The 56,248-nt window shown below is 64.3% G+C and carries 53 protein-coding genes (1 of these 53 cut by a window edge); 26 read left to right on the top strand and 27 right to left on the bottom strand.

What is annotated here, in order from left to right; translation table 11 throughout:
* From D7S89_RS19390 to D7S89_RS19350, 8 genes are all read right to left on the bottom strand, one after another.
* On the bottom strand, positions 1-1,004 hold the 5' portion of the coding sequence (locus D7S89_RS19390; protein ID WP_121280040.1) for an ABC transporter substrate-binding protein. 157 nt of this gene lie to the left of the window's left edge; only the first 1,004 of its 1,161 coding nucleotides appear in the window; its start codon is at positions 1,002-1,004; its stop codon lies beyond the left edge, outside the window.
* A 637-nt stretch (positions 1,005-1,641) separates the two neighbouring features.
* Entirely contained in the window at positions 1,642-2,613 is a 972-nt protein-coding gene (locus D7S89_RS19380) for a branched-chain amino acid ABC transporter permease (protein WP_121280035.1), read from the bottom strand.
* The gene (locus D7S89_RS19375) at positions 2,613-3,497 is read right to left on the bottom strand and encodes a branched-chain amino acid ABC transporter permease (RefSeq protein WP_121280033.1); all 885 of its coding nucleotides are present in this window, start codon (positions 3,495-3,497) and stop codon (positions 2,613-2,615) included. The genes D7S89_RS19380 and D7S89_RS19375 overlap by 1 nt, the downstream gene beginning before the upstream one ends.
* Positions 3,498-3,593: 96 nt before the next feature.
* The gene (locus tag D7S89_RS19370) at positions 3,594-4,814 is read right to left on the bottom strand and encodes an ABC transporter substrate-binding protein (RefSeq protein WP_121280030.1); all 1,221 of its coding nucleotides are present in this window, start codon (positions 4,812-4,814) and stop codon (positions 3,594-3,596) included.
* A 102-nt stretch (positions 4,815-4,916) separates the two neighbouring features.
* Positions 4,917-5,684, bottom strand: coding sequence for an ABC transporter ATP-binding protein (locus D7S89_RS19365; RefSeq protein WP_121280028.1), 768 nt, complete (start codon positions 5,682-5,684; stop codon positions 4,917-4,919).
* Positions 5,681-6,460: an ABC transporter ATP-binding protein gene (locus D7S89_RS19360; protein ID WP_121280351.1), complete on the bottom strand. Its 780-nt coding sequence runs from the start codon at positions 6,458-6,460 to the stop codon at positions 5,681-5,683. The genes D7S89_RS19365 and D7S89_RS19360 overlap by 4 nt, the downstream gene beginning before the upstream one ends.
* Positions 6,461-6,763: 303 nt before the next feature.
* The gene (locus D7S89_RS19355) at positions 6,764-8,470 is read right to left on the bottom strand and encodes a GMC family oxidoreductase (RefSeq protein WP_121280025.1); all 1,707 of its coding nucleotides are present in this window, start codon (positions 8,468-8,470) and stop codon (positions 6,764-6,766) included.
* Positions 8,471-8,506: 36 nt separating this feature from the next.
* The gene (locus tag D7S89_RS19350) at positions 8,507-10,024 is read right to left on the bottom strand and encodes a CoA-acylating methylmalonate-semialdehyde dehydrogenase (RefSeq protein ID WP_121280022.1); all 1,518 of its coding nucleotides are present in this window, start codon (positions 10,022-10,024) and stop codon (positions 8,507-8,509) included.
* 112 nt (positions 10,025-10,136) lie between these two features.
* Between D7S89_RS19350 and D7S89_RS19345 the strand changes: the two genes are divergently transcribed.
* Positions 10,137-11,033: a LysR family transcriptional regulator gene (locus D7S89_RS19345; protein WP_121280019.1), complete on the top strand. Its 897-nt coding sequence runs from the start codon at positions 10,137-10,139 to the stop codon at positions 11,031-11,033.
* Between the two features lie 193 nt (positions 11,034-11,226).
* Positions 11,227-11,766 (top strand): class IV adenylate cyclase, encoded by a 540-nt coding sequence (locus tag D7S89_RS19340; protein ID WP_121280016.1) that lies wholly within the window; start codon positions 11,227-11,229, stop codon positions 11,764-11,766.
* 9 nt (positions 11,767-11,775) lie between these two features.
* On the opposite strand, the gene D7S89_RS19335 is transcribed toward D7S89_RS19340, so the two are convergent.
* Positions 11,776-12,267, bottom strand: coding sequence for an Lrp/AsnC family transcriptional regulator (locus tag D7S89_RS19335; protein ID WP_121280013.1), 492 nt, complete (start codon positions 12,265-12,267; stop codon positions 11,776-11,778).
* A 139-nt stretch (positions 12,268-12,406) separates the two neighbouring features.
* On the opposite strand from D7S89_RS19335, the gene phhA reads away from it, so the two are divergent.
* Both phhA and D7S89_RS19325 read left to right on the top strand, forming a co-directional pair.
* The gene (phhA, locus tag D7S89_RS19330) at positions 12,407-13,303 is read left to right on the top strand and encodes a phenylalanine 4-monooxygenase (RefSeq protein WP_220702183.1); all 897 of its coding nucleotides are present in this window, start codon (positions 12,407-12,409) and stop codon (positions 13,301-13,303) included.
* Positions 13,304-13,424: 121 nt separating this feature from the next.
* Positions 13,425-13,730 carry a 4a-hydroxytetrahydrobiopterin dehydratase gene (locus D7S89_RS19325; protein WP_121280346.1) on the top strand — a complete coding sequence of 102 codons (306 nt, stop codon included), beginning with the start codon at positions 13,425-13,427 and terminating at the stop codon, positions 13,728-13,730.
* 27 nt (positions 13,731-13,757) lie between these two features.
* Here the strand turns inward: D7S89_RS19325 and D7S89_RS19320 are convergent, their stop codons facing one another.
* Positions 13,758-13,994, bottom strand: coding sequence for a DUF3717 domain-containing protein (locus tag D7S89_RS19320; RefSeq protein WP_121280010.1), 237 nt, complete (start codon positions 13,992-13,994; stop codon positions 13,758-13,760).
* Positions 13,995-14,161: 167 nt separating this feature from the next.
* Between D7S89_RS19320 and D7S89_RS19315 the strand changes: the two genes are divergently transcribed.
* The gene (locus D7S89_RS19315; protein WP_121280008.1) at positions 14,162-14,848 is read left to right on the top strand and encodes a response regulator transcription factor; all 687 of its coding nucleotides are present in this window, start codon (positions 14,162-14,164) and stop codon (positions 14,846-14,848) included.
* A 96-nt stretch (positions 14,849-14,944) separates the two neighbouring features.
* The gene (locus tag D7S89_RS19310; RefSeq protein WP_121280006.1) at positions 14,945-16,465 is read left to right on the top strand and encodes a sensor histidine kinase; all 1,521 of its coding nucleotides are present in this window, start codon (positions 14,945-14,947) and stop codon (positions 16,463-16,465) included.
* Positions 16,466-16,502: 37 nt separating this feature from the next.
* On the opposite strand, the gene D7S89_RS19305 is transcribed toward D7S89_RS19310, so the two are convergent.
* The 6 genes from D7S89_RS19305 to mnmC form a co-directional block, all read right to left on the bottom strand.
* Positions 16,503-16,970 carry an SET domain-containing protein gene (locus D7S89_RS19305; protein ID WP_121280004.1) on the bottom strand — a complete coding sequence of 156 codons (468 nt, stop codon included), beginning with the start codon at positions 16,968-16,970 and terminating at the stop codon, positions 16,503-16,505.
* A gap of 213 nt (positions 16,971-17,183) precedes the next feature.
* Positions 17,184-17,900, bottom strand: coding sequence for a glutamine amidotransferase (locus D7S89_RS19300; protein WP_121280002.1), 717 nt, complete (start codon positions 17,898-17,900; stop codon positions 17,184-17,186).
* Positions 17,901-18,048: 148 nt separating this feature from the next.
* On the bottom strand, positions 18,049-18,693 hold the full coding sequence (locus D7S89_RS19295; RefSeq protein WP_121280000.1) for a MarR family winged helix-turn-helix transcriptional regulator: 645 nt from the start codon (positions 18,691-18,693) through the stop codon (positions 18,049-18,051).
* A 544-nt stretch (positions 18,694-19,237) separates the two neighbouring features.
* Entirely contained in the window at positions 19,238-20,356 is a 1,119-nt protein-coding gene (locus D7S89_RS19290) for a YbdK family carboxylate-amine ligase (protein WP_121279998.1), read from the bottom strand.
* A 43-nt stretch (positions 20,357-20,399) separates the two neighbouring features.
* Complete coding sequence (locus D7S89_RS19285; protein WP_121279996.1) at positions 20,400-21,602, bottom strand: cation:proton antiporter; 1,203 nt, start codon at positions 21,600-21,602, stop codon at positions 20,400-20,402.
* Positions 21,603-22,459: 857 nt separating this feature from the next.
* Positions 22,460-24,430 (bottom strand): bifunctional tRNA (5-methylaminomethyl-2-thiouridine)(34)-methyltransferase MnmC2/FAD-dependent 5-carboxymethylaminomethyl-2-thiouridine(34) oxidoreductase MnmC1, encoded by a 1,971-nt coding sequence (gene mnmC, locus D7S89_RS19280; RefSeq protein WP_121279994.1) that lies wholly within the window; start codon positions 24,428-24,430, stop codon positions 22,460-22,462.
* Positions 24,431-24,854: 424 nt separating this feature from the next.
* On the opposite strand from mnmC, the gene D7S89_RS19275 reads away from it, so the two are divergent.
* On the top strand, positions 24,855-25,133 hold the full coding sequence (locus D7S89_RS19275) for an HU family DNA-binding protein (protein ID WP_074262967.1): 279 nt from the start codon (positions 24,855-24,857) through the stop codon (positions 25,131-25,133).
* A gap of 142 nt (positions 25,134-25,275) precedes the next feature.
* Here D7S89_RS19275 and D7S89_RS19270 read toward each other — a convergent pair whose 3' ends face one another.
* Positions 25,276-26,559, bottom strand: coding sequence for a GTP-binding protein (locus D7S89_RS19270; RefSeq protein WP_121279992.1), 1,284 nt, complete (start codon positions 26,557-26,559; stop codon positions 25,276-25,278).
* A gap of 120 nt (positions 26,560-26,679) precedes the next feature.
* Positions 26,680-27,126 carry a lytic transglycosylase domain-containing protein gene (locus D7S89_RS19265; RefSeq protein ID WP_121279990.1) on the bottom strand — a complete coding sequence of 149 codons (447 nt, stop codon included), beginning with the start codon at positions 27,124-27,126 and terminating at the stop codon, positions 26,680-26,682.
* 453 nt (positions 27,127-27,579) lie between these two features.
* Here D7S89_RS19265 and gspD point away from each other — a divergent pair, with 453 nt between their 5' ends.
* The 3 genes from gspD to gspF are packed head-to-tail and all read left to right on the top strand — an operon-like array spanning position 27,580 to position 32,671.
* Positions 27,580-29,967 (top strand): type II secretion system secretin GspD, encoded by a 2,388-nt coding sequence (gene gspD / locus D7S89_RS19260; protein ID WP_121279988.1) that lies wholly within the window; start codon positions 27,580-27,582, stop codon positions 29,965-29,967.
* Positions 29,964-31,448 (top strand): type II secretion system ATPase GspE, encoded by a 1,485-nt coding sequence (gene gspE / locus D7S89_RS19255; protein WP_121279986.1) that lies wholly within the window; start codon positions 29,964-29,966, stop codon positions 31,446-31,448. Before gspD ends, gspE begins: the two co-directional genes overlap by 4 nt.
* Before the next feature lie 5 nt (positions 31,449-31,453).
* Positions 31,454-32,671 (top strand): type II secretion system inner membrane protein GspF, encoded by a 1,218-nt coding sequence (gspF, locus tag D7S89_RS19250; RefSeq protein ID WP_121279984.1) that lies wholly within the window; start codon positions 31,454-31,456, stop codon positions 32,669-32,671.
* A 72-nt stretch (positions 32,672-32,743) separates the two neighbouring features.
* On the opposite strand, the gene D7S89_RS19245 is transcribed toward gspF, so the two are convergent.
* The gene (locus D7S89_RS19245) at positions 32,744-33,160 is read right to left on the bottom strand and encodes a type II secretion system protein N (protein WP_121280344.1); all 417 of its coding nucleotides are present in this window, start codon (positions 33,158-33,160) and stop codon (positions 32,744-32,746) included.
* 132 nt (positions 33,161-33,292) lie between these two features.
* Between D7S89_RS19245 and gspG the strand changes: the two genes are divergently transcribed.
* The 8 genes from gspG (at position 33,293) to D7S89_RS19205 (ending at position 39,421) form a co-directional block, all read left to right on the top strand.
* A complete protein-coding gene (gene gspG / locus D7S89_RS19240) occupies positions 33,293-33,760 on the top strand; it encodes a type II secretion system major pseudopilin GspG (RefSeq protein WP_121279982.1) in 468 nt (155 codons plus the stop codon).
* A 58-nt stretch (positions 33,761-33,818) separates the two neighbouring features.
* The gene (locus D7S89_RS19235; RefSeq protein WP_121279980.1) at positions 33,819-34,325 is read left to right on the top strand and encodes a GspH/FimT family pseudopilin; all 507 of its coding nucleotides are present in this window, start codon (positions 33,819-33,821) and stop codon (positions 34,323-34,325) included.
* A gap of 2 nt (positions 34,326-34,327) precedes the next feature.
* Positions 34,328-34,726, top strand: a complete 399-nt coding sequence (gene gspI, locus D7S89_RS19230; RefSeq protein ID WP_121280341.1) for a type II secretion system minor pseudopilin GspI — start codon at positions 34,328-34,330, stop codon at positions 34,724-34,726.
* The gene (locus D7S89_RS19225; RefSeq protein WP_121279978.1) at positions 34,704-35,414 is read left to right on the top strand and encodes a PulJ/GspJ family protein; all 711 of its coding nucleotides are present in this window, start codon (positions 34,704-34,706) and stop codon (positions 35,412-35,414) included. The genes gspI and D7S89_RS19225 overlap by 23 nt, the downstream gene beginning before the upstream one ends.
* 2 nt (positions 35,415-35,416) lie before the next feature.
* Positions 35,417-36,583 carry a type II secretion system minor pseudopilin GspK gene (gene gspK / locus D7S89_RS19220; RefSeq protein WP_245983073.1) on the top strand — a complete coding sequence of 389 codons (1,167 nt, stop codon included), beginning with the start codon at positions 35,417-35,419 and terminating at the stop codon, positions 36,581-36,583.
* Positions 36,584-36,610: 27 nt separating this feature from the next.
* The gene (gene gspL, locus D7S89_RS19215; RefSeq protein WP_121279976.1) at positions 36,611-38,059 is read left to right on the top strand and encodes a type II secretion system protein GspL; all 1,449 of its coding nucleotides are present in this window, start codon (positions 36,611-36,613) and stop codon (positions 38,057-38,059) included.
* Positions 38,056-38,568 (top strand): type II secretion system protein GspM, encoded by a 513-nt coding sequence (gspM, locus tag D7S89_RS19210; RefSeq protein WP_245983071.1) that lies wholly within the window; start codon positions 38,056-38,058, stop codon positions 38,566-38,568. The genes gspL and gspM overlap by 4 nt, the downstream gene beginning before the upstream one ends.
* 73 nt (positions 38,569-38,641) lie before the next feature.
* On the top strand, positions 38,642-39,421 hold the full coding sequence (locus tag D7S89_RS19205) for a type II secretion system protein N (RefSeq protein ID WP_121279972.1): 780 nt from the start codon (positions 38,642-38,644) through the stop codon (positions 39,419-39,421).
* Between the two features lie 22 nt (positions 39,422-39,443).
* On the opposite strand, the gene D7S89_RS19200 is transcribed toward D7S89_RS19205, so the two are convergent.
* Positions 39,444-40,982, bottom strand: a complete 1,539-nt coding sequence (locus D7S89_RS19200) for an efflux transporter outer membrane subunit (RefSeq protein ID WP_121279970.1) — start codon at positions 40,980-40,982, stop codon at positions 39,444-39,446.
* 216 nt (positions 40,983-41,198) lie between these two features.
* Between D7S89_RS19200 and D7S89_RS19195 the strand changes: the two genes are divergently transcribed.
* Positions 41,199-42,767: a DHA2 family efflux MFS transporter permease subunit gene (locus D7S89_RS19195; RefSeq protein ID WP_121279968.1), complete on the top strand. Its 1,569-nt coding sequence runs from the start codon at positions 41,199-41,201 to the stop codon at positions 42,765-42,767.
* A 66-nt stretch (positions 42,768-42,833) separates the two neighbouring features.
* On the opposite strand, the gene D7S89_RS19190 is transcribed toward D7S89_RS19195, so the two are convergent.
* The 4 genes from D7S89_RS19190 to ada all read right to left on the bottom strand — a co-directional run bounded on the left by D7S89_RS19190 (position 42,834) and on the right by ada (position 47,186).
* A complete protein-coding gene (locus tag D7S89_RS19190) occupies positions 42,834-43,280 on the bottom strand; it encodes a hypothetical protein (RefSeq protein WP_121279966.1) in 447 nt (148 codons plus the stop codon).
* A 131-nt stretch (positions 43,281-43,411) separates the two neighbouring features.
* A complete protein-coding gene (gshA, locus tag D7S89_RS19185; protein WP_121279964.1) occupies positions 43,412-45,028 on the bottom strand; it encodes a glutamate--cysteine ligase in 1,617 nt (538 codons plus the stop codon).
* Positions 45,029-45,162: 134 nt separating this feature from the next.
* Positions 45,163-46,098: a DNA-3-methyladenine glycosylase family protein gene (locus D7S89_RS19180; protein ID WP_121279962.1), complete on the bottom strand. Its 936-nt coding sequence runs from the start codon at positions 46,096-46,098 to the stop codon at positions 45,163-45,165.
* On the bottom strand, positions 46,095-47,186 hold the full coding sequence (ada, locus tag D7S89_RS19175; RefSeq protein ID WP_121279960.1) for a bifunctional DNA-binding transcriptional regulator/O6-methylguanine-DNA methyltransferase Ada: 1,092 nt from the start codon (positions 47,184-47,186) through the stop codon (positions 46,095-46,097). The genes D7S89_RS19180 and ada overlap by 4 nt, the downstream gene beginning before the upstream one ends.
* A 390-nt stretch (positions 47,187-47,576) precedes the next feature.
* Here ada and D7S89_RS19170 point away from each other — a divergent pair, with 390 nt between their 5' ends.
* Positions 47,577-48,002: a VOC family protein gene (locus D7S89_RS19170; protein WP_121279958.1), complete on the top strand. Its 426-nt coding sequence runs from the start codon at positions 47,577-47,579 to the stop codon at positions 48,000-48,002.
* 37 nt (positions 48,003-48,039) lie between these two features.
* Here D7S89_RS19170 and D7S89_RS19165 read toward each other — a convergent pair whose 3' ends face one another.
* Positions 48,040-48,594, bottom strand: a complete 555-nt coding sequence (locus tag D7S89_RS19165) for a YaeQ family protein (protein WP_121279956.1) — start codon at positions 48,592-48,594, stop codon at positions 48,040-48,042.
* A 108-nt stretch (positions 48,595-48,702) separates the two neighbouring features.
* Complete coding sequence (gene sap1 / locus D7S89_RS19160) at positions 48,703-49,047, bottom strand: surface attachment protein Sap1 (protein WP_121279954.1); 345 nt, start codon at positions 49,045-49,047, stop codon at positions 48,703-48,705.
* Positions 49,048-49,579: 532 nt separating this feature from the next.
* Here sap1 and D7S89_RS19155 point away from each other — a divergent pair.
* The gene (locus tag D7S89_RS19155) at positions 49,580-50,206 is read left to right on the top strand and encodes a LysE family translocator (protein ID WP_121279952.1); all 627 of its coding nucleotides are present in this window, start codon (positions 49,580-49,582) and stop codon (positions 50,204-50,206) included.
* 117 nt (positions 50,207-50,323) lie between these two features.
* Entirely contained in the window at positions 50,324-50,539 is a 216-nt protein-coding gene (locus D7S89_RS19150; RefSeq protein ID WP_121279950.1) for a hypothetical protein, read from the top strand.
* 53 nt (positions 50,540-50,592) lie between these two features.
* On the opposite strand, the gene D7S89_RS19145 is transcribed toward D7S89_RS19150, so the two are convergent.
* The gene (locus tag D7S89_RS19145) at positions 50,593-51,339 is read right to left on the bottom strand and encodes an IclR family transcriptional regulator (protein ID WP_121279948.1); all 747 of its coding nucleotides are present in this window, start codon (positions 51,337-51,339) and stop codon (positions 50,593-50,595) included.
* 441 nt (positions 51,340-51,780) lie between these two features.
* Between D7S89_RS19145 and D7S89_RS19140 the strand changes: the two genes are divergently transcribed.
* From D7S89_RS19140 to cysD, 4 genes are all read left to right on the top strand, one after another.
* On the top strand, positions 51,781-53,466 hold the full coding sequence (locus tag D7S89_RS19140) for a methyl-accepting chemotaxis protein (RefSeq protein WP_121279946.1): 1,686 nt from the start codon (positions 51,781-51,783) through the stop codon (positions 53,464-53,466).
* 119 nt (positions 53,467-53,585) lie between these two features.
* Entirely contained in the window at positions 53,586-54,323 is a 738-nt protein-coding gene (gene cysC, locus D7S89_RS19135) for an adenylyl-sulfate kinase (protein WP_121279944.1), read from the top strand.
* On the top strand, positions 54,320-55,447 hold the full coding sequence (locus D7S89_RS19130; protein ID WP_121279942.1) for a sulfotransferase family protein: 1,128 nt from the start codon (positions 54,320-54,322) through the stop codon (positions 55,445-55,447). The genes cysC and D7S89_RS19130 overlap by 4 nt, the downstream gene beginning before the upstream one ends.
* Positions 55,448-55,465: 18 nt before the next feature.
* On the top strand, positions 55,466-56,248 hold a 783-nt coding region (gene cysD, locus D7S89_RS19125; RefSeq protein WP_121279940.1), incomplete at its 3' end, for a sulfate adenylyltransferase subunit CysD.

Genomic DNA, 56,248 nt, shown 5'->3' with positions numbered 1-56,248 from the left:
CGAAACGCCTCGCTACCGGGCTGGCCCTTCTTCAGCGCCTCCGGAATCGCAGTCTTCAGCATGAGCCCGGCGTCCCATGCGTGGCCGCCGAACGTCGACACCGTGCCTGCGCCGTACTTGCCCTCGTATCGCGTCTTGTACTCGGTCGCCGACTTCTTCACCGGATTCGAATCGGCCAATTGGTCGGCGACGAGAATCGGCCCGGCCGGCAGCAGTTCGCCGTCGCAATCCTTGCCGCACACGCGCAGGAAGTCGTTGTTGGCCACGCCGTGCGTTTGATAGACCTTGCCTTTATAACCGAGCGACTTGAGCTCCTTGGCCGGCAACGCGGCCGGCGTGCCCGATCCCGCGATCAGTACAGCGTCGGGGTTCGCGCTGAGCAGCTTCAGCGCCTGCCCTTTCACCGACGCATCCGTGCGCGCGTAGCGCTCGCTGCCGACGATCTTCAATTGATGCGCGCCAGCCGCACGCGTGAATTCGGTGAGCCAGCTGTCGCCATACGCATCGGCAAAGCCGATGAAGCCGACCGTCTTCACGCCGTGCTTCTGCATGGACTCGGCAATCGCGTCGGCCATCAGGCTGTCGTTCTGCGGCGTCTTGAACGCCCATTTGCGCTTGGCATCCATCGGCTCGACGATCTTGGCCGACGCCGCCATCGAGATCATCGGCGTCTTGCCGGCCGCGACCGGATCGAGCATCGCAATCGAGTTCGGCGTGACGGTCGAGCCGATGATCGCGTCGACGTGATCCTCGTCGATGAGCTTGTGTACGTCCTGCACGGCTTTGCCCGTATCGGAGCCGTCGTCGAGGACGATGTATTGCACCGTCTTGCCGCCGATTTCAGTCGGCAGCAACGCGATCGTGTTCTTCTCGGGCACACCCAGCGACGCGGCAGGCCCCGTCGCCGACAGCACGACGCCGATCTTCACTTGCGCAAGCGCTACCCCTGCGCCGCACATCAACGTCAATGCCACACCTTGGCGAACCCATTGCTTCATCGTCATTGCTGATCTCCCGACGCTTAGTGAAAGCGCATTGTTGTTGCCGGCGCTGATGCCAGCGTTGGTTTCGGATATCGAATTGCACGACAGGCGCCGGCGCGTAGGCGCGGCACCAATGGTCGGATGAAAAGGAAAGGTAAAGCACGACGACACGCCTCGCCAAGCACTGCGCTTGAACAGGCACATCGAAAATGTGAAATGAGGAATGCCGACTGTGAAGAAATGCGCGGCGCGGCACCGTTGAGGCGGCGGTGCGTGGTACTGCTGCCGGTGACCCATGGCGATTGGCAAATGCACGAATCGAAGCAAATCACGCGCACAAATGAAAAGCGCTGTTGGATTCCCTCCAACAGCGCTTCCGTCCGGGCACTTTGTGCCTCGATTGTCTCCTCGTTCTCCACCTGCAAATTCGGTGCATCAGAACTGGAACGAAGATTAAACAACCCCGTCCGCTGCGACAACCTAGCACTTTCCCTAGTGGGGCATGGATGCACGCAATTAGCGCATTCATCGATCATTTATGTCGAATTCCCAAGCAAATTCGACGCGTTGCTTTGTCCGCGGCGAGCCAATCGTTTGCATGCCCGCCGCGTTGCCCCACGTACCTCGTTTGCACCTGATTCGCGCCTGCTTTGCACCATTACGCGCGCAACACCCTCACGCGCGCAACGATCTCGCCGACGATGCCGCGCCGGAATGCAAGCACGCAGACGATGAAGATGAAGCCGATCGCGATCGTCGTCGATTCGCCGAGCGAAGCGAACCAGGCGATATGCGTCCATTGTGCGAGCGCATTGCCGATGTCGCCGAGCCGGTCTTCGAGCGTGACGATGATCGCCGCGCCGAGCAGCGGGCCGAACAACGTGCCCATGCCGCCCACGAGCGTCATGAGGATGACGAGGCCCGACATCGTCCAATACGCGTCGCCAAGCGTCTCGAAGCCGAGCACGAGCACCTTCATCGCGCCCGCCAGCCCTGCGAGCCCCGCCGACAGCACGAACGCGAGCAGCTTGAAGCGATCGGTGTCGTAGCCGAGCGAGATCGCGCGCGGCTCGTTCTCGCGAATCGCCTTCATCACCTGCCCGAACGGCGAATGCACGACGCGCACGATCAGCAGGAACGCCAGCACCGTGACCAGGAGCACGACGTAATAGAGCGCGAGGTCCGACGACAAATCGAGCAGTCCGAACAATTTGCCGCGCGGCACGCCCTGCAAACCGTCCTCGCCTTGCGTGAACGGTGCCTGCAGATAGATGAAATAGACCAGCTGCGCGAGCGCGAGCGTGACCATCGCGAAGTAGATGCCCTGCCTTCGGATCGCGAACGAGCCGACGACGAGGCCCAGCAGCGTGGCGGCAGCCGTGCCCGCGAGCACCCCCGGCAACGGCGCAAAACCGAGCGACTGGATCGAGTAGCCGGTCATATAGCCGGCCGTCGCGAGAAACATCGCGTGACCGAACGACAGCAGGCCCGTATAGCCGATCAGCAGATTGAAGGCGGCCGCGAACAACGCGAAGCACAGGACCTTCATCACGAACACGGGATAGGCGCCGATCCATGGCGCGGCGATAAGCCCCACGAGGAGCAAGCCGTAAAGCGCTTTTCTGTGCATCACCGTTCCTTGCCGAAAAGTCCTGCCGGACGCACGAGCAGCACGATCGCCATGATGACGAACACGACCGTCGCCGAGGCTTGCGGGTAGAACACGCGCGTGAAACCTTCGATCACGCCGAGCATGAGGCCCGTCACGATCGAACCCATGATCGAGCCCATGCCGCCGATCACGACGACGGCAAACACCGTGATGATCATCGGCTGGCCCATCAGCGGCGACACCTGGATCACGGGCGCCGCGAGCACGCCCGCGAACGCGGCCAGTGCCACGCCGAAGCCATAGGTCAGCGTGATCATGACGGGCACGTTCACGCCGAACGCCTCGACGAGCTTCGGATTCTCCGTGCCTGCGCGCAGATAGGCACCGAGGCGCGTCTTCTCGATCACGAACCAGGTGGCGAAACAGACCGCAAGCGACGCCACGACCACCCAAGCGCGATAGTTGGGCAGATACATGAAGCCGACGTTGGTCGCGCCGGACAGCGCGGCCGGCACGTCGTAGGGCTGCCCCGACGATCCGTAGATCGAACGGAACACCCCCTCGATGACGAGCGTGATGCCGAACGTCAGCAACAGGCCGTACAGATGATCGAGCTGATAGAGCCAGCGCAGCATCGACCGTTCGATCAGGATACCGAACAAACCGACGACGAGCGGCGCGAGGACGAGCATCGCCCAGTACGGCAGGCCCAGATAGGCGAAGCCCATCCAGGCCAGCATCGCGCCGAGCATGAACAATGCGCCGTGCGCGAAATTGATGACGTTGAGCAAGCCGAAGATGACCGCCAGCCCAAGGCTCAGAATCGCATAGAACGACCCGTTGACGAGCCCGAGCAGCAGCTGACTCAGCATCGCCGGCAACGGAATGCCAAAGATGTCCATGAACGTGCCGTCCTGGTTAAAGCCATACCAAAGTCCGTCGGCCGTAGTTGTGCTTTAGCACTTACCACTGACTACGGCACCATGCAGAACACCGCATCACTTCCACAACGCGCAGCGCGATTCGGCCTTCGTCGTGAATGCCTCGTCGCCCGGAATCGTCGCGACGAGCTTGTAGTAGTCCCACGGCTTCTTCGACTCGGCCGGCGTCTTGACCTGATACAGGTACATGTCGTGGATCGTGCTGCCGTCTGCACGGATGTAGCTCTTCCCATAGAAGTCGTCGATCTTCGTCTTCTTCAGCTGCGCCATGACCTTGTCGGCGTCAACCGAGCCCACCGCCTTCACGGCGTTCAAGTACGCCATCGTCGACGAATAGTCCGCCGCTTGCAGGCTCGACGGCATCTTGCCCGTCTTCGCGAAGTAGCGCTGCGCCCACTTGCGCGACGCATCGTTCTGATCCCAGTACCAGCTGTCGGTCAGCAACAGACCCTCCGCCGACGGCAGGCCCACGCTATGCACGTCGTCGATGAACATCAGCAGCGCGGCGAGCTTCATCGTCTTCGTGATGCCGAATTCCTTTGCGGCCTTGATCGCATTGACGGTATCGCCGCCTGCATTGGCCAAGCCGAGGATCTGCGCCTTCGACGCCTGCGCCTGCAGCAGGAACGAGGAGAAATCGGACGCCGACAGCGGATGCAACGAACGGCCGAGCACCTTGCCGCCGTTCTTCTCGACGACCTCGCTCGTGTTCTTGTCGAGCGACTTGCCGAATGCGTAGTCGGCGGTCAGGAAATACCAGGTCTTGCCGCCGTTCTTCACGACCGCCGCGCCCGTACCCTTGGCCAGCGCCGTCGTGTCATACGCGTAGTGGATCGTATAAGGCGTGCATTGCTCGTTGGTCAGCGCATCGGTGCCGGCGCCGATCGCAATGAACGGCCGCTTCTTCTCCTTCGCTACGCCGTTCATCGACAGCGCCGTGGCCGAGTTCGTGCCGCCGATCAGCAGGTCGAGGCCTTCCGTGTCCATCCATTTGCGTGCGGTCGATGCCGCGATGTCGGCCTTGTTCTGGTGGTCGGCGACGAGCACCTTGATCGGTTTGCCGTTGACCTTGCCGCCGAAGTCCTCGACGGCCATCTTGACGGCGGTTGCGCCACCGCTGCCGTCGATGTCGGCATACAGGCCCGACAAGTCGGTGATGAAGCCGATGGTGACGGTGTTCTCGTCGGCTTGAGCCTGCTGCGCGCCACATACTGCAGCCAACGCGACCCCGCCTGCTGCGAGAGAACGGACAACGCGTGCGAGCACCTTCATCTTCATTGATATCTCCTTCGTTGCGTTATTGATTTTCTTGCGATATCACGCAAAGACATGCGTGCAGTGCCGACGACGCGTGCGATGTCCGCCACGCGCCGCCCGCCGTCAGACACCGAGCAGGTCGTGCAGCGCCGGCATCTTGCTTTCGAGTTCGCTTGCGCCGAAATGCTCGACGATGCGGCCGTGCTCCATCACGTAGAAGCGGTCGGCCAGCGGTGCGGCGAAGCGGAAGTTCTGTTCGACCATCACGATCGTGTAGCCGCGTGCCTTGAGCGCATTGATCATGCGCGCCAGCGCTTGCACGATGACCGGCGCGAGCCCTTCGGAAATCTCGTCGAGCAGCAGCAGGTTCGCGCCGGTGCGCAACACGCGCGCGACCGCGAGCATCTGCTGCTCGCCGCCCGAGAGCCGCGTGCCCTGGCTCATGCGGCGCTCCTGCAGATTCGGGAACATCGCGTAGATCTCGTCGATCGACATGGCATAAGCGGGATCGCCGACCATCGGCGGCAGCAGCAGATTCTCCTCGCACGACAGGCTCGAGAAGATGCCGCGCTCCTCGGGGCAATAGCCGATGCCGCAATGCGCGATCCGGTGCGTCGCCAGGTCGATCGTCTCGCGCTCGCCGATGCGGATCGAACCGGTGCGCCGGCCCGTGAGCCCCATGATCGCGCGGAGCGTGGTCGTGCGGCCCGCGCCGTTGCGCCCGAGCAGCGTCACGACTTCGCCGCGGTTCACGTTCAAATCGACGCCGTGCAGGATGTGCGACTCGCCGTACCACGCCTGCAGGCCTGCGATCGTCAGCGCAGGCTCGAGCACGCGTGTGTCTTGTGCCGCGTCGTTGACTTCGACGTTCTCGCGCTGCGTTTGATTCATCCGTGCGTCCCCGTCAGCGCCGCATCGGCACTGCCCATATAGGCTTGCATCACGAGCGGATTCTTCGATACCTCCGCATAGCTGCCTTCGGCCAGGACTTCGCCGCGCTGCAGGACGGTGATCGTGTCGGAGATGCCCGCGATGACGTTCATGTTGTGCTCGACCATCAGGATCGTGCGCCCGGCCGACACCTTCTTGATCAGTGCCGTCACGCGATCGACGTCCTCATGCCCCATGCCCTGCGTCGGTTCGTCGAGCAGCATCAGCTCGGGCTCCATCGCGAGCGTCGTCGCGATCTCGAGCGCGCGCTTGCGGCCATACGAGAGTTCGACGGTCGCCGTCTCGGCGAAATCGGTCAGGCCCACTTGCGCGAGCAGTTCGAGCGCGCGTTCGTCGAGCTGCTTCAACGTGCGTTCGCTACGCCAGAAGTGGAACGTCGTGCCGAGCGCGCGCTGCAAGCCTACGCGCACGTTCTGAAGGACGGTGAGGTGCGGAAAGACCGCCGAGATCTGGAACGAGCGGATGATGCCGCGCCGCGCGATCTGTGCGGGACGCTCGCGCGTGATATCGACGTTGTTGAAGACGATCTGGCCCGCGGTGGGTTCGAGAAACTTCGTAAGCAGATTGAAGCAGGTGGTCTTGCCCGCGCCGTTGGGGCCGATCAGCGCATGAATCGAGCCGCGGCGCACACGCAGGTTCACGCCGTTGACAGCGGTGAAGCCCTTGAATTCCTTGGTCAGCCCGCGCGTTTCGAGAATCGTATCGCCGAGAATCATGTCCCCTTCCATGCGAAATCAGGCGAAACACCGCTTATGTGCACGCCGAGTCGGCGTATCGCACGCTTCACGAGGTTTCCGTGTTGCCGGAACCTCGCCTTCTTTCTTTTGGCATGGTGCATCAACGCGGGGAGGTCCGCCCCGCACCATGCGGCCTCGCGCATTGTCTCCCCATTGATGCAGCGCATTCATTGGGATTTGCACTAGTGCTTAATTGCGTAAGGACAAACCCAAAGGGAAGCGGGCACGCCATTTGTCATGCTCCCTTCTCACGCGAGCGAATTAAGTGGTTCGAGTGGTTTGTCACCCCGCCGACACAGTAGCTGCCTCATACGCTGCCCCGCCCGAACGCCCCTTGTTCAGCGCGCGACGCTCGGCGCGGATCATCTCGCTCGCGCGCTCGGCGATCATCAGCGTCGGCGAATTGGTGTTGCCCGAGGTGATTCGCGGCATGATCGACGCATCGACGACGCGCAGCCCCGCCACGCCGATCACGCGCAGGCGCGAATCGACGACGGCGCCGGGATCATTGGTCACCCCCATGCGACAGGTCCCGACAGGATGGAAAATCGTCGTGCCGATCGCGCCGGCCGCCTGCGCCAGTTCTTCCTCGGTTTGAAACTGTATGCCGGGCAGGATCTCTTCGGGCGCATAGCGCGCGAGCGCCGGGGCCTGCACGATGCGCCGCGTCAGACGCAGCGCGTTCGCTGCGACACGGCGGTCATAGTCGGTCGACAGGTAGTTGGGCGCGATCAGTGGCGGCGCATGCGGGTCGGGCGACTCGATGTGGATGCTGCCGCGCGAAGTCGGCCGCAGGTGGCAAGCCGACGCCGTAAACGCATTGAAACGATGCAGCGGCTCGCCGAAGCGATCGAGCGACAGCGGCTGCACGTGGTATTCGATGTCGGGCCGCGTAATCGATGCATCGCCATTCGACGACTTCGCGAACGCGCCGAGCTGGGACGGCGACATCGACATCGGGCCGCTGCGCCAGAGCGCATATTGCATGCCGATCCAGAGCTTGCCCCACCAGTGCGCCGTCATCGTGTTCAGCGTGCGCACGCCACGCACGCGATAAGCCATGCGCAACTGCAGATGGTCTTGCAGATTCTCGCCGACGCCGGGCAAGTCCTTCACGACGTCGATCCCGAACCGTTGCAGCCGTGCGCCGTCGCCGATGCCCGAGAGCTCGAGCAGCTGCGGCGAATTGACGGCGCCCGCCGCCAGTACGACTTCGAGCCGCGCCTTGACTGCCACCTCACGCGCATCGTCGTCGGTACCGATACGAAACGCCACGCCCGTGCAGCGCGTACCGTCGAACGTGAGGCGCCTCACCTGCGCCCCCGTGACGACGGTCAGGTTCGGCCGCGTAGTAGCGGGGCGTAAAAAGGCTTTCGAGGCATTCCAGCGAATGCCGCGTTTCTGGTTGACTTCGAAGTACCCGACGCCCGTGTTGTCGCCGCGATTGAAGTCGTCGGTGGCCGGAATGCCCGCTTGCTGCGCGGCTTCACGAAACGCTTCGAGCACCTTCCATTTGAGGCGCTGCTTCTCGACGCGCCAGGACCCGCCCGCGCCATGCCATTCGTTGGCGCCGCCGTGATGATCTTCGCTACGCTTGAAGACGGGCAGTACCGCGTCCCATGCCCAGGAGGCGTCGCCGGTCTCGCGCGCCCACTCGTCATAGTCTTCGCGCTGCCCGCGCATGTAGATCATGCCGTTGATCGACGAGCTGCCGCCGAGCACGCGGCCGCGCGGATAGGCGAGCGAGCGGCCGTTCAGGCCCGCCTCCGCGCCCGTGCGATAAAGCCAGTCGGTGCGCGGATTGCCGATGCAATACAGATAGCCGACGGGCACGTGAATCCAGTGATAGTCGTCCTTGCCGCCCGCTTCGATCAGCAGCACGCGCACATCGCCGTCTTCGCTGAGCCGGTTCGCGAGCACGCAGCCGGCCGTGCCCGCGCCGACGATCACGTAATCGAACTCGCCTTCGGGAATCGCTTGTTTGGTCACGCCGCACCCTGTCGAAGTGAGGGATTCGTTATCGGCTTACTTCGCGACGGGCATCGTGAACTCCGCGCCCTTTGCGATGCTGTCGGGCCAGCGCTGCATCACGCTCTTGTAGCGCGTATAGAAGCGCACGCCCTCTTCGCCGTAGGCATGGTGATCGCCGAACAACGACTTCTTCCAGCCGCCGAACGAGTGCCAGGCCATCGGCACCGGAATCGGCACGTTGATGCCGACCATGCCGACCTGGATTTGCCGAGCGAACGCGCGCGCGATCCCGCCATCGGACGTGAAGCACGATACACCGTTGGCGAATTCGTGGGCGTTGATGAGCTGCACGGCGCTCGCGAAATCGGGCACGCGCACGATACACAGCACCGGGCCGAAGATTTCCTCGCGGTAGATGCTCATGTCGGTCGTCACGTCGTCGAACAGCGAACCGCCCAGGAAGAAACCCTGCTGTTGACCGGTCACCGCATGATCGCGTCCGTCGACGACGAGCTTGGCACCCGCCGCCACGCCGGCGTCGATGTAGGCGGACACCTTGGCACGATGCGCGGCCGTCACGAGCGGCCCCATCTCGGCATCGGGCTCCATGCCGTTCTTGATCTTGAGCGACTTCACGCGCGGCACGAGGCGCGCGATGAGTTCGTCGGCGATATGGCCCACGGCGACGGCGACCGAAATCGCCATGCAGCGCTCGCCGGCCGACCCGTAAGCCGCGCCGATCAGCGCATCGACGGCCTGGTCGAGATCGGCATCGGGCATCACGACGAGATGGTTCTTGGCGCCGCCGAGCGCCTGCACGCGCTTGCCGCGCCGCGTGCTTTCCGTGTGGATGTATTCGGCGATCGGCGTGGAGCCCACGAACGAGAGCGCGGCCACGTCGGGATGCTCGATCAGCGCATCGACGGCTACCTTGTCGCCGTGCACGACATTGAAGACGCCGTCGGGCAGACCCGCTTCCTTGAGCAGTTCAGCAAGCCTGCCCGACACCGAGGGATCGCGCTCGGAAGGCTTCAGCACGAACGTGTTGCCGCATGCGATCGCGATCGGGAACATCCAGCACGGCACCATCATCGGGAAATTGAACGGCGTGATGCCGGCCACGACACCGAGCGGCTGCCGCAGATTCCAGTTGTCGATACCGCCGCCGATCTGGTCCGTGAAGTCGGTTTTAAGCAGATTCGGAATGCCGCAGGCGAACTCGACGACCTCGATGCCGCGGATCACTTCGCCCTTCGCATCCGAGAACACCTTGCCGTGTTCGCGCGTGATGAGCTCGGCTAGCTCATCGTGATGGGCATCCAGCAGTTGCTTGAACTTGAACATCACGCGAGTGCGCTTGATCGGTGCCGTTTCGCTCCAGGCCGGGAACGCGGCCTTGGCTGCGGCAACGGCGGCCGACACTTCGCTCGTGCTCGCGAGCGGCACGCGGGTCGCGACAGTGCCGAGCGCAGGATTGAATACGTCGCTCGCGCGGCCGCTCTGGCCGGCCACGCTGCGCCCGCCGATGAAATGCGTCAACTCGCGCACGCCGCTTTGATCTGCTTCGCTCATGAATGCCCTCTGCAATGGGATGGGAATCTGCCGGTAAGCGTACCCGGGCATCTGGCACGAAATCCAATGAGTTATGCTCAACTGCTTTATAAGCGGCGCTAATATCGCGGGTATGGACCTGACTCTGCTCCGCGCGTTCGTCGCGGTCGCGCGCGTGGGAAATCTGACGCGCGCCAGCGCGCAACTGCATCTGACTCAGCCGGCCGTCAGCCTGCAACTGAAAAACCTGCAGGAGACGCTCGGCGTTGCGCTGTTCACGCGCACGTCGCATGGGCTGGTGCTGACGCGCGACGGCCAGGCGCTGCTACCGCACGCCGAGCGTGCACTTGCGGCGGCCGGCGATGTCGAGCGGGCCGCCGCGGCGTTGCGTCAAGAGGTACGCGGGCGGCTGCGCATCGGCACGATTCTCGACCCCCAATTCCTGCGGCTCGGCGGGTTCCTCAAACAGCTCGTCGAAACCTACCCGCAGATCGAACCGGCACTGCGGCACGGCATGTCGGGCTGGGTCGTCGAGCAAATCCGCGCGCAAGAACTCGACGTGGGCTACTACATCGGGCAGCCGCTCGATGAAGGCATGCCGGAAGGCCTTTTCCATGCGGCGACGCTCACGCACTTTCAATACCGCGTGCTCGCGCCGGCCGGCTGGAAGGATCGCGTCAGCCGCGCGCGCGACTGGCGTTCGCTGGCTGCGCTGCCGTGGATCTGGACGCCGCCGGCCTCCGCGCATCATCGGCTGCTGTCGCGGCGCTTCGCCGACGCCGGCGCGACACCCGTCAAGGTGGCCGAAGTCGATCAGGAGACGTCGATGCTCGATCTCGTGAAATCGGGTGTCGGTCTGACGCTGGTGCGCGATGCCACGGCGATCGCCGAGGCGCACGCGCATGCGCTGACGATCGTCGAGGGCATCACGGTGCCCACCGAGCTCACGTTCGTAGCACTGACAGCCCGGTTGGATGAGCCGGCGATTGCGGCGGCCTTCAAGCTGATCGAGTCGCAATGGACGATTTGACGCACCTGGCCCCAAGGAACCGCGCTTTTTGTTAGATTAGCCATAGCGGCGCGCGCCGCGCTGTCTCTTTCGTTTTTCGCATTTCCTCGCCGTCCCCCGCGGCTGCTCGATATCTCGACGCATCGACGCGATGCGCATCGAGCGGCCATCCCGTTCCCGTCTTACCCGTTCACGCTCACGACAGGAGCCCGACATGGCACGCAACATCGAAATCAAAGCCCGCGCCCGCGCACTCGACGAACTACGCGAACGGGCCGCGGTGCTCTCCACCGACGCACCGCTGATCTTTCGCCAGCAGGATTTCTTCTACGACGTCCCGCGCGGACGCCTGAAGCTGCGCCAGTTCGACGACGGCACACCGGCCGAGTTGATCTTCTATCAGCGCGACGACCGGGACGGCCCGAAGGCCTCGTACTACACGCGTAGCCCCGTGACGAATCCCGAAGCGATGCACGCGCTGCTCGCGACGGCGCTGACGACGCGCGGCATCGTCACCAAGGAGCGACAGGTCTATTTCGTTGGCCGCACGCGCGTCCATCTGGACCGTGTCGACGGTCTGGGCGATTTCGTCGAGCTCGAAGTCGTGCTCGAAGCCGGCGAAGACGAAGCCGATGGCACAGCCGAAGCCCACACGCTGCTCGCTAAACTCGGTGTGCAGCAAGCCGATCTCGTGGCCGTGGCGTATGTCGATCTGCTCAACGCCGCCGCGGCGCCGGCCCAGCAAGCGGCGTAAGTCAACGCGTTACGCCGGGCCCGTGCCCGGCGCCAGATGCCCGAGCGGCAGCGGCCCGTTGCGCTTGAACGTCGTGAGCACGATGTTCGAGCGCACGCTGTCGACCCCGGGCACACGCATGAGCTTCTTCATCACGAACGACGACAGCGCGTTCAGATCGGGCGCGACGATGCGCAACAGGTAATCGGCGTCGCCCACCACCGCATGACATTCGAGCACCTCGGGCAGCACGTCGATCTGCTGCTGAAACTGCTCGACGATCGAATCGCCGTGATGCTTGAGCTTCAGGCTCGTGAATGCCGTCACGCCGAGCCCGAGCTTTTCGGGCCGCAGCACGACGCGATAGCCGTCGACGACGCCCGCTGCCTCCAGCCGCTGCAAGCGCCGCCCGATCTGCGACGGCGACAATGGCACACGCTCGCCGAGCTGCTGATGCGTGGCTCGCCCGAAGCGCTGTAGCACCTCCAGCAAGGCCAAATCGAAGTGATCGAGTTCAAGCATGATTATTTCTCGCGTCAAAATTCATTTTGATGCGTGATTGTCGCATACAACTATCATAAAAAGCCAACTATGCGCCCTTCACGCATCGAAGCCGCTCTACACTTGCATTCAATCCCACCTCGATTGCAAGAACCCGATCATGTCCCCTGCCTCCACCGCCAAACTGAAAGAACAGTTCGACGCAGGCTTGACCACGCGCCCCGATTTCACGATCGATCAACCGCTGTCGCACTATGGCGAAGTCGATCACGCGGTCTGGAGCCAGCTGTTCGCGCGCCAGGCCGCGCTGCTCAAAGGCCGCGTCTGCAATGAATTTCTCGACGGTCTCGCGCTTCTGGAGTTGCCGGCCAACCGCGTGCCGTCGTTCGAAGCGATCAACCGTCAGTTGCGGCCCGCGACGGGCTGGGAGATCGTCGCGGTGCCGGGCCTCGTGCCCGAAGGCGTGTTCTTCGAGCACCTTGCGAACCGGCGCTTTCCGGTCACCTGGTGGATGCGCCGCCCCGACCAGCTCGACTACCTGCAGGAGCCCGACTGTTTCCATGATCTGTTCGGTCATGTGCCGCTGCTGATCAATCCGCATTTCGCCGACTACATGCACGCCTACGGCCGCGCCGCGCTCGCGTTCGCGGCTGGCGACGCCGATGCCGTGGCGCTGTTCGCCCGGCTGTACTGGTACACGGTGGAGTTCGGGCTGATTCGCGATGCGGCAAGCGCGAACGGCGTGCGCATCTACGGCGCGGGCATCGTCTCGAGCAAAGGCGAGACGCTGTACAGTCAGCAAAGCGCGGCGCCGAACCGCATCGGCTTCGATCTCGAACGCGTGATGCGTACGCGCTATCGCATCGACACGTTCCAGAAGACGTACTTCGTCATCGACGACTTCGAGCAGCTGTTCGACGTCGCGCGGCTCGAGTTCGCGCCGCTCGTCGAGAAACTGACCGGTGCGCCCGCCTTCGCGGCCGGCGACGTGCTCGACCTCGACATCGTCGTCACGCGCGGCACGCGTGAAGGATGGCTCGCCGACGGCGACATCTGATGCTTAATGCGAGTCCTGGAGCGGTGCGTCGCCATCTGTGGAAGAATTGGCCAAACGGCTTCGCGCCGCCTGCGCTCATGGCGCGGCGGCGCTGCCCCCTGCGGCCAACAGAGGTGACACGATGATCCATAAACTGACTTCCGAAGAACGCACGACACAACTCGCTCAACTGCATGGCTGGCAAGCCGTCACGGGCCGCGATGCGATCTTCCGCCATTTGAAGTTCGCCGATTTCAATGAGGCGTTCGGCTTCATGACGCGCATCGCGATCAAGGCACAAGAGATGAATCACCATCCCGAGTGGTTCAACGTCTATCACACCGTCGAAATCACGTTGACGACGCACGACGCGAACGGCGTCACCGAGCGCGACATTGCGCTCGCACGCTTCATCGACGAGGTGGCGAAAGCGATGCAGCGCGGCTGACCGGCGCCAAGCCGGAAAGCATGCCGATCAAGCCTGCCCGTTGCCGCCGCTCTTCTCACGCACGTACGCTTCCCATGCAGCGCGCGCGCCGGGCTCGAGCCCGTCCGACGGCAGAGTCGTCCGACGCTGTACAATCATCAGCGCATACGGCTTGGAGAGCGCGCTCGCCTCTTTGCACAAGCTAAGCTCGTCGCCGCTCGAAGGTGAGCGGCTGCGCCAGAAGTTGATCGCGGCTTCTAGTTCGTTGATCGTGATCTCGGACATGGTTTCGTGATTGCCTGGATGGCTACCTGCCGGAGTTTTTCTTGTGACTGCCCGCCTGCCGTGTGGCGACGGGGCACCGGCGAATCGCGTGCCGGCAGGGCGAATCGTGTGCCGGCTGCCGTGCGGCGTGCTAGAAATGCGTAACCCATTGTACTTGAGCGAATTCCATGCGACTCCTTCTGATTGAAGACGACCGCCCCATCGCGCGCGGCATTCAAAGCAGCCTCGAACAAGCCGGTTTCACCGTCGACATGGTGCACGACGGCATCTTCGCCGAGCAGGCCCTCACGCAAAACCGCCACGAGCTCGTGATCCTCGACCTCGGCTTGCCCGGCATCGACGGCATGACGTTGCTCTCGCGCTTTCGCCAGAGCAACCGTCACACGCCGGTGATCGTGCTGACGGCACGCGACGAACTCAATGATCGCGTGCAAGGCCTGAACGCCGGCGCCGACGACTACATGCTCAAGCCGTTCGAGCCCGCCGAACTCGAAGCGCGCATCCGCGCGGTCATGCGCCGCAGCGGTCCGCATAGCGACATGCCGCGCCCCGAAGTATCGTTGGGCGGCGTGCGTCTGTCCGGCGTCGATCGCCGCATCTTCAACGAAGACAAGGCGCTCGAGCTGTCGCCGCGTGAGTTCGCGGTCCTCGAAATGCTGCTGCTGCGCCACGGCCGCGTCGTCAGCAAAGCCCAATTGCAGGATCACCTGACGCATTTCGGCGGCGATCTCGGCGATACCGCCATCGAGGTCTACGTGCACCGCGTGCGCAAGAAACTCGAGAACTGCCGCGTCGAAATCGTCACGGTGCGCGGCTTCGGTTATCTGTTGCAGGAAATCCGCCAGTCGTCCTAACGACAGGCGCTTGGTCAGCACAAGCCGGCGGGCCTACGCCGGCTTGTTGCGCGAACGCTCCCGCGCTTCGCGTTTTTCACTTTGTTCTGATTGAACATGCCCCACGCTAGCGCGACCAGCCTACGCCGTTCGCTTCTGCGGCGGCTTGCCGCTCCGCTGTCGTTGCTCGCCCTGATGAGCGGGCTCATCGCCTATTGGCTCGCGTGGCAGTACACGCAGCACGTCATCGACCGCTCGCTCGCCGATCTGGCCACCGCCATCTCGAAGCAGATACAGATCGCCGGCCCCAATGCGCCCGTCACCGTGCCACCGCTTGCGCAAGCGATGTTCTCGGATCCGACCGAGCACCTCATTTATCGCATCAGCGACGGCGAGCATGAAATCGCAGGCGACCCGAAGCTGCCGCTGTTCGGCACAGGCGTGCGGCACATGCGCTTCGCCTATATCTTCGAGACCCTCCATCGCGACATGCACGTGCGCGTCGCCCAGGTGCGCGTGACTCAGCCGCGCGGCAATCCGATGATCGTCGAAGTCGCGCAGCCGCTGCGGCACCGATACCGCATCGCGGCCGAATTCCTCGTCGCGATCATGATGCCGTTGCTGCTCTTGCTGCTTGCCGGGTGGGGTATCGTCTGGCGCGTCGTCAATCAGCAGCTCAATCCGCTCACGGCGCTCGCCGATTCCCTGAACCGACAGACACACACATCGCTCGAGCCCGTCGACGAAACCTACGTGCCGATCGAGATCCGTCCGCTCACGAGCGCGCTCAATGCGCTGCTCGAGCGCCTCAAGACGGCCGTCGACGCACAGCGCAAGTTCATCGCCGATGCCGCTCATCAGCTGCGCACCCCGCTGACGGCCGTCAAGCTGCACGCCGAACAGGCCGCCTGTGCGCGCGATGCGGCGCAGACGCTGGCTGCCGTGCACGAGCTGCGCGCGGCAGCCGATCGCGCGGTTCGCCTGTCGAATCAGTTGCTCTCGCTCGCTCGTGCGGAGCCGGGTACGCAGGCGGCGCGTTTTACCGACATCGACATCGCCGCGCTAGCGTTCGAAACGGGGGCCGAGTGGGTGCCGCGCGCATTGGCCGCGCATGTCGATCTGGGCTTTCAGCGCCTCGACGATCCGGCCAACGACAGTCCTCTGATCGCGCGCGGCAACGCGGTACTCCTGCGTGAAGTCATCGCCAACTTGCTCGACAACGCATTGAAGTACGCGCCCTCCGCCTGTGCGGAAAGCGCTCGCGTGACTGTCAGCGTGTCGAAGACGAGGACGGAAAGCGGGATCGCGCTCGCCGAAATCGTCGTGGAGGATAACGGTGCGGGCGTACCGGTCGCACTGCAAGCGGATCTCTTCAAGCGCTTTTTCCGCGGCGACCGGCAAACATCGGTGAGCGGCGACGTGGACGGCGGAGCGGGCCTCGGCCTGGCGATCGTGCACGACATCATGGTGCTGCACAGTGGCAGCGTGCAGTACGCAGACGCCGTCGGTGGCGGCGCGCGCTTCATCCTGCGGCTGCCGCTCGCCGCGCGCACCTCGGATGCGCCCGACGCGCAACCAGCCGAACCCGCTCGCGATCGCCTCGACAAGCCTACGCGGCGCGTACCGCTAGACCTCTGACAACCCGAGAAACCGCGGCAAGACGCTTGCCGCGAGATTAGCTCGCCGCCTTGCCGTTGCGTTTGGGCGCGAGCATCGTGCCGCGGCACTTGCGCGCACCACAGCGGCACGCATATTCCTCTTTCAGCTTCTTCGTGTAGCGTGCGTCGATGACGAGCCCGTAGTCGTAAAAGAGCTCCTCTTCCGTGGAAATGTCGCGCAGCGCATGAATGAACACGCGCCCCTCCACTTCCTCGGCCTCGCAGTTCGGCGCGCATGAATGGTTGATCCAGCGAGCACTGTTGCCGTTCACTTTACCGTCGATGACGCGGCCGTCCTCGAGCGCGAAATAGAACGTGTGATTCGGATCATCAGGATTGTGCGGATGACGCCGCAACGCCTCCTTCCACGAAATCCGCTCGCCCCGGTATTCCAGCAAACGCTCGCCGGCCTTGATCGGCGCAACGGCAAACACGCCCTTGCCATGCACACCGGAACGACGCACGACCAACTTGCGTGAACTCATCGACGAATCCTCTGAAAAACTTTCTTGCCGCCTCAGGCGCTGAACGTTCGCCGCGCGTACGCGCGTTTTCCGTTTTCGATCGCGGGATAGAAAACGCGGCGCCCGTGTGGGCGCCGCGTCGACTGTGACCTAACGTGTCACAGAACGAAATCGTACACGCGGACGATGTCCGGTTTCAACGTTGTCCGAACGAAATCGTACGTCGCGCCGCTGTTATGAGCATGTGGTCGGGAGCGTATCGAGCCATTGCGCGAACACGCTGCGGGCTTGCGTCTCGAGCGCCGGCGCAAAACGCACGGTATCGGCCCGCAACTGCTCCGCATCGAGCCCCTCGGCAACGATCTCGTGTGCATGACCGATGAGCCAGCGCTCGAACCGCTCGCCACGAATCTCAGGGTGGCACTGAAAGCCCATCACGTGGGCCCCCCACGAAAATGCCTGGTTCTCGCAAACCGGCGTCGAAGCAAGCCGTACGGCATCGACAGGCAAGTCGAACGTATCGCCATGCCAATGCAGCATCGACGTATGCGCGCCATCGAGATGCCTGACCGGCGAGGCGCGGCCTGCCTCGGTCAACGTGAGCGGAGCCCAGCCGATTTCCTTACGGCCTGCTGAATAAACGCGTGCGCCGAGCACACGCGCAATCAGCTGTGCGCCAAGACAGATGCCAAGCGTCGGCAGTCCGGCCGCAATGCGCTTTTCGAGAAACGCGACGAGCGGCTTCAACGTCGGATAAGCCGCATCGTCCGTCGCGCCGATCGGCCCGCCCAGTACGACGACGAGCGCGGGCCCTTCCGGGTTCGGCGCATCGAGTCGACCAAGGCCGACGTCGAGGTAGCGCACGGGGCAGGCCCGCTCGCCGAGCACCTGCTCGAGACTACCGAGGTCCTCGAAATGCACATGACGGATAGCGAGCACTTCGCGATTCATCGATGCTGATCCTCAAGGATGAGCGGGAACAGGGCCTTCAGCGACGGCAAACGACGAATCCGGATTCGCTTGCGTCATGCGAAGACTGCAAAAACGAGAGGCATTCGCGCAATCCGTGCGATGCGCGCTCAAACGTCCCAAACGGGCTTCAGCCCTGTTGCGCGAAGATCTTCCAGGTCTTCTTCTGCGTCGTCAGGTCGCCTTCCTCGTGCAGCGAGCAATCGAGACGCAGTTCGGCATCGCCGAACGACAGCTTCAACGCGTTGCAGTAATGCGGCGTCTTCTTCGGGTTCTTGCTCGGCTCGAAGTGCGTACACGTCACACACATGCGGTGCGCCGGGATATCGCCCTGCACCTGCAGTTGGCGAATCATCTTGAGCAGCATGCGATAGAACACAGCCTGCTCTTCGTCACGCAACGTGCCGATTGCTTCAGTCAGGAAGTCGGGCCATTGCAGTGCGCGCTTGGCCGCGGTACGACCGCGTGCCGTGAGCCGCACCGCCAGTGCGCGGCCGTCGTCGAGCGCGCGGCGCTTTTCGACGAGGCCCTTCGCCTCGAGCGTGCTGACCGCATCGCTCGTCGTAGCGGCCGTCAATGCCGTCTCGCGCGCGATTTCGCCAAGCCGCATCGGGGACTTACGCTGCATGAGCAAGACGAGAATCTCACCTTGAGTCGGCGTCAGCCCCGCACTTTCCGCCCACTCCCACGCCTGGCTGCGCATCGCCGTGCTTAACCGTAGCAGGCTGTGGGTCACGCGCCCGGTCGCCTGCTCTCCGTATACACCTTCGCTCATAGTCTTTCTTCGCTATTTCGCATTGACAGCATGCCGCTGCTGATTCGGTTGCCCGCACGTCCTATGCCTCGCGACGCGCCGGCAGCCGCCGTGGGATGACTTGCCCCTTCGTTGAGCGGGCCGATTTTACTATTTCAAAGCGCTCCGCTCGATAGGCTTAAGTCGTGTTTGTCTGACGAGTCGACTTCGCTCACCACCAACCCCGCCTTATACCCCGAAAGCGAAGTTGTCCGTATGACCCGACGCGACAGACGCGCCATTTTAAGCGAGAGCGGAGAATCGTACAGCTAAGTTATTTGGAAAACGCTGTGGATAACCCCTGTATAACTACGCAAGATGATTGTGCGGCAATTTTTGATAACGCTGACGACAAAAACGATGCGCGACGAGTTGTCCTTTCCATGCACGCGCTGCGCACCGTCGACCCACGCGGTTATCGTTTACGCATGCCCTTGACGCAGCAGAGAAATCTGACGTTTTCCACAGCCGAGGGGGCCAATTGTTAACTACTACTATGTTTGTATACGTGTAAACAGTAAAAAACCTAAAGGCTGCGCCACTGCACGCATTGCTGACGTACGGCTTCATGCAGCGACTTCTCTTTGTCGAACACGCCGCGTAGCCAAGTCGCATCGTTCATTTGCTCGCGCGCGATCGCGCCGATCTCGGCCAAAGCCGCCCGCGAACCGAGTTCGTCGGCATGCGGTGCAATCACATCGAGCGTTTCGAGGATGTCCTCGAAAATCGTGTGTCGCTCACCGGTCTGAGGATTGATGCAGGTTCCGCCCAAACCGAAACGGCATGCTTCGAAACGGTTGAATGTGTAGACGAGATAGTCGTCTTCCTTCGGCATCAACGGTTTGTCGACGAGCAGATGGCGAGCAAGCGTCTGGATGTAGCACGCGATGGCCGCTGCGCGATCGACCGATAGCGGCGTGTCCATCACGCGCACTTCGATCGTGCCGAAGCCGGGCTTGGGCCGGATGTCCCAGTAAAAATCCTTCATGCTGTTGACGACGCCCGTCGCCACCATCTTCGAGAAGTACTCCTCGAAACCGTCCCAGGTCAGCACGAACGGGGCGCGTCCCGACAGCGGAAACGCGAACACCGAATTGAGGCGCGCCGAGTGAAACCCGGTGTCGACCCCTTGGACGAACGGCGACGAAGCCGACAACGCGATGAAATGCGGAATGAAACGCGACATCGCGTGCAGCAGGAACAGCGCGCTGTCGGGATCGGGGCAGCCGATATGCACGTGCTGGCCGAACACCGTGAACTGCTTGGCGAGATACCCGTAGAGCTCCGAAAGGTATTGAAAGCGAGGCGAGTCGAAGATCTGCCGCTCGCTCCACTGCTGAAAAGCATGCGTGCCGCCGCCGCACAGTCCGACGTTGAGGTGATCGGCCGCCGACACGAGCGTGTCACGAATGGCGCGTAGCTGCGACAGGGCTTCTTCGTGCGACGTGCAGATGCCCGTCGACAGCTCGATCATGCTTTCCGTGATTTCGGGCGTGATGTTGCCCGGAATTTTCTGGTCTTTGACGAGCCGCATGAGGTCTGAGGCCGCTTTCGTCAGGTCGTAGTCGTGCGTGTTGACGACCTGAATTTCGAGTTCGACGCCGAACGTGAACGGTTGGGAATTGATGAAGGGTTCGAGTGCCATGACCTTTCCTGAGATGCGTTCGAGTGCGTGAGCGAGCGATGCGTTACTGGCGACGTTCGCCGACCAGCGTGAGACTGCGGTACACGAGCCACGGTCCGATCAATTGCAGAACGACGATCGAACACATCACGACGGCGCGCAAGGACGGATCGAATTGCGGGTAGAGCTGATAGGTGTCGTCGACGAGCAGATACGCGAGGGCCGACATCGGCGCCAGCGAGAAACCGAGCGCGACGCCCTGCTTCCAGCCTAGACCGCTCGGCTTGGCGAATGCAAGGACGCCCGCGAGCTTGGCCAGAAAGCGCGCGACGATGAGACCGAGCGCCGCGGCGCCGCCGAGCGCGACGTCGTGCCACTCGAAGGACGTCAGCGTAAGCACGAACAGAATCACGGTCAGCAGCCATCCCGCCGTGCCGAAGTGCTCCGGCCATAACTGCGGCTTCTCTTCGAGATTCTTCACGATGATGCCGGCCGCCAGCAGACTGAGGATCGTCGACAGCTTGAAGATGTGAGCGATCGCGATTGCGAGCAGCACGAGACCGAACAGCGTGACGAACGAGTGTTCGTCCTGCATGTTGACGCGGCGATAGAAGAACGTGCAGGCACGCGCGAGCGCATAGGCGACGACGAGCGAGCCGGCGAGCAGGTACAGCGGCTGAAGAATCGTCGCGAAAACGTTGCCGTACACGGTCTGATGCACCCAGCCCGAGACGATCTTTTCGACGACGACCGCATACATGCTGTTCAACGCGGTCAATGTCAGCAGACGCTGCGTGACTTGTCCTTCCGCGCGCAGCTCCGTTTTGAGCTGAATGACCATCGCTGGCGAAGTCGACATCGAAATGGCCGCGAGCACGGTGGCGACCGGCCCGGGCACATGGGCGAGCAGCAGCACCACGAGCACGAAGATGAACGTGAGCGTCGCTTCGGCGAGGCTGGACGCGATCAGCCACGGGTTGCGCCGAACCCAGCGCAGATCGAGCCGGCTGCCGAGCTCGAACAGCAACAGCCCCAGTGCGACGTCGAGCAACAGGCGCGACGTGCCGCCCATGCTCGCATCGATGGCCCCGAGGCCGCCGGTACCCAAGACCACGCCGATCACGGCATAGCCCGAAATACGCGGTAAGCGCCAGGCTCGATAGCACAGTTCACCGAACAGACCGGCGGCGAACAAGGCGAGTCCGGCCCAGAAGACCGCGTTCATGGCGAACGGCCAGCTTGGAAGAAAGGAAAACGCCGATTTCATGAGATTGCTGCTCCTTTGCGAACAGCCCGCGCGAGGGTTGGGTGCCAGCGCAGGCATGCCAGGCGTGCGTGCTTGCCGGCTAGGTGCGGCGCTGCCGCGCCCGGCTAAGCGATGAAGGATGCCGTCGGCCGGCAAGCGGCCGGGAAGGCGACGATCAATGTGCCGTTTTCAAGTGGGCGCTCGAGCGTTCGTCGACGAGCATCGCGCGCCTGCGGCGGGATGAGTGAAAGCGGACGATGCCGCTCCGGTTTGAGATTCCGATTCGGCTCTCGCCGTTCCGTCGGAAGTGCGGTTTTGCGAAGCGCCGACGTGCAACTTGTGCAGGAAGAACGCAGATTGTGCCACAGCTGGCCTGACTGTCGAACGAATCTTCATTGATTTGCCTCTTTTTCGGTAGAAATGAATGGCAACTTCGCAGAAAAAGGAAAAAATGTCCGACGGATGCCTTTGTTTTAGATCAGACGAAGCATCTGATGCGAGGAAGCTCACGACTCGACGTGGCGCACATTGCCGCTGTGCCGCAGCACCTCCAGACCCTCGCTTCCCTTCGGTTTACAGGTTTACTTATATGTATACGTAGTAGAAGTTAACAAGGCCATGCCTTTTCTGTGCATAACCGCCGTTTACCGAATGACTTCAGAGACTTGGCGAACGCATAACCCTCTGTTAACCGTGTGCGGTGCGCATCCGTTTCCCGGAATAACTTTTGGGCCGTTCTTTGACAACCACCACTTGTCCCGTTTACGTCCACATCGGTTACACAAGAATTTCACGCGCCGATCAAGGCGTTATCCACAGGTTCGAGTGAATAACTCTACAGGGGGCCCTGGCCGACTATCTATCGGCTGTCGGCTTCGTTATCCGGCCTGCCCTTGGCGCAATGAGCGCAGCAGGTAGCGCGCAGGGTCGAGGCTCTCGGCCAGATCGCGCTCGAGCGGCCAGGGCTCCCCTTCGATCTGGGCCGCGACGAGCTCTGCGCCCAACGAAGACCACACGAGCCCGCGCGAGCCGAAAGCGAATGCGCCGTACAGTCCCTCCGCGCGCGGCAGATCGAGCGGCCAAGCACCGCGCAGCGCAGCAGCATCGCGCGCGCAAGCCGCTTCGTCGGCCAGTGAGCCGATCATCGGTAGACGGTCGCTCGTCACGCAGCGAAATGCGACGCGGCCGGAGAGCGAGGCTGAATCGACGCTGGCCAGCGTCTCGCGCGCCGCGGGCAGCATGACCGCCAGCCGCGCGAGGTTTTCAGCATGGCCGGCGGCGCGTTCGCTCCGATCGTCATCGTCGACTTCGTAAGTGGCGCCGGTCAGGAGTCCCGTGTTTTCGCCGAGCGGCACCGCATAGCCGTCGCCGATCAGTGGCACGGCCAGGTGCGGTGCCACTTGTGCCGGCAAGCGTGTGAGCTGGCCGCGCACGATACGGGTCGGCGCGTGCGTGAGACCTGCCACGCGGGCGGCATCGCGCGCGTTCGCGAAGATCACGACCGGAGCACGCGCAATCGGCTCGCCGGCTTCGTCGAACACTTCCCATGTATCGCTGTGACGCGCGAGCCGCGCGGCTTGACGGCCGAAGTGCCAGGTCAAGCGCTCGCCGGCCATCGTGCACAAGGCTGTGCAAAGCAAGGCGGGATCGAGCGCGCCGCCTAGCGGATAGAACCACCCGCCGCGCATGAGCGCCGTTTGCGCCAGCGCTTGGGCGTCTGCGGCCGATACGCCTCGCGCGTACTCGGGCGGATAGCCGAACGTCGCGATCGCCTCGGTGAGCGCATGCGCTTCGTCGTCGCTTTCGGCCAGATGCAGCAGACCCGAGCGCGTGCGCGCGAAGCCGAGCCCGGCTTGTTCGAGCGCTCCCCAGCGTCCGAGGGCATAGAGGAAGCCGGCGCGTGTGATGCGCGAAGCGACACTGTCGTCGCGCGAGAGCAAGGGATGAAAGACGCCGGCCGGATTGCCCGATGCTTCACGCGCGAATGCCGTGTGGCGTTCGATCACGCTGATGCGCCAGCCACGCGCGGCGAGCCGCTCGATCAGCGCGCAACCGGCCATGCCGGCGCCAATCACGATTGCATGCTTGTCGGCAACGGGCTGTGGCAACGGCGGTTCGTGTCGACGTACGCGCCAGCGCGGCGCGAAGTGGCCGGTCAACATGGTGCGCTTGCCTGCGAAGCCTTCGGTTTTCGTGCAGACGAAGCCCGTCGCTTCGAGGCCGCGCCGGATGTGTCCCGCGCAGGTGTAGGTGGCGAGCGTCGCGTCGTCGCCGGCCACGCGCGCGAGCGCCTTGAAGACGGGCTCGGACCACAGATCGGGATTCTTCGCCGGCGAAAATCCGTCCAGATAGAAGGCATCGGCGCGCAGCCATAGCTTCGGCAGCAGCTCGAGTGCATCGCCGAACGCGATCGTCAGCACGACGCGCCCGTTTTCGAACTCGAGACGATGCAGGCCCGGCACGAGCATTGGCCAGGCATCGGCCAATTGCGCGGCAAGCGGCGCAATCGTTGCATCTGCAACGATTCGCTCATACAGGACGCGTAAGTCCTGCGCGTGAAACGGATGTTTTTCGATCGACACGAAGTGCAGCCGCTCGCAGCGCGACACGTCTTCGCGCCATGCGGCCCAGGTCGCGAGGAAGTTGCCGCCAAGGCCGAAACCCGTCTCGAGGATCGTGAATTGGCGATGGTCCCGCCATCGGGCAAGCAGCGCGTTACCTTCGATAAAGACGTGGCGCGCCTGAGCAAACGCCCCGGCGGCGCTGTGATAGACGTCGTCGTAAGCGGGGGAAAACGGTGTGCCGTCGTCGCGAAAGGCAAGCGTGGCGGGCTGAAGCGGAGCGATCATGCGAAGCGAAAACGAATCGAAAGCGGACAATCGGGAGCCGACAAGGCCCGACCGGCGCCGTCCAGCGCCAATCGGAAATCGGCCGCAAAGCCCCTTGGGGCGGGCGTTTCCAAGCGTTGGCAAAATCCAACGGAGCATCGTCGCGACGCTGCTCCGCGCTTGGCAGCCGGGGCTCGCGAGTAAGACAATGCGTGGAAACCCAGTCCCGACAAGGCAAAGAAGGGCTAAATTCTTTGAAAGCCTTGCCGTTATTGGGTTTGCGCTGAGCTATCATAGCAAGCGCCGAAAGGTCGTCGCGTCGGGGGTATCGCGTGGCACCTGGGGCGCACGCTTCGCCACAGCTTCTCGACGGCACAGCTTGCGTACGTATAATCGGCGCGTTTTGCGCTGTCAGTGTCACTTCAATTGATAAAGAGGAACGTTAATGAACAAACAGGAACTGATCGACGCCGTCGCAGGTCAGACGGGCGCTAGCAAGGCTCAAACCGGCGAAACGCTGGACACCCTGCTCGAAGTGATCAAGAAGGCAGTGTCGAAGGGTGACGCGGTTCAGCTGATCGGCTTCGGCAGCTTCGGCTCGGGCAAGCGCGCAGCGCGCACCGGCCGTAACCCGAAGACGGGCGAAACCATCAAGATTCCGGCTGCCAAGACCGTCAAGTTCACGGCAGGCAAGGCGTTCAAGGATGCCGTCAACAAGCGCTAAGCCCTAACGGCTGCGCTTTGTCGACACCCGCCTCCGGCGGGTTTTTTTTCGCCCATATATTTTGCTTTTTTGTTGGGCGGGTGCGGTGCTCGAGTGTGCCTGCGATGCAAGCCTGCAGGCCTCACCGAGCGCCGATCTTCGTTCAGTGGACGATCTGGCCGTCGCCGTGGCCGCCGTGGTCGTCCTCGTGTTCGTGTTCGTCGAGATCCCAGGTGGGGAAAGGATCGGGCAAGCCGGTCCAGCCTGCCGGGCCCAGCGCGTACTCTTCGTCGGTTAGCAGACATGCATCGAGCTTGGCCCGCCACAGCGCGGGATCGAGCCCGACGCCGATCATCACGAGTTCCTGGCGTCGGTCGCCGATCGTCGCGTCGTCGGGGGCGCCATACCAGTCTGCGGCGATTTCGACCGCCAGCTCATCGTCTTGGGGCCATTCGCTGCGCGGTTGCGCCGCCCACCAGAACCCAGCCGGACCGTGACGGCAGGCGCCGCCGGCCTGCGACAGCGAGCCGACGACATCATGGCGCGTCGCGAGCCAGAAAAAGCCTTTGCTGCGCAACACCCCTTGCCACTCCTCGTGCAGCAGCGCCCATAGACGTTCGGGGTGAAACGGCTTGCGCGCGCGGTAAACGAAGTTGCCGATGCCGTAGCGGTCGGCCTCGCTTTCATGACCGTGTTCGTGCTCATGTTCGTGCTCGAGCGACGCGAGCCAGCCCGGTGCGCTTTCGGCCGCTTCGAAATCGAAGCGATTCGTGTCGAGCACTTCGTGAAGCGGCACGTCGCCGAAGCGGCTGACGATCTGAACTGCACGCGGATTGAGCCGGGCGAGGATGCGTTGCAGACGCTCGAGCGCATCGGCATCGACGAGATCGGCCTTGTTGACGACGAGTACGTCGCAGAACTCGATCTGTTCGATCAGCAACTCGACGAGCGTACGGTCGTCTTCATCGCTCGCGGCGATACCGCGTTCGGACAGCGCCTGCGCAGAGGCGTAGTCGCGCAGGAAGTTGTAGGCGTCGACGACGGTGACCATCGTGTCGAGCCGCGCGACGTCGGCCAGCGAGACACCGTCGTCGTCGGTGAACGTGAAAGTCTCGGCGATCGGCATCGGTTCGGCGATGCCCGTCGACTCGATGAGGATCGCGTCGAAACGGTTTTCATCGGCCAGACGGCGGATTTCGGTGAGCAGATCGTCGCGCAACGTGCAACAGATGCAGCCGTTCGACATCTCGACCAGCCGTTCCTCGACGTGTGACAGCTCGGCGGCATCGCGCACGAGCGAGACATCGATGTTGACGGCGGCCAGATCGTTGACGATCACGGCCACGCGCAGGCCTGCGCGGTTCGCGAGAATATGGTTCAGGAGCGTGGTCTTGCCCGCGCCGAGAAAACCGGAGAGCACGGTGACGGGCAATGGCGGCTGGTTCATTGCAGTAGGGCGTCGAATGGTGAGAAAAGCAGCGCCGTACGCGCAAAAGCGGCGCGGCGCGCGCACCGAGCATTGTGCACCAAACGCCGCCCGCTCGCCCGTGCAATCAGGTGCGACCGATTACTGCTGCGCCTGCAAAAGCTTCCATTGCGTGAGAATGTCGACGATCTGGCGCGCATAGTGATCGCGCAGCGAAGGCGTTTCGGAATGGTAGGCGCCGACCGCTTGCCACGTATTGCCGTACTTGTTCATCTTCTGGCGCAGATGCCATGCGGCGATATAGACGCTCTTGCACGGCTCCATCAGCGTATTGCTCGAGATGCCGTATTGTGCGAGCGTGGGCAAATGGATCGAGTTGATTTGCATAAGCCCGTAGTCGACCGAACCGTTCGCGTTCTTGTGCTTGGCGTCGGGCCGATTGTGCGATTCTTGCCATGCGATCGCGCGCAGAATCAGCGGATTGACCTTTTGGTATTGCGCGGCTTCGTCGAAGCAATCGGCGCGCGCGGGTGCACTCGCGAGCCACGCGGCAAGTCCTGCGGTAAGAATCAGAAGTGTCCGTCTCATCGCTTGAACGTCCTTCGGTCAATGCGGTCTGATTAAATCGCCTCGCAAGGTTCGGTTGCGTACTACGATCGCTCGTGTTTGAGGCCAACAATCCCGGGAAAACCCGAGCTTGCTAATCGAGTCGATCTGAAAATAACGCCCGTATGATACCGGGTGCCGTCGGTCCGGCAAAGCAGGCCGACGGACATAAGGCTGCCGTCCGCGGACAAACTGCAATCCAGCAGGCGTAAGCGATTGTCGCCGGAAATGCGGCAGCTCGTCTGATGTTTAGGAATATTCTGTTCAAAAAACGAAGCTAAGCTCGACTCCTCGTTATTAACGAGACACAAAAAACTGCTACTGTTCGACTTTTAAAACGGCGGGCGGACGTCGGCGCGAGGGGCAGGCGCGCAAACGGCTGCGAAGCAGGACCGCCCGGAGCTGGCACCTTCGCATTGCATTGAACTCATATCCATGACAAGAAATCGTATGGCATTGCGCCGCATCGCAACCTCACTGCTGGTTGCCGGACTCGTGACTGCCCAGGTTGCCTATGCGGCAGTGACGCTCAATTTCGTCAACGCCGATATCGATCAGGTGGCCAAAGCGATTGGCGCGGCAACCGGCAAAACGATCATCGTCGACCCGCGCGTCAAGGGCCAGCTCAACCTCGTTTCGGAAAATCCGGTGCCCGAGGACCAGGCGCTCAAGACGCTGCAAGCGGCGCTGCGCATGCAAGGCTTCTCGCTCGTGGAGGACCACGGCGTGCTCAAGGTCGTGCCCGAAGCCGACGCGAAACTGCAAGGCGTGCCGACCTACGTGGGCAACACGACGCCGGCGCGCGGCGATCAGGTGATCACGCAGGTCTTCGAGCTGCACAACGAATCGGCGAACAACCTCCTGCCGGTACTGCGCCCCCTGATCTCACCGAACAATACGATCGCGGCCTATCCGGCCAACAACACGCTCGTCGTGACCGACTACGCGGACAATGTGCGCCGTATCGGATCGATCATCGCCGGTATCGACAACGCGGCCGGCCAGCAGGTCGAAGTCGTTCAATTGAAAAATGCGAATGCGATCGACGTCGCGCAGCAACTGAGCAAGTTGCTCGACCCCGGTGCGGTCGGCAGTACCGACGCCACACTGAAGGTGTCGGTCAACGCCGATCCGCGTACCAATGCGCTGCTGATCCGTGCCACGAACAAGGCACGTCTGGCGCAAGCGAAGAAGCTCGCGCAGCAACTCGATGCGCCGAGCGGCGTGCCGGGCAACATGCACGTCGTACACTTGCGCAACGCGAACGCGGTGCAGCTCGCCAAGACGCTGCGCGGCATGATGGGCAAGGGTGGTGGCGAGAGTACGGGCGCGAGCGCCGAATCGAATACGGCCAGCTCGTTCAGCCAAGGCACGTCAGGCGGCGGCTTGTCTTCGTCGACGGGCGCGCCGGGCACCCCGCCGCTACCGTCTTCGTACGGCGGCTCGCTCGGCGGCAGCAGCGGCGGCTCGATGGGCGGCACCGGCGGTGCCGGCATCGGTACTCAGGGCTTCCTTGGCGAAAAGCAAGGCGGGGCCGGGGAAGAGAATCCGCCCGGCGGCATGATCCAGGCCGACGCGGCCACGAACTCGCTGATCATTACGGCATCCGATCCGGTCTACCGCAACCTGCGCGCGGTCATCGATCAGCTCGATGCGCGCCGTGCGCAGGTCTACATCGAAGCGCTGATCGTCGAGCTGTCGGCCAATACGGGCGCGAATCTCGGGATCCAGTGGCAAGGCGCGCTGCTTTCGCAAGATCACAATAACGGCGTGTATGGCGGATCGAATTTCAGCAACAACACCGGCACGCAGAGCATCGTCGGGCTGACCGGCACCGGCGCGATCGTTGCGCAGAATCCGACCGCCGCGCTGACAACCTTGGGCACCAACCTGCTCAGCAGTGGTCTGAACGTGGGCCTGCTGCACCGGTTCGGCAACATCTTCGGGCTCGGCGGCTTGCTGCAGGCGCTGGCGACCTCGAGCGAGGCGAACGTGTTGTCGACACCGAACCTGATCACCCTCGACAACGAGGAAGCCAAGATCATGGTCGGCCAGAACATTCCCATACCCCAAGGCTCGATCGGGACCCTGAGCGCCACGACGAACAACACCACGTCGGTGCTCAATACCTTCGATCGCCAGGACATCGGCACGGTGCTGCACGTCAAGCCGCAGATCACCGAGGGCGGCCTGCTCAAGATGCAGCTTTACACCGAGCAGTCCACGATCGATCCGACCAGCACCAACAACGTCAACACCGGCGGCTACGTACTGGACAAGCGCTCGATCCAGTCGACGGTGCTCGCCGACGATGGCGAAATCATCGTGCTGGGCGGCCTGATGAGCGACAACTACACGACGAGCGTGCAGAAAGTGCCGCTGCTCGGCGACATTCCGTGGCTCGGCCAGCTTTTCCGTTCGGAAAACAAGACGCGCACGAAGGACAACCTGATGGTGTTCCTGCGGCCCGTCATCGTGCGCGACCAGCAAGACAGCGCGGCCATCACGATGAGCCGCTACGACTATATGCGCGCTCAGCAGCAGGGCTACGAGACCGGCAACCGCCTGATCAAGGATAACGACGTGCCCGAGATGCCGCCGGCGCCGCCGGGGCCGAGCCAGGGCGCGGTGCCGGCGCAGAATCTGTTCGACCTGACGCGCACGACGCGCGAGCGTGCTGCTGCTCAAGCGCCGGCCCAGACCCCGACCCCGACCCAGACGCCAGGCAATGCGCCCGCGACGCCGTCCACCGTGCCGCCTGGCGCATCGGCGGCCCCGCAGCCGTCGCCGCAAGCCAACCTGGCTGCAGGAGCGCGTCCGTGAGTACGCCTGCGTCGCAGCCCGGTGCCGAGCACGAAGCGCCCTCGCCGCTTGCCGCGCGCCTGTTGCCGTACGCCTTTGCGCGCAACGGTCAGATCCTCGTCGCGCATCAGCGGCCCGACGGCATCGAGGTATGGATCAGCGAGCGCACGAGCGATGCGGCGCTGGCTGAAGTCGCACGGAACTTCGGTGTACTGACGGCCGTTCGATTGCCGGCCGACGAGCTCGCGCAAGCGATCAATCAGGCCTACGCGCGCAACGACGGCAGCGCGGCGCAGGTCGTGGGCGAAGTCGAGGGCGAAGTCGATCTGTCGCGACTCATGCAGGACATCCCCGAAGTCGAGGATCTGCTCGAGTCCGAAGACGATGCGCCGATCATCCGCATGATCAACGCGCTGCTCACGCAAGCGGCGCGCGAGCATGCATCGGACATTCACATCGAGCCGTTCGAAAATGCGTCGGTCGTGCGCTTTCGCGTCGACGGTACGCTGCGCGATGTCGTGCGACCCAAGAAGGCGCTGCACGGCGCGCTGATCTCGCGGATCAAGATCATGGCGCAGCTCGACATCGCCGAGAAGCGGCTGCCGCAGGACGGGCGCATCACGCTGCGTGTCGGCGGCCGGGCCGTCGACGTGCGGGTCTCGACGCTGCCCACGGGGCACGGCGAGCGCGCGGTGCTGCGTTTGCTCGAGAAAGACGCGCAGCATCTGAATCTCCAAGCGCTCGGCATGGGTCCCGATACGCTCGCGCAGTTCGACAAGCTGATCGCGCGTCCGCACGGCATCGTGCTCGTGACAGGGCCGACCGGCTCGGGCAAGACGACGACGCTGTACGCGTCGCTGTCGCGGATCGAGGCGGCGACGACGAACATCATGACGGTCGAGGATCCGATCGAATACGATCTCGCCGGCATCGGCCAGACGCAGGTCAACGAGCGTATCGGCATGACGTTTGCCCGCGCGCTGCGTTCGATTCTGCGGCAGGACCCGGACGTCATCATGATCGGCGAAATCCGCGACCTCGAAACGGCGCAGATCGCCGTGCAGGCGTCGCTGACGGGCCACTTGGTGCTCGCGACGCTGCATACGAACGATGCGGCCTCGGCCGTCACGCGCTTGACCGACATGGGCGTCGAGCCGTATCTGCTCGCCTCGTCGCTGCTCGGCGTGCTCGCGCAGCGGCTCGTGCGGCGTTTGTGTCCCGTGTGCAAGGAAGAGCGCGTCGAGGAAGGTCGACCGATCTGGCATCCGGTCGGCTGCGAGAAGTGTGCGCGCTCGGGGTACCAGGGGCGGCGCGGTGTCTATGAGCTGCTCGTCATCGACGACGCGATCCGCACGATGATCCATCACAACGCGGCCGATGCCGAGATTCTCGCTACCGGGCGGGCGCAAGGCATGCGCACGCTGCGTGAGGACGCCGAGCGCTGGCTCGCGGCGGGCGTGACCTCGCTCGAGGAAGTGATCCGCGTCACAGGCGGAGCGTAACGCGCATGCCGGCATTTCGTTTCGAAGCGATCGATACGGCGGGACGCGCGCAGAAGGGCGTGCTCGATGCCGACAGCGCGCGTGCGGCGCGCGGACAGCTGCGCACGCAGGGGCTGACGCCACTCGTCGTCGAACCGGCTGCGAGTGCGGCGCGCGGCGAACGCAGCCGGCGCCTCGCATTGGGGCGCAAGCTGTCGGCGCGCGAGCAGGCGATTCTGACGCGGCAGCTCGCGAGCCTGCTGACGGCCGGCCTGCCGCTTGACGAATCGCTGGCCGTACTGACCGATCAGGCCGAGCGCGACTATGTGCGCGAGCTCGTCGCCGCGATTCGCGGCGAGGTGCTCGGCGGCCATTCGCTGGCCAATGCGCTCTCGCAGCATCCGCGCGATTTTCCCGACATCTACCGTGCGCTCGTGGCAGCCGGCGAGCACACGGGCAAGCTCGGGCTCGTGCTGTCGCGGCTGGCCGACTATATCGAGCAACGCAACGCGCTCTCGCAGAAGATCGTGCTCGCGTTCACGTATCCCGCCATCGTTACGCTGATCGCGCTCGGCATCGTGACGTTCCTGCTCAGCTATGTCGTGCCGCAAGTCGTGAACGTGTTCGTGGGGACGAAGCAGCAGCTGCCGTTCCTGACGGTGATGATGATGGCGCTGTCGGGTTTCGTGCGCCAATGGTGGTGGGCGATGCTGATCGGTGTGGTCCTCATCGTCTACATCATCCGCACGATCCTCGCGCAAGCGGGGCCGCGGCTCGCTTTCGACCGATGGCTGCTGACGGCGCCGCTCGCGGGCAAGCTCGTGCGCGGCTACAACACGGTGCGCTTCGCGAGCACGCTCGCGATTCTGACGGCGGCCGGCGTGCCGATCCTGCGCGCGTTGCAGGCGGCGGGCGAAACGCTGAACAACCGGGCGATGAGCGGCAACGTCGACGATGCGATCGTGCGTGTGCGCGAAGGCACGTCACTCTCGCGCGCGCTCGGCAACACGAAGACGTTTCCGCCCGTGCTCGTGCATTTGATTCGTTCGGGCGAAGCGACGGGCGACGTGACGACGATGCTCGATCGCGCCGCCGACGGCGAGGCACGCGAGCTCGAGCGCCGTACGATGTTTCTGACGAGCTTGCTCGAGCCGCTGTTGATTCTGGCGATGGGTGGGATAGTGCTCGTGATCGTGCTTGCCGTGATGCTGCCGATCATCGACCTGAACAATATGGTGCAGTGACCGAGTGACCGCCGGGTTAAACGGATAAGGCGGTCACTCGGTCATGCTGTACAGCTATAACGCGGTGGCCCGTCAGCGTACGTAGATGGTCGGGCCGCCAGGGTTGGTCGGCAGAAAGATTTCGGAATGCGCGCCGTTGTGATCGATGACGATCGAGCGGGCGCGTACTTCGGCAAGCGTGGCGCCGTCCGTGATCTTGCTGCCCAGCGAGACGGTATGCGCGGGTTCGTCGCCGACACCGACGATGGCCGCGGCGCCTTCGCGCAGTGCCAGGATGCCGATGAGCCTGATGCTGCGATTGACTTCGTGTGTGAGCTTGCCGCCGAACAGTGTGGCGGCATCGTCAATCGATGCCATTGGCTGCACGGCGGCGGCTGGCTGTGGTGGAGGTGTCGGACGCGCGGTCAGAGTCACGATCCAGTAAGTGAGGGTCGCGCAGAAAACCGCGAACAGCGCGAACGACAGTAGGCGGATTTGCAGAGTATTCATGCGTGCCATTGTACGGATTAATCGACGGTTTGCGCTGCATCGTCAATTCTGACGGTGCGGACGATTACAATCACCGGCCTAAACGAAGCGTCATGCGCTTCACAGATTCTTCTTAGAGCGAGGTAGCGAACTATGCAAGTGTGGACTCAACGGCGTACGAACATCGCAGTATCGCGCGCGCAGCGGCAGCGTGGCTTTACGCTGATCGAAATCATGGTCGTGATCGCCATCCTCGGCATTCTTGCCGCGTTGATCGTGCCGAAGATCATGAGCCGCCCCGACGAAGCGCGTCGTGTCGCGGCGCTGCAGGACATCCGCAGCATGCAACAGGCGCTCGATCTGTACAAGCTCGACAACGGCCGCTATCCGACACAAGAGCAAGGCTTGCAGGCACTCGCGCAAAAGCCGGCGAACGATCCGATCCCGAACAACTGGAAGGAAGGCGGCTATCTGGCGCGTCTGCCGAACGATCCGTGGGGGCATCCGTATCAATATCTGAACCCGGGCACGCACGGCGAGGTCGATATCTTCAGCTATGGGCAGAACGGCGAGACGCGTGGCGCGAATGGCGCGGATACCGTCATCGGCAACTGGCAATGAACCTGCGCGTGGGCCGTTTTTCGCGGCCCACCGCCTGAACGAGGCTTCGTAGGCAATCATGACGCGATCGGCGCGCAGCTCGAGTTTTCCACGCGGTAGCGATCAAGCGCACCGCGCGCACGGCTTTACGCTGATCGAAATGCTCGTCGTGCTCGTCATTGCCGGCATTCTCGTCTCGCTCGCGTCGATCTCGCTCACGCGCAACCCGCGCACCGATCTGAACGAGCAGGCGCAGCGTCTCGCGTTGCTGTTCGAATCGGCGTCCGACGAAGCGCAGGTGCGCGCGCGGCCCATCGCCTGGGAGCCCGTCGCGGGAGGCTACCGCTTCGATATGCGCACCGAGGACGGCTGGCGTCCGCTCTCGCGCGACCAGCTGCTGCGCGAGCGTCACTGGGAAGGCGGCGTGACCGACGTGTCGATCGACTATCCGGGCTCGGATCTGCATCCCGAGCGGCTCGTGTTCGGTGCGGAAAGCATTGGCCAGGCCGTCACGGTGACGCTCTTTTCGGCTGTCGGGCGCGCGACGATCGTCGGCACCGGCAACGGCCGCTACCAGGTGCGTTGACGATGCGCGACCGCTCTCGACTCCTGCCCGCTTCGCGCGGCTTCACGATGATCGAAGTGCTCGTGGCCCTCGCGATCATCGCCGTCGCGCTGGGCGCCGCGCTGCGCGCAGCCGGCCTGCTCGCCAGCAACGAGCGTGAACTGCACAACCGCCTGCTTGCAGGCTGGAGTGCCGACAACGTGCTCACGCGGCTGCACCTGTCGCGCGAGTGGCCCGAAGTCGGCTCGCATAGCTTCGATTGCTCGCAAGGCAACCTGGTCCTGACCTGTACCGAAAAAGTCGGCACGACACCGAATCCGGTGTTCCGGCGCGTCGAGGTGTCCGTCTCGATGGCCGGTGAGTCGGGCGTGCTCGCTGAACTCGTCACGGTGATCGGCAATGAGACGAACCGTGCGCTTTGACCGTCGAGCCATCATGCCGCCCCCGCGGGCCGGTCATGCGCGCAAGCGTGCGCGCGGCTTCACGCTGATCGAGCTGATGATCGCGATCACGATCCTCGCCGTCATTGCACTGCTGTCGTGGCGCGGGCTCGATCAGATCATCCGCGCACGTCACACCATCTCGAACGCGATGGAGGACGAGCGCGTGTTCGTCCAGCTGTTCGATCAGCTGCGCATCGACGCACGCCTTGCCGCGACCGACGACGAGGTCGGCCAGCCCGCCATCGCCGTCACCGGCAGCACGTTGCAGGTCGTGCGCACGTTCGGCTTGCCCGGTGACGCGCCGCGCCTGCAGGTCGTGCGCTATCAAATCGCCGAAGGGCGCATCACACGCTATGCGTCGCCGCCCGTCGAATCGGTCGGCCAGCTGCGGCGCACGCTCGCGAGTCCAAGCGTGTCCGGCGACTGGAGCGCTGTTCCGCTGATCAGCGGGGTCGGCCGGATCACCGTGCGCATGTTCGTGCCGCGCGTAGGCTGGACCACGCAGATGAGCGATGTCGAGGGCGAAATCGCCCGTGCCGACAATAATGTGAAGGTGCCGCAATTGGGCAATGCGCCACTCGATCGGGCCGTGAAGGGGATCGAGGTCAGCATCGGGGCGACATCGCTGAAGGTGCCGATCACGCGCACGTTCCTGGTCGGAGAATGACGATGACGATGCGTCCCTCGCGCGTTTCACTTCGACCTATCCATCCAGAGCGCATCGTTCGGGCGCCGCGCGCGTGCCGCGTCCCGCACGCACGCCGCGAGGCGGGCGCGGCCATCATCAGCGCGCTGCTCATCGTCACGCTGTGCGCGGTTCTGGTCGCCGGCCTGCTGTGGCGCCAGCAAGTGCAGATCCGCCGTATCGAGAATCAGCGGCTGCTCGCGCAGGCTCAGTGGGTTTCGCGTGGTGCACTCGACTGGACGCGCCTCATTCTGCGTTCGGAAGCCGATACGGCACCGACCGTCACGTATCTGGGCGGCGTGTGGGCCGTGCCGATCGCGAAGACACGTCTGTCCGATTTTCTCGGTAAGCTCGGTCAAGCCGATGCCCAGCAAGGCGCGCAGACTTATCTATCCGGATCGATCGAAGATGCGCAGGCCAAGTTCAATCTGCGCAATCTCGTCAATATTCCCGCGCCTGGCGCGCTGCAATTGAGCGCGCTGCAGATCGCGTCCTTCCGGCGTCTGCTGACGTCGCTCGGCATGGACGGCAGTCTCGCGAAGAATACGGCCGTGCAATTTCGCACCGCGCTCAGGCAATCGGCCATGCGCTTTCAGTCGCCGGCCAACAGCCCGCTCGGTGCGGCGCCGACACCCGAGCAGATGGCGGGCGCCGTCGTCGGCAATGCGACCGACAAGGCGGGCCTCGAGGACGACAGCAGCGGCGGCAACGCGAGCCTCGATAACGCGCCGCTGCAGATGACGAGCGTCGACGCGCTGCTGAACGTCGATGGCTTCACGCCCGACATGGTGGCGCGTCTGCGTCCGTTCGTCACCGTGCTGCCGACGCAGACGCCCGTCAACATGAATACCGCGCCAGCCGAAGTGGTGGCGGCGATGGTGCCAGGCATGTCGCTCTCGAGCGCGCAGGGGTTCGTCGCGCGCCGGGAATCCACGTTCTTTCGCAACACCAGCGACGTGCAACTCGCGCTGCAAGGCGCCGGTGCTCTATCCCCGTTGATCGATCCGAGCAGCATGGACGTCACGACGAGCTACTTTCTCGTGCATGGACACGTGCAGCACGAACGCGCGGAAGTCGACCGCACGACGCTGATCTATCGCGATCCGCTGACCCACACGACACGCGTCGTGCGCGTCACCGATCAGCCATGAGCAACGCCAACCAGGAGAAAACGGCCTTTGAGCACGTTGATCGTCTTTCTGCCGCCGCGTGATCCGGCGGTGCCGTCGCAGGAATGGCAGTTGCCCGAGATGCCGTTCCTGCTCGTCGACAAGAGTGGGCGCAAGGAGCGCGCCGGACATGCCGCGGTCGCATTCCTGCCGCGCGCCGCGACGACGGTGTTGATCGTCGCCGCCCGCGACATTCTGATGCTCGGCGTCACGCTGCCGCCGCTCAAGGGGCAGCGGCTGCGTCAGGCGCTGCCGAACATCGTCGAGGATCATCTGATCCAGGACGCGCAGACCTGTCACATGGCACTCGATTCGCGGCCACGCGCCGACGGGATGCGCACGGTGGCCGTCGTCGATCGCGGCTGGTTCCGCTTCATCGTCGAGGCGTTCACCACGGCCGGCCATCGCAGCTTGCGCGCGGTGCCCGTCACGCATTGTCTGCCGGGTGTCACTGTACCGGCCGATCAGCGTGCAGCGAGCGAAGCAAACGCCGATCCGGCGACGGCCGAACCGGCCCTGAGCGCCGCGCAAGCGGGCGAGCCGTCTTCCGGCGAGGCGCCTGAAGCGCAAGCCGAGCCTGCGCCGCTCGTCGTCGCGGTGCTCGGCACGGTCGCGCAGACGGCGCCCGCGATCCTCGCCGAAGCTGCCGCGGGTACGGCGCCAGCGCCGATGCCGTTGCCGGCCGTCGAGCCGCGCATCGAGCTCGCGGTCGCGCGCAGCCTGCACGGCGAAGGGCTCGCGGTGCCGATGTCCGCACTGCCCGCGACGCTGACTGCGCTGGCCGGCTCCGCCCCCGTGACCGTCTATGAACTCACCGATTTGCCGAGCGGCGAGCCGCGCCTCGAAGCCGAGGCTGCGCCTGCGCAAGCCGTGCATCTGCGTGCGCTCGCGCAAGCGCAGCCGCTGCGGTTCGAGACGCTCGCGCGCAATGCGCTCGCCTGCACGTTCGATCTGTGCCAGTTCGAATTCGAGTCGCGGCCATGGCGGCTCGATCGCGCGACGCTGCGTCGCCTGCGCCTGCCCATCGCATTGGCCGTGGCGGCGCTCGCTGTCGCCGTCGTGGGCACGAACGTGCAATGGATGATGCTCGCGCGCGAGCGCGACGCGCTCAATGCGCAAATGACGGAGCTGCTGCTCAATGCCTTCCCGAAAACGGCCGCCGTGCTCGATCCGCCCGTGCAGATGACACGCCAGCTCGAGCGTCTGCGCGCGGCCGCCGGGGTGCTTTCGCCCGACGACTATCTCTCGCTGGCCGCGCGCCTGGCGCGTTCGCTGGGCCCCGTGCCGGTCAATGGCGTGGCCGCGCTCGACTACCACGATCGTAAGCTCGAGGTGACCTTCAAACCACAGGTGACGGTCGATCCGGGGCTGAGCCAGCGTCTCGCGCAAAACGGCCTGTCGGGACAGCTCGACAGCAACACCGGCAAATGGACGATCGCGAACAGGAGCGCACCATGAACAAGACTGCACTCATGAACGCCTGGGCCGGGTTCTGGGAGGGGCGTACGGCGCGCGAGAAGACGCTGCTGACATGGGGCGGTGCCGTGATCGGTGTCGTGGTCGTGTATTCGGTGCTGTGGGCGCCCGCGCAGCAAGGGCGTGCGCAATTGCGCGAGACATTGCCGGCGATGCGGCATCAGATCGCGCAGATGACGGCGCAGGCCGACGAGGCCCGCTCGCTCGCCGCAGCCGCGCAAGGGGTGCCGCCGACGGGGGGCGCGCTCAAGGATGCGTTGACGGCCTCGCTGACGCAGAACGGGCTGGCCGGCGCGCAAGTGCAGCTGGCCGGCGACGCCGTCAGCATCGATTTGAAGAACGTCTCGTTCCCCGCCTGGACGATGTGGCTCGACGACGCGCGCCGGCAATTCAAGGTGCACCCCACGCAGACACACGTGACGGCGCTCAAGGCCGATGGCCAGGTCGACGTGTCGGCGACGTTGCAGTCGGCCGCCGCAAGGGGGGGCTAATGAGCGAGCGCATGAACGTAGCGGTGTACCGTCGCGCGTGGCGGCGTCGGACAGCCGATCGGCAGGGACGCGCATGAACGTATGGATGCGGCGTGTCGCGGCTGCCCTGCCGTGGCTCGTCATTGCCGCGCTGTCGTGCGCGGTGACGCTCGTGACGCTGTTCCCCGCGGCCTGGATCACGCCGCGTTTTGCCAAAGCGACGCAGGGCCACGTCAATCTGATCGAGCCGATGGGCTCGCTATGGCACGGCTCGGCCACACTGGTGCTCGCGGCAGGTGCCGACGCGAGCGCCGCCACGCTGTTGCCGGGTCGCATCGAATGGGATACGGCATTCTGGCCGCTGCTGACTGGACGCCTGCGGATGGAGATGCGCCAGACCGAAGCCATGCCTTCTCCCGTGACACTCGATGCCACGCCGCGCGGCGCGACGCTGTCGCAGGGCGCCATCGTCGTGCCTGCCGCGTTGCTGTCGGGGCTCGGCGCGCCGTTCAACACGCTTGATCTGCAAGGCAACGTGCGCATGGGCTGGACGCAATGGCATGCGATTGGCGCGAACGCGTACGGCCAGCTCGAAGTCACGCTGACCGACATGCAATCGCGCGTGTCGCCCATCAAGCCGCTCGGTTCGTATCGCGTCGTGTTCCAATCGCAGGGTGCGGCTTCGACGCTGGATCTGTCGACGCTGAAGGGTCCGTTGCTGCTGACCGGCCACGGCACGATGACGAGCGGCTCGAGCGCGTTTCATGGCGAAGCGAGCGCGGCACCCGAAGCGCGCGACAATCTGATCGGCTTGCTCAACGTGATCGGCCGGCCTACGGGCACCGGCACGGTCACGCTCGACTACAACCGTTGATGGATCTACACCCTTTGCGACGTTACTGAGGGGCCGGCTTGGCGCCCGCAGTGGGCGGCGCGCTGGCCTCACCCGTCTCGCGATCGATCTGTGCGACATCCCAGCCGCCGCCGAGTGCCTTGACGAGCCCCACCGATGACACCATGCGCTGTCCTGCAAGGGTCGAGAGCTTCTGCTCGGCCGAGAACGCCGTCGTCTGAGCCGTCAGCACGTTCAGATAATCGACGGTGCCCGCCTTGTATTCGTTCGTGACGATGACGAGCGCCTGCTTGGCCGAATCGACCGCTTCTCTTTGCACGACGATCTCGCTGGCGAGGATGCGTTGGGACGCAAGGTTGTCCTCGACGTCCTGGAACGCCGCGAGCACGGTCTGCCGGTAGACGGCCACCTGCTGGTCGTACGCGGCGCGCGCGGCTTCGGTTTGCGCGTGGCGCAGGCCGGCGTCGAACAGCGTGGCGGCCAGTTGGGGGCCGACGGTCCAGAAGCGCGACGGCAGCGTGAGCAACTGCGAGAACACCGAGTTCTGGTAGCCGCCCGAGGCCGACAGCGTCAGCGTCGGGAAATAAGCGGATATCGCGACGCCGATCTGCTCGTTGGCCGAAGCCGCCTTGCGTTCCGCGGTCGCGATGTCGGGGCGCCGCTCGAGCAGCGCCGACGGCAATTGCATCGGGATGACAGGCGGTTCGGCATCGAGCGGCGCGGCTGCGATCGAGAACGACGACGCCGGCTCGCCCACGAGCGCCGCGATCGCATGCTCGTTCTGTGCGCGTGCGATGCCGTTGTCGAGCGCCGCGGCCTGCGCCGATTGCCATTGCGTCTGCGCCTGGATCACGTCCGCACGTCCGGCGACGCCTTGCGCGTATCGGTTCTGCGTGAGCTTGAGCGCTTGCTCGTAGGCCGTCACCGTATCGTCGAGCAGCTTTTGCTGCGCATCGAGCGAGCGGAGCTGAAAGTACGTCTGCGCGAGCGTCGCCTGCGTCGATAGCCGCGCGTTCGCGAGATCGGCCGCCGCGCTTTGCTGCGAGGCTTCCTGTGCGCCGACGGTGCGGCTCACCTTGCCCCACAGGTCCGGCTCCCACGACGCGTCGAGCGACAGGCTGAACGCATTGCTGACGCGGCTGGTACTGCCGTTCGAGCTGCCAAGCGCGTTGTTCGTCGACGAGCGCGACAGCTGCTGGCCCGAGCGCGTGGCGCTGGCCGACAAGCCGAGCGTCGGAAAGTAGCTGGCCCGCGCTTCGCTGACCAGCGCGCGCGCCTGCCGATAAGCGGCCGCGAACTGCGCGACGGTCTGGTTGGCGGCGTCGAGCTTGTCCATCAACGCATCGAGCTGCGCATCGTGATAGATCGCCCACCAGCGGCCGCGGTCGGCGCGGTCGCCCGGCTCGGCGAGCTTCCAGCCTGCCGGCGTCTCTTTATAGGAGGCTGGCACGGCCGTGCTGGGCCGGTGGTAATCAGGGCCGACGGCACAAGCGGCCAACGAGCCGGCGAGTGCGAGTGAGAGCGCCGCTGCGAGGGTCGTGCGCGCCGTGCCGATGCAACGGGGAGTGCGAGAAGACAGCATGCCGATCGATTCCTATGCGATCCGGCGATGGTAGCGCAAGCCGCGCCGGGCTTGGGTTACGGCCTGTTACGCCCATTGAAATTCGAAGTATGATTGCATAGAAAAATATTGACACAGCAATCATTTGTCGAGATATTTCGCATAAACGGACTGGCGGCACGCGATGCCGGCCGCCTCACCCCCACCTACCAACGATCGGAAAATGGGCGAAAGCGTATGACAAACGCGGCTTCTCCTGCTATCTCACCGGCTGCGCCGGCGGCTCCGGCGCCGTTGCGTGGCGGCGCGCTTGCGCTGTTGACGGTCGGCCTCGCATTCGGCACGTTCATGGAAGTGCTCGACACCTCGATCGCGAACGTGGCCGTGCCGACGATTTCGGGCAGCCTCGGGGTCGCGACGAGCGACGGCACATGGGTCATTTCGTCTTACTCGGTGGCCGCCGCGATTGCCGTGCCGCTGACGGGCTGGCTGGCGCGGCGTGTCGGCGAGGTGCGCTTGTTCACGCTGTCCGTGCTTGCGTTCACGATCGCTTCGGCACTGTGCGGCCTGGCCACCAATTTCGAATCGCTGATCGGCTTCCGCTTGCTGCAAGGCCTCGTCTCGGGCCCGATGGTGCCGCTCTCGCAGACGATCCTCATGCGCAGCTATCCGCCGCAAAAGCGCGGCCTGGCGCTGGGCTTATGGGCGATGACGGTGATCGTCGCGCCGATCTTCGGGCCCGTGATGGGCGGCTGGATCACCGACAACTACACGTGGCCGTGGATCTTCTACATCAACCTGCCGATCGGCGTGCTGTCGGCCACCTCGGCCTACTTTTTGCTGCGCGGACGTGAGACGAAGACGAGCAAGCAGCCGATCGACGCCGTGGGCCTCACGCTGCTCGTCCTCGGCGTCGGTTCGTTGCAGATGATGCTCGATCTCGGCAAGGATCGCGACTGGTTCAGCTCTGCGTTCATCGTCTCGCTGGCGTTGATCGCGGCGATCGCGCTGGCCTTCCTGCTCGTCTGGGAAGCCACCGAGAAATTACCCGTCATCGATCTGACGCTGTTCAAGGACCGCAACTTCGCGCTGGGCGCCCTGATCATCTTTCTCGGCTACATGGCGTTTTTCGGCTCAGTCGTGATCTTCCCGCTATGGCTCCAGACGGTGATGGGCTACACGGCAGGCCTCGCCGGGCTCGCGACGGCGCCCGTCGGCTTTCTCGCGCTCATCCTCTCGCCGCTGATCGGACGCAACATGCATCGGCTCGACCTGCGCATGGTGGCTAGCCTCGCCTTCGTCGTGTTTGCGGTCGTTTCGCTGTGGAATTCCACGTTTACGCTGGACGTGCCGTTCAACCATGTGATCCTGCCGCGTCTCGCGCAGGGCATCGGCGTGGCGTGCTTCTTCGTGCCGATGACGACGATCACGCTGTCGAGCATTCCCGACGAACGGCTCGCGAGCGCCTCGGGCCTGTCCAACTTCCTGCGCACGCTGGCCGGCGCCATCGGCACGGCGATCAGCACGACCTACTGGGAGAACGACGCGATCTATCACCATGCGGTGCTTTCCGAATCGGTGAGCACTTACTCGCAAAACACGCACGCTTACAGCAACGCGCTGGGTTCGTTAGGCGTGGGCGGCGATGGACTCACGGCGCAGTTGAACGCGATCGTCACGCAGCAGGGCTTCATGATGGCGACCAACGATTTCTTCCGTGTTTCCTGCATCGCATTCGTCGTGCTGGCCGGGCTCGTGTGGATCACGAAGCCCAAGCGCGGCGCCGGGCCGGCGATGGGGCACTGACGCGGATAGCGGGGCGAGTCGCGGTGCGCGGCTGCTCTTGCGGTGCGCTCGCCGGCAAGTACAGCGTCAACGCGGGGGAGGCGGACTTGCCTCGCCTGGCTCACCGGGCGGGGGCTCGGTGCCGCTTCTGACATACAGCTTGAAGTCGGCGCCTGCTTTCCACGGATTGGGATCGCATCCGAGCATGCTGTCGCAACGGGCGGCAAAGCCGATCGTCGCGCTGCCGTCGCCGCCAGGCGTCTTGGTGATTTCGTAGGCGAGCTTGCCGCTGCCGCCAGCCGGCCCTGCCGTCTCGATCAGCGTGTCGGTCTCGCTTCGGAGCTTGTAGCTCGCGTGATGCGACACCCAATCGTGCGCGCGGCGCCACCACAGCGCACATTCGTCGGCGTCCTTGCAGACGAGCGGTGCCGTCGCGATCTGCATCGTTTCCGGACTGACCTGAGTCGTCGGCGGCGGCGCGCACGCTGCGACGAGCGCACAGCACGACATCGCCGCCCAGCACTTCGTCTTCATCGCGACGCCCCTCTTTCAGGTTCTCTCAAGAGGTTCGACGCGTGAACGGCCGGGGCGTTCGCCCGGCCATGCGTGAATGCGTACGGTACTTGCTTCTCGTGCCACCCGAGCTCGTCGAGTGTCGCAGGATGTCAGACGCTGAAGCGCTCGAGCGTGTAGGCGCGGTAGTCGGCGACGAAGGCGTCGAACGACCCCGGCTGTTCGCTGTGTTCGAGCCGGGCTTGCTCGTCGAGCGATTGCGCGGCGAGCGCAGCCGCCGCCTGCACGTCGGCCGGTGCCAGCGGCCGGCCGCGGAAGTACGCGGCATGGGCTTCGCTTTGTGCGAGCCCGAACGCGAGGAAGCTCTGCCCGCGCTCACGCATCGTCTCGAGCACGCGCGCCGACGGTGTCAGGGCCGGATCGGCCAGCTTGGCGCGCTGCGCCGCCACGGCACGCGCGTGTGCATCGCCGCCCGTGAGCGCATCGAGCGCTTGCGCGGCCACCTCGACCTTGGCGAGCCATTCGGCGGCCCAGTCCTGCAGCGACACCGCACTGCCTTCGCGCATCAGTTCGAGCCCGGGCTTGCGGCCCTCGAGCGTGACGCGGCCAAAGTTCGCACCGGCTTCCGCATAGGCTGGCGGCGGCAGCAGCGGGCTTTCTTCGAGCGCACAGACGAGCAGATAGGCATCGAGAAAACGCGCCGTATCGAGGTCGATGCCGCAAGGCACGAACGGATCGATGTCGAGGCAGCGCACCTCGACGTATTGCACGCCGCGCGCCGCGAGCGCATGCAGCGGCCGTTCGCCCGTGTTCGTGACACGCTTGGGACGAATCGTCGAATAGAACTCGTTCTCGATTTGCAGCACATTGGTGTTGATTTGCACCCACTCGCCGTCGCGATGCGTGCCGATCGCCTCATAAGGCGGATACGGCTCGCTGACCGCGCGCGCGAGCGCGTCGAGGTAGCCCGGCAGCGTGTCGTAGTCGGGCTGCAGCGCGGCCTGCGCGGTGGTGTTCGAGTAGCCGAGATCGCTCATGCGCAGGCTCGTCGCGTACGGGCGATAGAGCGTATCGGCATCGAACGTCTCGAGCGCGTGCGGACGGCCGCGCAGGAAGTGCCGGTCGAGTGCGGGCGATGCGCCGAACAGGTACATCAGCAGCCAGCTCGTGCGGCGGAAGTTGCGGATCAGCGCGAGGTAGCGCGCGGACTGGAAGTCGACAGCCGTGGCCGGCGACGGATTGGCGGCATGCAGCAGGCGCCACGCTTCCTCGCTCAGCGAGTAGTTGTAGTGGATGCCCGCGATGCACTGCATCGTGCGCCCGTAACGCAGCGCAAGCCCGCGCCGGTAGACGTGCTTGAGCCGGCCGATGTTCGACGTGCCGTACTTCGCGATGGGAATCTGGTCGTCGGCCGGCAGCTGGCCCGGCATCGAGTGGGTCCACAGCAACTCGCCGTCGAGCTTGGCGTAGACGAATCGATGCAGCTCGTCGAGCCGCTCGAGCGTGAGCGCGGGCGTGCGCTCGGCCGGCGTGATGAGCTCGAGCAGCGCTTCCGAGTAGTCGGTCGTCAGCGAGGGATGCGTGAGCGCCGAGCCGAGCGCGCGCGGATGCGGCGTCGTCGCGAGCGAGCCGCCGGCGGCGATGCGCAAGCTTTCCTTCTCGATGCCGCGCAGGCCATGCGCGAGCACGTCACGCGCAGCAGGCGACGTGAGAGCGGACAGGCGTTGCGCGAACGTCTCTGAACAGGGTGTCGATTGTTTATCTGACATCGAAGCCGGCCGGGAGCCTGGCGCGGTGTGCTGCGCGGCGCCTCGAGCGCAATTATTTTTGGGTAGCGGGCACTTTAACACCGCGCCGCCAAGCTCGCTTGAGGCCAATGCAGGCAAGGCTCCAGCCGCTACCCCTACCCGCCGCGCGTACCGCTCGTCCGGTCGGTGATCTCATTCCACAGATGCATCGCGGCGTACGCGCGCCACGGGCGCCAGCCTTCCGTGCGGGCACGCTGCGCTGCCGGGCGCGTGAGCGTGGCATCGCGCGCGGCGATCGATTGCATCAGCACGAGATCGGTGGCGGGCCACGCGTCGGGGTCGCGCCACGCGCGCATGGCGATGTATTCGACGGTCCAGGGTCCGATGCCGGGCAGTGCCAGCAAGGCCGCGCGCAGCGCCGCGAGGTCGGCGCCGCGGGGGCTGCGATCGGCCGTGCCGCCGTCGATCGGCACGTCGCCGCTCGCGACGGCACGCGCGACGCCCTGCAGCGCCGCCACGCGCTTGCCGGGCATGCCGATGTTGGCAAGATCGGCCTCGGCCAGGGCGGCCGGTGTCGGAAAGCGCCAGGCCGTGCCTTCGTGCGCGTGGTCGTCGATGCGCGCGCCGGCCCTGACGACGAGCCGGCCGATCAGCGTCGTCGCCGCTTTCACGCTGACTTGCTGGCCGACGATCGCACGCACGACGAGCTCGAACGCCGACCATGCGCCCGGCACCCGCAGGCCCGGCGCGGTTGCTACGAGCGGTGCCAGCCAGGCATCCTGCGCAAGATGGGCGCCGATCGCGGACGGCTCGGCGCCGACGTCGAACATCGTTGCGACGTGCGGGGCCAGCGTATCGGCGTGATGGCCGGCATCGCCTTCGATGCAGACCACCAGACAGCGTTTGCGCGCATGCCGGCGCACGGTCATGGTGCCGCTCGCGCCGGCCCAGTCGATGGCGCGGCGATAGGCACCGTCCTCGACCGCTTCGACGCCCGGCGTCGCGCGGCCCGCGAAAAAGCGCAACACGCGCGGCCAGTCGTAGGGCGCCTTGAACGGCAGCTCGAAGGTGGTGGCAAGTAGCGTACTCAAGCGGCGTCGTCCAGTTCGGTGGCTTTGGTGGCCACGGCCGCGCTGTGCGCCTCGGCTTCGATCAATGCCGCCTTGCGCGCGAGCCCCCATCGATAGCCGGCGAGCGCCCCGCCCTTCTGGATGACGCGATGGCAAGGAATGGCGAGGGCGACCGGGTTCGACGCACAGGCGCTTGCGACGGCCCGCACGGCGCGCGGCTCGCCGAGCGACTCGGCGATTTCGGTGTAGGTACGCGTTTGACCATACGGGATGCGCCGCAGCGCGTCCCATACCCGTTGACGGAACGCTGTGGTCCCGACGTCGAGCGGCAGGTCGAACGCCTCGCGCCGGCCGTTCAGGTAGGCCTCGATCTGCGCGACGAACGGTGCGATATACGCGCGATCTTCGACGAGTTCCGCGTGGCCGAGCGCATGCCGCAGTTCATCGACCAGCGTGGCCGCTTGATCACCGAAGGCGATGCGGCAGATCCCCTTGCCGGTCGCGGCGACGAGCACTTGACCGAGCGCGGTGTCTGCACAGGCGTAGCGCACGCGCAGTCCGGCGCCCTTGTTGCGGTACGTCGACGGCGCCATGCCGAGCTCGCTCGCGGCACTGTCGTACAGGCGGGAGGACGAGTTGAAGCCAGCGTCCAGCGCGGCGCGCGTGATGTCGTCGCCTCGTTGCAGCGCCTCGCGCAGCGCGGCGCCGCGTCGCGCAGCCTGATATTCGCGCGGCGACACGCCGACGACGCGTTTGAACAGGCGTTGCAGATGGAACGGGCTCACATGGACGGCTTCGCTGAGCTGGGCCAGCGTGAGGCGAGCTTGTGGGTCGGCGTCGAGTGCTGCGCGAGCGCGTTCGACGATGGCCATGTCGCGCGGCAGGCCGCCAGGCCGGCAGCGCTTGCATTCGCGAAAGCCTGCGGCGAGCGCGTCGTCGACGCGGCTGAAAAAGCGCACGTTCTCACGCCGCGGCAGGCGCGAGGCGCAGGACGGGCGGCAAAACACGCCGGTCGTGGCGACGGCATAGAAAAAGGCGCCGTCGGCGCCCGCGTCGCGTTCGACGATGGCATTCCAGCGTTCGGCGTCGGTGTAGTAAGCGCTATGCATCTTGATCCTCGATTTTCGCTGAGAGTACATGGCCTACTGTAGGCCCAGCGCCCTGCCGTGGCGCGCCGAATCTTGCGCTCTAATCGGTTATTCAGCCTGCTGTCGGCCGCAGCGCCGCGGCTTATCGGTTTTTGTAATTTTCATTCATAAAAAAGATATTGCGTTGCACCATCGATCTGTGTATAGTGGGTCTTGTCTCCTCCATGTCTCCTCCTGATATGGATTCACCCGCTCTGATCGAGCGGGTTTTTTTTTGCCCTTCCCTTTTCTGCATTGATACGCTGCGCTTGCCCGGCGGGCGCTGCCGTACACTCGAAATTGCCACAACGCGCCTGCTGCGGCGCGGGACACCGCGCCCAATGGCGGCGCGAAGTCATAGGAGTTGCCTCGATGAAGCTGACCATCCGCGAAATCGACCACGTGGTGTTGCGCGTGGTCGACCAGAAGGCCATGACGCGCTTTTACTGCGACGTGCTTGGCTGCAGCGTCGAGAAGGAGCAGTCCGATATCGGGCTCGTCCAGCTGCGTGCGGGGCGCTCGATGATCGATCTGCTGGCCGTGGGTTCGAAGATCGACCGCCCGGAAAGCGGTGCGCCCGGGGCCGGCTGCAACATGGATCATCTGTGTTTGCGCGTCGAACGGTACGACGGCGAAGCGCTCGCCGCGCATCTGACCGCGCACGGGGCGCGGCTCGGCACCGAGGGCCGCCGCTACGGCGCCGATGGCTTCGGGCAGTCGCTGTACCTGTTCGATCCCGAAGGCAACATGGTGGAGCTCAAAGGTCCGCCCGAGGGTGAGCGGGTCACGTCGCTGTAACCCCCTCGCAGCTCCGGCGCGTCGCGCTTGCTGCCGATTATTCGCCGTCGCGCGCCTTCAGCGTCGTCCATTCGATGACGACCGGTTCGGCTTGGGCGCTCGTGAGCCATGCTGCGCCGTCCTGCACCGTCATTTGCAAGCGCATCGTCCGCTCGGCGAGCTTGCCCAGCGCTTCGGCCACGTCGGCCCCGAGCGACCATACGCGCACGTTGCGCAGGCGTTCCACCTTGCTGCGCACGCCTTGCCACCAGATGTCGGAGGTGCGGCCGCCATAGGCGATGACGACGACGTCGTCAGCCCGCCCGCTGGCTTTCGCGATACGCCGTTCATCGGGCTGGCCGACCTCGATCCAGCGCTCGATCGCGCCGGTCAGATCCTTCTGCCAAAGATCGGGCTCATCGGTATCGGACAAGCCCTTGCAGAACTCGAGCCGCTCGGCGGCGAACAGGCCGAACGCGGCGACGCGCACCATCATGCGCTCGTCGGTTTCGGAGGGGTGGCGTGCGATCGTCAGCGAGTGATCGCCGTAGTAATGCCGATCCATGTCGGCAATTTGGAGTTCTGCTTTGTAAATCGTCGATTTGAGAGCCATATGGGGCACGGGCGAGCCGCTTGCATTCGTTCTGGCGCGTGATCATAGCGTTGAATCGACGATCACGCGCAAACGAAGGAAAGCCGACGTGCCGCGCGCCCCTGCCGCTTATTGCTTGATGAAGGCGTCGTGCGTCCAGAGGCCTTGGGTGTCGCCGTTGCCGGCATTGACGAATTCGACGTCATGGCCGACGACGCGCACGATGCGGAAATCCGAATGCTCAGGCGTGGAGAGGCATTCATAGCCGGCGAAGAATTGCTGCATCTTCTGTTGCTCGCCGGCCTGCGCGTGTTGATACGCGGCGTCGAACTTGTCCTTGGACAGGCACCCATAAGCGTTGGGTCTGAATTGGAACGTCTGCTGCGGCTTGAACACAGCGTCTTGCGCTTGCGCGAGCGAGGCTGCGGCGGCCAGGCCGACCAGCATAAAAAGCATTCCGGCTTGCTTCTTCATGTTATGCCTCCATGCGGGCCTTGGTATGGTTAGCTATGTATTTAAAGGCAATTGAAAACCCGCGGTTCCCAGCCTAGAGCATGCGCGTGGAAGTACAAGCACAACTTGTGTGCATCTGCAAAAGCGACTGATTGCCGCACCCTGTCGCAGGGCATCGAGCTATGCGGCGCGGCTGGTGGGAGGCCGCCGGCCACGAGCGCACCGTGTGTGGGCGTCGCGCGCAAAACCCCGACGAATAAGCCGCTCTCGAAAGTGCGCCGTTTGAAAAGCAGAACGAATTAAGTTGCTTACTAAATACCGTGCCAAATTGACGCGGCGCACACAAAGTCGTTTTCGAAGTGGGGCGAAAACGACGAAATGACGGTTTGGCCTCCCGACAAGAACGATGCCAGCCGACTCATGAACGTGGCGGTCCCTGGAATTTAGGAACACTCGTAGGATCGACCTCGGCTCGCTATAGGCGCTATGCGCAATTGCTTGCTTGTCGCCCGCAAGTCGTGGATAAATGAGATTCCCATCAGGAGGACGTCACATGACCTTGGCTCACTGGCTGCCTTTTGCGATCGCTTCCGCGATCGTCATCATCATTCCCGGTCCTACTGTCTTGCTCGTCGTCTCCTATGCACTCGGCCACGGCCGCCGCTATGTCCTGCCGACCACGGCGGGCGTCGCGCTCGGCGACGTGACGTCGATGACCACCTCGATGCTCGGCCTCGGCGCGCTCTTGGCGGCCTCGGCAGCCTGGTTTGCCGTGGTCAAATGGATCGGCGCGGCCTACCTGATCTATCTCGGCGTGAAGCTGTGGCGCACGCCCGTCAGTGATCCGCAAGCGCCCGACATCTCCGAGACGCGCAAGTGGCGCGTCTTCGCGCATGCTTATTGTGTGACGACGCTGAACCCGAAAAGCATCGTGTTCTTTGTCGCCTTCGTACCGCAATTCATGGACCTGCATGCGCGTGCCTGGCCGCAGATGGCCGTGTTCGAGGCGACGTTCGTGACGCTGGCCACGCTCAATGCATTCGGCTATGCGATGCTCGCGGCGCGGGCGCGGCACGCGATTCGCAGCAAGGCCGTGCAGCGCGTCGTGAACCGCAGCGGCGGCACGCTGCTCGTCTGTGCCGGGGTGCTGGCCGCGGCATGGAAGTCGGCCTCGGCATGACGCGGCCGGGGCCGCATCGCTCATTTCGCCAGTTCGTCGGGACGGGGGGTACTCAATGCGCGATAGCCCACCTGCGCGTGACGAAAGCGGGCAACGCATTTCCCGCACGAGCTTAGAATGGACGAACGTTGTCCGCCGCTGTTCGCGTTCATGCGGAGTCCTATCGTGATCGAACGTCTAATACTGGGTGCATTTCTCGTCTTGCCGCTCTTGATCGTTGCGTTCCTTTTCTCCGACGAATTGTGGCAAGACCATTTGAAGCAAACGCGCGACGGCGGCGCGCGGCATATCGATTGGCGTCACCCGCTGCGCAGCTTGCTGCATCGTCATTGAAACCCCGCGCAAGCACGGCCTGCCAGCACGCACGCTTGCGTTTCCCCCTCTCGTCAATCGGCTTGCAACCGCTGTGAGATCTCGCGCGCCGTCCGGCGGGTGGCATCGATCAGCATCGATTCGCGTCCCGCGGCGCGCAGCGACGGCGCCATCAGCGTGATAGACGCGACACTCGGGCTGCCGCGCGCCGCGCGCGGGAAGATCGGTGCGCTCACGCCCCATACGCCAGGATCGACTTCGCCTTCGCTGATCACGTAGCCGTCGACGCGGATGCGCGCGAGCTGCGCGGCGAGCGCGTCGCGGCCTACGTCGTCGCCGGCGAACACCTGGTCGAGGATGTCGGTGCAGCGGTGCTCGTTCATGAACGCCAGCAGCGATTTGGCCGACGCCCCGGCTCTGAGGGGCACGGCGCGCCCTTTTTCGAACGAGCAGCGCAGCGAATGGCGGCTCTCGACCATCTCGAGACACACGACCTGCTGCTTGACGGCCACGACGAGTCCGACGCTTTCCTGTGAGGCGTGCGCGAGGCGCTGCATGGCCTCGCGGCTTGCTTCGACGAGGTGCGAGCCCAGCTCGAAACCGAGCGCCAGTTGCAGGCTCACGGGCCCGGGGGCGTATCGGTTGCCGTCTTCGGACACGAAGCCCCAGCGCCTGAGCAGCGCGATCTGCCGATACAGCGTGCTCTGCGCGAGGCCCGTGTGCTCGACGAGCTCCCTGACCGACATGGCTTTGCCGTGATGCGCGAGCGACGCGAGCACGTGAAGAATCCGCTCGGCGCCGGAATTGGGCTTTTCCTGCATGAGCGACGGGTCCCGAGACCGATATGTCTTAGGTTTTAGCACGTCGGGAATGCGCTTTGCGCGCAAATTCGACAATTCCCGCCTGGGTGATGAGGTTGTTAGACCGGCATGTCCATCAGGAGCCCCGAATACTCCCATCACAGGGAAATCGGTTATTTGTGAAAGTCAGGAAATTAATGCGCGTTATCCGCTTAGTTAAAGCAGACGGTTATCGTTTCTCTTCGCCGCTCATATCGTTAATGATCCGGTGAAAAATAATTTCAGACATTGTCGTCATAAAGTTAATTATTTTGTAAGCCACGTCTCAAGTCTGATCATTTCAGTGCCGTTCACGCCGCTTATATCGCCAGGGTCATCCTTAGTCCCCCTATAGCGATAACCCATGCCGAGGGCGCGTAGTCGCAGGGGAGGCCCGGGCATTCCACAAAGGTGGCACATCAAATGAACTTCTCTCGCATGAAGGTCGCGACCCGGCTCGGGTTCGGTTTCGCGCTCATCTCTTTGCTGCTCGTGATCGTCGCGTTGTTCGGGCTGCAACGTATGGCAAAACTCGAGGCGGCGATGGTCGAGATTACCGACGTCAATTCCGTCGAAGCGCAGCTTGCCAATCGGCTGGATCAAAGCATTTCGAATCGTGCGCTGGCCGTGCGTAATTTGCTTTTGTTGCAGGCCGATCAAGCCGATCAGGTTCAAAAGGAAGCGAGCCGCATGGCTGCCGAAGCCGATGCGTACGAGCAAAGCCAGACCAAGCTCGCCGCGATGTTCGCGCTGCCGGGCACGACCTCGCAGGAAACCACGCTGCTCGAGCAGATCCGCCAGCAGAGCGAACTGGCGCGTCCTCTCATGGACAAGGCCAAGGCGCTCGCGCTCGCGGGCCAGAAGGACGACGCTTACCGCGTGCTGCGTAACGACCTGCGCCCCGTGCAAGCCGAATGGTGGGAGCGCGTGCGCGAGCTGCGCGAGGTGGAGCACACGCAGAACGATGCGCTGACCGCCGACGCCAAAGCACTCTATGCCGCGAGCCGCCTGTGGATCGTCGTGCAGGCGGCGCTGGCGTTGTTCGCGAGCGTCGTCGCGGCTACGTTGATCACGCGCGGCCTGCTCCAGCAGCTCGGCGGGGAGCCGGCCGATGCGGCCGAAGCCGCGGGCCGCGTGGCCACGGGCGACTTGACCATCGAGGTCATCGTGAAGGACGGCGATACGACGAGCCTCATGCACGCGATGAGGACGATGCGGGAGAGCCTGACCGTGATCGTGAGCCAGGTGCATGCGAGCACGAGCACGATGGCGGCTGCCGTGGGCCAGATCGCGAGCGGCAACCTCGATCTCTCCGCGCGCACGGAGCAGCAGGCTGCGTCGCTCGAAGAAACCGCTGCTTCGATGGAGGAACTCACGGCGACCGTCAAGCGCAACTCCGCGCATGCGCGCCAGGCCAACGAACTGGCCGTTTCGGCCTCGGTGGTGTCCGAGCGTGCGGGTAATGCCGTCGCCGACGTGGTCGAGACGATGAGTGCGATTCACGATGCCTCGCAAAAGATCGTCGACATCATCGGCGTGATCGACAGCATCGCATTCCAGACCAACATCCTTGCACTGAACGCGGCCGTCGAAGCGGCGCGCGCGGGCGAGCAAGGGCGCGGCTTTGCCGTCGTGGCCTCGGAAGTGCGCAGCCTCGCTCAACGCTCCGCCATGGCCGCAAAGGAAGTGAAGGCGCTGATCGGCACCTCCGTGGAGCAGGTCGAAGTGGGCAATCGCCGCGTCAAGGACGCGGGCGCCACGATGAGCGAGGTGCTCGACGGCGTCAAGCGCGTGACGACGATCATGACCGACATCATGGGCGCCAGCGAAGAGCAGGCCATCGGCATCGAGCAGATCAACCAGGCGCTCACGCAGATGGACCAGGTGACGCAGCAGAACGCGTCGCTCGTCGAGGAGGCCGCCGCCGCTGCCGAATCGATGCGCGAGCAGGCCGACGTGCTCGTGCGGGCCGTCAGCGTGTTCAAGCTCGAACGGCGGGATTGGTCGGCCGCCACTGTGCACCCGGCGAGGCTGGCCGGCAGTGCGGCGCACGATGCCGAGCCGCAAGCGCATGACGCATCGTTCGGCCGCGAACTGCGGCTGGCGTGAAGGTCACTCATCACCGTACACATCGAGTCGTTCCCGTCGTGATCGCGCAGCGGCCTGGCCGATGCGAAAGGAACGACGAACGCGATGGAAAAACGATATGCAGTGCTGAAGGATTGGACATGGTGATGCATCGGGGAACACCGGGCCGGCCTGTGCGCAAGGCGGTCAAGGAAACGGCGAGCGTCGACGACGACGACGGCGACGACGCGCCGGCGAACGTCTTCCGGCATGCGGGCGGTACGGCCTGCGATGCGCGTGCCCGGCAATTCGGCTATGCGGCTTTGACCATCTGGCTCACGGGCTTGAGCGGCGCGGGCAAGTCGACGATCGCCTACGAACTCGAACAGCTGCTTACGCGCGAAAAGCGGCCGTGCGCGGTACTCGATGGCGACAACTTGCGGTACCGGCTCAACCGCGATCTCGGCTTCACGGCCCGTGACCGGCACGAAAACGTGCGGCGTACGGCGGAAGTCGCACGGCTCATGAACGACGCGGGTCTGATCGTGATCGCGTCGCTCGTGTCGCCGTATCGCATCGACCGTGCCACCGCGCGCGGGATCATCGGCGCGTCGCGCTTTGCCGAGGTCTACGTGAGCACGGCGCTCGAAGTGTGCGAGGCGCGTGACCCGAAGGGGCTGTATCGCAAGGCAAGGCGTGGCGAGATCAGCCATTTCACAGGCATTTCGTCGCCTTACGAGCGGCCGGTCGAACCGTCGCTCGTCCTCGACACGGGCAGTCTGCCATGCGGGGCCGCGGCGGCGATGTTGCATGCGTATCTGACCCAGCGTTGCGAGGCAGCGATGGGGCCGACCGGTGAAGCGCGCCGGAGCGCGCAGAACGAGGAGAATCGACCATGACCCCGATCCCGAGCCAATCGACGCGTGGTACGCGCCCGCGTCCCGTCCTCATGATCCCGCTGCGCCGCTGCGGCAGTCATGCGCTGCGTCTGCGCCTGAACTTCAACCCGCAGTTCTACTCGCCGTATCCGTTGCACATCGTCGACTTTATGCCGCTCGTGCCGCTATACGGCAACCTCGAGGACGACCACGCTTACTTCCGTCTCGTGTGCGACGTGATCGGCTTGCAGGCGGCCAGCATGGTCAAGTGGCCCGGCGTCGCGTTCGATCCCGTCGAAGTGTTCGAAGCGATCCGTCATGAGCCACGCAGCGTGCACCGCGTGGTCTGGGAGCTCTTGCTGCGCGCGGGTCAGCAAGCCGGCGCGCGCGTCGTAATGGATAAGTCGCTCGACAGCGTGCACTACGCGCACGAACTGATGGCGCTGCTGCCCGACATGCGGTTTCTGAACGTCGTGCGCGATCCGCGTGCGCAGGTGGCGTCGATGAACCAGGCCATCATCCACGATTTCGACACGCTGCTGAACGCGCAGACCTGGCTTGCGGCTCATCGGGCGGCCGACGAGGTCATTGCGCGCTATCCGGATCGCGTGCTGACCATTCGCTACGAAGACTTCCTCACCCATCAGCGGGCGACGCTCGCACGGGTGTGCGCGTTCTTGCGCATCGACTATCTGCCGCAGATGCTGGACGTGTCGCGCTCGTCGGAGGCCTGGCAGCTCTCGCATTTGTCGGCGCTATGGTCGTCGAATTGCTCCGCGCCGATCGCCGAGCATGCCGACAAGTACAAGCGTCAACTCACGATCAAGGAGATCGCAACGATCGAGACACTGACGGCCGAGTACATGGAGCGCTACGGCTATGAGCGCATGACGGGCAAAGCGGTGCAGCTGGACGAGGCCGAGCTCGATGCCGCGCGCGCTCGTTCCATCGAACGCAAGGCGCAAGCGTGGCGGGCGCTCGAGCAGCAGAACTTCCGCGATTTCGCTTTGCGACGCTTTCGCGCGGACTATCTCGCGACCGTGCGTACGCGCATGCAGCAGTGCGCAGCAGCGAGGCATGACGAAGGCGTTCGCGACGTGTTCCGCTTCGACCGGCTCGATACGACGTTGGAAGTGACCGACTGAAGCAAAGATGGAATCGACATGAGCACGCTATTCGAACCAGTCGATGCCGCCGAGCAAGGCGGCGGGCCGCGCCGCATGGACCACCTCGACTGGTTGGAGGCGGAATCGATCTACATTCTGCGCGAGCTCGTGGCCGAATGCGCGAAGCCGGCGCTGCTGTTTTCCGGCGGCAAGGATTCGGTCGTCGTGCTGCATCTGGCGTTGAAGGCGTTCGGCCTGGGCGCGAACCGCAAGACGGCGCTGCCGTTCCCGCTCGTGCACATCGACACGGGCCACAACTACGACGAGGTCATCGACTTTCGCGATCGCCGCGCCGCCGAGATCGGCGCGCAGCTCGTGGTGGGCCACGTCGAGGATTCGATCAAGCGCGGCACCGTGCGCCTGCGCCGCGAGACCGACTCGCGCAACGCCGCGCAAGCGGTCACGCTGCTCGAGACGATCGACGCGCACGGCTTCACGGCGATGATCGGCGGGGCACGCCGCGACGAGGAGAAGGCGCGCGCCAAGGAGCGCATCTTCTCGTTCCGCGACGAGTTCGGCCAATGGGACCCGAAGGCGCAGCGGCCCGAGCTGTGGAGCCTCTACAACGCGCGCCTGCACGCGGGCGAGCACCTGCGCGTGTTCCCGATCTCGAACTGGACCGAGCTGGACGTGTGGCAGTACATCGCGCGCGAGCAGCTCGAGCTGCCGTCGATCTACTACGCCCACGAGCGCGAGATCGTGCGCCGCAACGGCCTGCTCGTGCCGGTGACGCCGCTCACGCCGATGCGCGAAGGCGAGCGCAGCGAGACGGCGCTCGTG

Source organism: Trinickia fusca (genome assembly GCF_003628145.1).
GTDB classification, from domain to species: domain Bacteria; phylum Pseudomonadota; class Gammaproteobacteria; order Burkholderiales; family Burkholderiaceae; genus Trinickia; species Trinickia fusca.
This window is presented reverse-complemented; position numbering and strand designations above follow the sequence as displayed.

Bases quoted from the DNA above. Each gene is read 5' to 3' on its own strand.
- D7S89_RS19380 (WP_121280035.1), bottom strand. From the start codon at position 2,613: ATGCACAGAAAAGCGCTTTACGGCTTGCTCCTCGTGGGGCTTATCGCC.
- D7S89_RS19375 (WP_121280033.1), bottom strand. From the start codon at position 3,497: ATGGACATCTTTGGCATTCCGTTGCCGGCGATGCTGAGTCAGCTGCTG.
- D7S89_RS19370 (WP_121280030.1), bottom strand. From the start codon at position 4,814: ATGAAGATGAAGGTGCTCGCACGCGTTGTCCGTTCTCTCGCAGCAGGC.
- D7S89_RS19365 (WP_121280028.1), bottom strand. From the start codon at position 5,684: ATGAATCAAACGCAGCGCGAGAACGTCGAAGTCAACGACGCGGCACAA.
- D7S89_RS19360 (WP_121280351.1), bottom strand. From the start codon at position 6,460: ATGATTCTCGGCGATACGATTCTCGAAACGCGCGGGCTGACCAAGGAA.
- D7S89_RS19350 (WP_121280022.1), bottom strand. From the start codon at position 10,024: ATGAGCGAAGCAGATCAAAGCGGCGTGCGCGAGTTGACGCATTTCATC.
- D7S89_RS19345 (WP_121280019.1), top strand. From the start codon at position 10,137: ATGGACCTGACTCTGCTCCGCGCGTTCGTCGCGGTCGCGCGCGTGGGA.
- D7S89_RS19340 (WP_121280016.1), top strand. From the start codon at position 11,227: ATGGCACGCAACATCGAAATCAAAGCCCGCGCCCGCGCACTCGACGAA.
- D7S89_RS19335 (WP_121280013.1), bottom strand. From the start codon at position 12,267: ATGCTTGAACTCGATCACTTCGATTTGGCCTTGCTGGAGGTGCTACAG.
- phhA (WP_220702183.1), top strand. From the start codon at position 12,407: ATGTCCCCTGCCTCCACCGCCAAACTGAAAGAACAGTTCGACGCAGGC.
- D7S89_RS19325 (WP_121280346.1), top strand. From the start codon at position 13,425: ATGATCCATAAACTGACTTCCGAAGAACGCACGACACAACTCGCTCAA.
- D7S89_RS19320 (WP_121280010.1), bottom strand. From the start codon at position 13,994: ATGTCCGAGATCACGATCAACGAACTAGAAGCCGCGATCAACTTCTGG.
- D7S89_RS19315 (WP_121280008.1), top strand. From the start codon at position 14,162: ATGCGACTCCTTCTGATTGAAGACGACCGCCCCATCGCGCGCGGCATT.
- D7S89_RS19310 (WP_121280006.1), top strand. From the start codon at position 14,945: ATGCCCCACGCTAGCGCGACCAGCCTACGCCGTTCGCTTCTGCGGCGG.
- D7S89_RS19305 (WP_121280004.1), bottom strand. From the start codon at position 16,970: ATGAGTTCACGCAAGTTGGTCGTGCGTCGTTCCGGTGTGCATGGCAAG.
- D7S89_RS19300 (WP_121280002.1), bottom strand. From the start codon at position 17,900: ATGAATCGCGAAGTGCTCGCTATCCGTCATGTGCATTTCGAGGACCTC.
- D7S89_RS19295 (WP_121280000.1), bottom strand. From the start codon at position 18,693: ATGAGCGAAGGTGTATACGGAGAGCAGGCGACCGGGCGCGTGACCCAC.
- D7S89_RS19290 (WP_121279998.1), bottom strand. From the start codon at position 20,356: ATGGCACTCGAACCCTTCATCAATTCCCAACCGTTCACGTTCGGCGTC.
- D7S89_RS19285 (WP_121279996.1), bottom strand. From the start codon at position 21,602: ATGAAATCGGCGTTTTCCTTTCTTCCAAGCTGGCCGTTCGCCATGAAC.
- mnmC (WP_121279994.1), bottom strand. From the start codon at position 24,430: ATGATCGCTCCGCTTCAGCCCGCCACGCTTGCCTTTCGCGACGACGGC.
- D7S89_RS19275 (WP_074262967.1), top strand. From the start codon at position 24,855: ATGAACAAACAGGAACTGATCGACGCCGTCGCAGGTCAGACGGGCGCT.
- D7S89_RS19270 (WP_121279992.1), bottom strand. From the start codon at position 26,559: ATGAACCAGCCGCCATTGCCCGTCACCGTGCTCTCCGGTTTTCTCGGC.
- D7S89_RS19265 (WP_121279990.1), bottom strand. From the start codon at position 27,126: ATGAGACGGACACTTCTGATTCTTACCGCAGGACTTGCCGCGTGGCTC.
- gspD (WP_121279988.1), top strand. From the start codon at position 27,580: ATGACAAGAAATCGTATGGCATTGCGCCGCATCGCAACCTCACTGCTG.
- gspF (WP_121279984.1), top strand. From the start codon at position 31,454: ATGCCGGCATTTCGTTTCGAAGCGATCGATACGGCGGGACGCGCGCAG.
- D7S89_RS19245 (WP_121280344.1), bottom strand. From the start codon at position 33,160: ATGAATACTCTGCAAATCCGCCTACTGTCGTTCGCGCTGTTCGCGGTT.
- gspG (WP_121279982.1), top strand. From the start codon at position 33,293: ATGCAAGTGTGGACTCAACGGCGTACGAACATCGCAGTATCGCGCGCG.
- D7S89_RS19235 (WP_121279980.1), top strand. From the start codon at position 33,819: ATGACGCGATCGGCGCGCAGCTCGAGTTTTCCACGCGGTAGCGATCAA.
- gspI (WP_121280341.1), top strand. From the start codon at position 34,328: ATGCGCGACCGCTCTCGACTCCTGCCCGCTTCGCGCGGCTTCACGATG.
- D7S89_RS19225 (WP_121279978.1), top strand. From the start codon at position 34,704: ATGAGACGAACCGTGCGCTTTGACCGTCGAGCCATCATGCCGCCCCCG.
- gspK (WP_245983073.1), top strand. From the start codon at position 35,417: ATGACGATGCGTCCCTCGCGCGTTTCACTTCGACCTATCCATCCAGAG.
- gspM (WP_245983071.1), top strand. From the start codon at position 38,056: ATGAACAAGACTGCACTCATGAACGCCTGGGCCGGGTTCTGGGAGGGG.
- D7S89_RS19205 (WP_121279972.1), top strand. From the start codon at position 38,642: ATGAACGTATGGATGCGGCGTGTCGCGGCTGCCCTGCCGTGGCTCGTC.
- D7S89_RS19200 (WP_121279970.1), bottom strand. From the start codon at position 40,982: ATGCTGTCTTCTCGCACTCCCCGTTGCATCGGCACGGCGCGCACGACC.
- D7S89_RS19195 (WP_121279968.1), top strand. From the start codon at position 41,199: ATGACAAACGCGGCTTCTCCTGCTATCTCACCGGCTGCGCCGGCGGCT.
- D7S89_RS19190 (WP_121279966.1), bottom strand. From the start codon at position 43,280: ATGAAGACGAAGTGCTGGGCGGCGATGTCGTGCTGTGCGCTCGTCGCA.
- gshA (WP_121279964.1), bottom strand. From the start codon at position 45,028: ATGTCAGATAAACAATCGACACCCTGTTCAGAGACGTTCGCGCAACGC.
- ada (WP_121279960.1), bottom strand. From the start codon at position 47,186: ATGCATAGCGCTTACTACACCGACGCCGAACGCTGGAATGCCATCGTC.
- D7S89_RS19170 (WP_121279958.1), top strand. From the start codon at position 47,577: ATGAAGCTGACCATCCGCGAAATCGACCACGTGGTGTTGCGCGTGGTC.
- D7S89_RS19165 (WP_121279956.1), bottom strand. From the start codon at position 48,594: ATGGCTCTCAAATCGACGATTTACAAAGCAGAACTCCAAATTGCCGAC.
- sap1 (WP_121279954.1), bottom strand. From the start codon at position 49,047: ATGAAGAAGCAAGCCGGAATGCTTTTTATGCTGGTCGGCCTGGCCGCC.
- D7S89_RS19155 (WP_121279952.1), top strand. From the start codon at position 49,580: ATGACCTTGGCTCACTGGCTGCCTTTTGCGATCGCTTCCGCGATCGTC.
- D7S89_RS19150 (WP_121279950.1), top strand. From the start codon at position 50,324: ATGGACGAACGTTGTCCGCCGCTGTTCGCGTTCATGCGGAGTCCTATC.
- D7S89_RS19145 (WP_121279948.1), bottom strand. From the start codon at position 51,339: ATGCAGGAAAAGCCCAATTCCGGCGCCGAGCGGATTCTTCACGTGCTC.
- D7S89_RS19140 (WP_121279946.1), top strand. From the start codon at position 51,781: ATGAACTTCTCTCGCATGAAGGTCGCGACCCGGCTCGGGTTCGGTTTC.
- cysC (WP_121279944.1), top strand. From the start codon at position 53,586: ATGGTGATGCATCGGGGAACACCGGGCCGGCCTGTGCGCAAGGCGGTC.
- D7S89_RS19130 (WP_121279942.1), top strand. From the start codon at position 54,320: ATGACCCCGATCCCGAGCCAATCGACGCGTGGTACGCGCCCGCGTCCC.